The organism is Yoonia ponticola (assembly GCF_014199395.1).
Lineage (GTDB): Bacteria > Pseudomonadota > Alphaproteobacteria > Rhodobacterales > Rhodobacteraceae > Yoonia > Yoonia ponticola.
In genome coordinates, this window is record NZ_JACIJM010000005.1 from 226562 (window position 1) to 282031 (window position 55470).

The following is a 55470-nucleotide window of genomic DNA, read 5'->3' on the forward strand; positions in this document are numbered from 1 at the left end:
GCTAACGGTAGACGGGCAAATGCACGAACTACTGGCGATCAACGAGGTGTCGCTTTTGCGGGCTGGTCCACAAGCCGCGCGATTGCGGATTTCTGTGGACGGTAAAGTGCGCATGAAAGAATTGGTGTGCGACGGGGCGTTAGTGGCGACGCCCGCTGGATCAACGGCGTATAATTACTCGGCCCATGGTCCGATTTTGCCGATTGGCTCTGATGTTCTGACCTTGACGGCGATGGCCGCATTTCGGCCACGGCGGTGGCGTGGCGCATTGCTACCGAAGCGTGCCGTAGTCAGGTTTGATGTGATCGACAGCGCAAAACGACCTGTCATGGCGGACGCGGACGGTAAGTCTGTAAAAAATGTCGCCAGCGTTGAAATTCGATCTGATCCGGATGTGCAGCATCGGATTTTGTTCGATCCGGGCCATGGATTGGAAGAAAGATTGATCCAAGAGCAGTTCGCTTAATAATTTTGTAGGTAATTCCTGCGATGGTCGTTTGATCAGCAGTTGGGAGGCCCGATGAATTTATATCAATGCTCTGTCGATCTAAAAGACGACGCCAAGGCCGTCGCGTTCGCCGTGGCGATTGAGGCATGGATGGCATATTTGCAATCTAAAGGGGTAATCGCCGATTGGCGATTATACCGTCGAAAGCTGGGGTTTGGTGCACCAGTGGCCCGAGATTTCCAGCTTGAAATCGAGGTTGAAGACATGGCGCAGCTTGATCGTGCGTTTCGATTTACCGGTTCGGACGATGTTCACGTCGAACGGCTGTATACGACGGTTCATCAAATGATCGGCGCGGTTGATGTGGCCTTATATCGGCCATTTCCTGATCCAGAGAGGGCCGAGCGGATGGCGCTGATTTGATTGATAGGGGCGACTAGAACAGCCGCCCCAATATATTAACCGTAATGCGCAACTGGTGTTCCTGCGAGCGCAGACATGTTCAGCAGGCCACGGGTTGTGATCGACGGCGTGACGATATGTGCCTTGTTTCCGAGGCCCATCAGGATCGGCCCAACTTCTAATCCGCCGCCTTTCATCTTCAGGATATTACGGACGCCGGACGCGGCATCGGTATTTCCAAAGACAAGGCAATTTGCGGGGCCGGGCAAATGAGCATTGGGGAAAACACGGTTTCGCAATTCGACGTCCAGCGCGGAATCAACGTGCATTTCGCCTTCGTAATCAAAGTCGCGCGGGGCGCTGTCCAGAATCGCCATCGCTTCGCGCATCCGCTGCCCTGACGAATTGTCGAGGTTGCCGAATTGGCTGTGCGAACAGAGCGCGATTTTTGGGTCGATGCCAAAACGGCGGATGTGTCGCGCGCAACTGATCACTGTTTCGGCGATCTGATCTGGCGACGGCTCAGCGTGAACTTGGGTGTCGGCGATGAATAGCGGTCCGTCTTCCAAGATCATCAGCGATAGCGCCGCGACAGGGTGAAGCGTTGCAGAGCCAAGGATTTCGGTCACGTATTTCATGTGCCAGAGGAACTGCCCAAAGGTGCCGCAAATCAGCGAATCCGCCTCGTTGCGATGCACCATGACCGCACCAATCGCGGTGGTGTTGGTCCGCATGATTGCACGGGCAAGATCGGGCGTGACGCCGCGCCGCGCCATGATGTCGTGGTAGGTGCTCCAATAATCGCGGTAGCGCGGATCGTTTTCAGGGTTCACGATTTCGATATCGATGCCGGGCTTGATTTTCAGGCCAGCACGTTCCGCGCGGGCTTGAATGACCTCTGGTCGGCCAATCAGGATTGGCTGTTCTGTGGTTTCTTCCATCACCGCTTGTGCGGCGCGGAGTACACGTTCGTCTTCGCCTTCGGCAAAGACGATCCGACGGCTGGCGCTACGGGCTGCTTCGAAAACCGGACGCATCAAGAAAGCGGATTTGAAAACAGATCCATCAAGGTTCGCTTTGTACGCCTCAAGATTTTCGATTGGACGTTGGGCAACACCGCTTTCCATCGCGGCCTTGGCGACAGCCGTGGCGACGACGCCCATTAGGCGCGGATCAAATGGTTTTGGGATTAAGTAGTCAGCGCCAAATGTCAGCTGTTCGCCAGAATAGGCGGCGGCGGCTTCGGCAGATGTCGTTTCGCGGGCGAGGGCTGCGATTCCGTCAACGCAGGCGATTTTCATGGCATCGTTGATGTCTGTCGCACCGACGTCGAGTGCGCCCCGAAAGATGAACGGGAAGCAAAGAACGTTGTTTACTTGGTTCGGAAAGTCGCTGCGTCCGGTGGCGATGATCGCGCGGGGTGCAACGCTGCGGGCGTCTTCGGGCGAGATTTCCGGATTGGGGTTAGCGAGTGCAAAGATGATCGGGTTCTCGGCCATTTTCGCGACCATGTCCGGTTTCAGAACACCGGGGCCAGAGAGGCCGAGGAACAGATCGGCATCGTCGATCACATCCATCAAGGTGGCTGCGGTTTTGCCTTGGGCAAAGTCGGCTTTTTGCGGCGTCATGTCTTTTTCGCGGCCCTCGTACACGAGGCCTTCGATATCACACAACCATACGTTTTCGCGTTTCACGCCAAGTTTAAGCAACATATTGAGACATGCGATGCCAGCCGCGCCACCGCCGGTTGAGACGATTTTGATGTCTTCGAATTTCTTACCAGCAACGCGCAGCGCGTTGGTCGCGGCGGCCCCGACGACAATCGCAGTGCCGTGTTGGTCGTCGTGGAAAACGGGAATGTTCATCCGTTCGCGGCAGATTTTCTCGACGATAAAGCAGTCCGGTGCTTTGATGTCTTCAAGGTTAATCGCGCCGAATGTGGGACCGAGCGCACAGACAATTTCAGCGAGCTTCACGGGGTCAGGTTCGTCGAGTTCGATATCAAAACAGTCGATGTTCGCGAATTTTTTGAACAGAACTGCCTTGCCTTCCATGACGGGTTTCGACGCCAGCGCACCAATATTGCCAAGGCCCAAAACAGCAGTACCGTTGGTGACAACGCCGACCAAGTTGCCGCGTGTGGTGTAGTCGCGGGCGGTGTCAGCGTTTGCTTTGATTTCAAGGCAGGCTTCGGCGACGCCGGGCGAATAGGCGCGGGATAGGTCGCGGCCGTTTGCAAGTGGCTTTGTCGCGCGGATTTCCAGTTTTCCGGGCTTGGGAAACTGGTGATATTTCAGCGCCGCTTCCCGAAGAGCGTCTTTTGCGTCGTCCGTCATTTTCTCACCCTGAAGTTATTTGTTTAATGGTAAACTACTTTTCTTGCCCTAAGGAAAGCACCCAGCAAAGAACATGGATCAACTTTGCTTGCAAATCGTCAAGAGGCGGGACAATTTGCGCGTATGACACAGAAAACAGTTACGCAGGCCGAAGTTCGGCTTTCCACCACCAACCTCACCGCAGACATTGGTTTTTTCACCAAAGTTTTGGGGATGCGGATGGATCGGATTTATCCTGCGGATGATCCAAAGGTCGCGTCTTTTAGCGGACATGGGCTGCATGTGCGGCTTGATGGTGATTTGGGCGGTGCTGCTGGTCAGCTGGTTTTTGTCACTGACGATCGCGAATTTGCGGATGGCGCAACGGATTTGACGTCGCCTGGTGGCACGATTGTGACCGTCGAGCCGCGCAATGTGCCGCTGATCATGCCGGAAACGAACCACAGTTTTGTCGTGCGTCGATTGGCTGATCAGGCCCCTTGGGTGATTGGTCGCGCAGGCATGCATTATCGTGATTTGATCCCTGATCGTTTGGGCGGGTCGATCATCGCGAGCCATATTCGTATTCCCGATGGCGGCCCTGTGCCGGACATGGTGCATTATCATAAGGTCGGATTTCAGCTGATTTTCTGCTATAAAGGCTGGGTCGATGTAGTTTACGAAGACCAAGGTGGGCCGATTAGGTTAACGGCTGGTGATTGCTTTATTCAGCCGCCTGAAATCCGGCACCGCGTGCTTGAAGCCTCTGACGGGATTGAAGTAATCGAGATCGGCGTGCCTGCAGAGCACGTCACTGAGATTGACCATGATATGCTGCTACCGACCTCCGTCATTAACCATGATCGCGAATGGGACGGGCAACGGTTTGTGCATAATGTGGCTGACGGCGCAGAGTGGTCTGATTTCCGTCTGCCGGGGTTCGTGGCGCGGGACACGACGATTGCTGCGAACACGCATGCTGTTGCGGGTGTGCAGGTTATTCGCAAAGGCGCGGGCGATCCGGTTTGGGCGAGCCACGACGCGGACATTCATTTTACCTTTGTGATGGAGGGTTCGTTTACCCTCGAAGGGGACGGGCAGCCGCCGCATATTCTATCGGCTGGTGATGCCTTTGTGATCCCGCCGCAGATGCGCACGCGCTATGCTGACGCGAGCGATGATCTTGAACTTCTCGAAGTCGCGCTGCCGGGTGTTTTCACCACGCAAGTCTAAACTTGCATCGACCAGCGCGGCCCGTCACATTGATCCGATCAAATGCAAGGAGCCCCGCATGATTTTGTTCGACGCCGCTCGCGCTGTGCGCGAAAACGCCCACGCCCCTTATTCGAATTTTAAGGTCGGCGCGGCTTTGAAAACAGCTTCGGGTAATGTCTATGTCGGCTGTAATGTCGAAAACGTGGCCTACCCGGAAGGGACCTGCGCCGAAGCGGGCGCGATTGCCGCAATGGTTGCAGCGGGCGAAACTGAAATTGCCGAAGTCGCCGTGATTGCGGACAGCCCGAAACCTGTGACGCCGTGCGGCGGATGTCGTCAAAAACTGTCGGAATTCGCGGGTGGTGACGTGGTTGTCACGATGTTAACGACCGATGGTTTGCAAGACGTCACAACCGTAGGCAAGTTGCTGCCAGGCCAATTTGATGCCGACTTTATGACGCGGACCTAGGCCATGGATACCCGCGCGATCATTGCTAAAGTCCGTCGTCAGCAGACACCGACATCAGAAGAACTATCGTGGTTCGCCAATGGCTTGGCTAATATGACGGTGAGTGACGCGCAAGCGGGCGCATTCGCGATGGCGGTGTGTTTGAACGGCTTGTCAGACGCGGGGCGCGTGGCGTTGACGACAGGGATGCGCGACAGCGGCGATGTGCTGACGTGGGACTTTGACGGGCCGGTTTTGGACAAACATTCGACAGGCGGCGTGGGCGACTGCGTTTCGCTGATTTTGGCCCCAGCATTGGCTGCTTGTGGCGTCTACGTGCCGATGATTTCGGGGCGCGGTTTGGGGCACACGGGCGGCACCTTGGACAAGCTCGAAGCGATACCGGGCCTGTCCACTTCGGTGACAGAAGCGAAGTTGCGCCGGATTGTGGGTCGCGTCGGCTGTGCGATCGTGAGCGCAACAGGCAGCATCGCGCCCGCTGATAAACGGCTTTATGCGATCCGCGATGTGACGGCGACGGTCGACAGCATGGACTTGATCACGGCGTCGATTCTCGCGAAAAAACTCGCGGCTGGATTGGGTGGTTTGGTGCTGGACGTCAAAGCGGGATCTGGCGCGTTTATGAAAACCGTTGACGAGGCGGAGGCGCTTGCGCGCGCTCTTGTCGGCACGGCAAACGGGGCAGGGTGCAACACGGCAGCACTGGTTACGGACATGAATACGCCACTGGCACCTGCGCTTGGCAATGCGGTCGAAGTCGCGGTTTGCATGGAGGTATTGAGCGGAAATATCGCCGCCGCGCCGCGTCTGTACGAGTTGAGCATCGCGCTGGGCGCACGGGTTTTGGCATTGCATGGCGAGGACGAAAAACGGGCGAAAGCACGGTTGGAAAAGGCGATCACGTCGGGCGACGCTATGGTTAAATTCGCCGACATGGTCGCGGCATTGGGCGGCCCGCCTGACATGGCCGACGATTGGCGGACGCACTTGCCAAAGGCCGCGGTGACAGGTGACGTGCAGGCCGCGGATGATGGATATATCTCTGCGATCAACGGCGAAGCATTGGGGCTGGCGGTTGTTGCGATGGGCGGCGGGCGGCAAGTCGAAACGGATCCGATTAACCCTGCTGTGGGGTTGTCAGATATGGTTAATGTCGGGGATAAAATCAGCCGCGGTGATGCGCTTTGCATGATCCACGCGGCTGATGATGATGCGGCAGAAGCGGCCGCGCAGGCAGTTCGGGCCGCGATCACTATTGGTGATGCACCGGACGCAATGCCTTTGATTATCAGTAGGGTAGACCCATGACGGATGTGACTGCGGCGCGTGCTTTTTTGGTTGTCATCGATAGCGTTGGTATCGGTGGCGCGCCTGACGCGGCAGAATATTTCAACGGTGATTTGCCCGATACGGGTGCAAATACATTGGGTCATATCGCTGACGCTTGCGCTGCTGGTGCCGCCGACGATGGCAGGTCCGGTCCGCTGACTATTCCGACTTTGGACGCGTTGGGCATGACTGCCGCGATGCGTTTGGCCAATGACGTGGCCGTCGACGACACGCCTGCGGGTGCATGGGGTGCGGCTACGGAAATTTCGCGCGGCAAGGACACGCCGTCGGGACATTGGGAGTTGGCCGGCGTGCCTGTTCCGTGGGATTGGCACACGTTTCCTGACGCCGATCCGGCCTTTCCCGACGACCTGACTGTGATGATTTGCGAGGCGGCCGGAACTGGCGAAATCCTTGGCAATCGGCACGATAGCGGCACGACGGTCATCGAGGCTGAAGGTGCGCGGCACATGAAAACCGGTTGGCCGATTTGCTATACGTCCGCCGATTCCGTGCTTCAGATTGCGGCGCATGAGGACACGTTTGGGCGTGAGCGACTGCTGAAGTTGTGTGCTGATATTGCGCCGACGTTGCATGCGATGAAGGTGGGGCGGGTGATTGCGCGGCCATTTGTTGGCGACCCTGAAACGGGTTTTAAACGCACCGAATATCGTCGTGATTTCGCGATTGCGCCTCCGTCGCCGACGTTATGCGACTATGTGTTTGATGCAGGACGCGTGGTGCATGGTGTCGGTAAAATCGGTGACATTTTTTCGATGCGCGGGATCACGACGACTAGCAAAGGGCGCGATCAAAGTTTGATGAACGACCTGAGCGATTTGGTGGTTAACGCCGAAGCAGGATCGTTTACCTTTGTTAATTTGGTTGAATTTGACAGTGAATATGGCCACCGCCGCGACGTGGCGGGCTATGCGCGGCATCTGGAATGGTTTGACGCCGCGTTGGCGGCATTAATCCCTAGTTTACGTCCCGATGACCTGTTGATCGTGACTGCGGACCATGGCAATGACCCCACTTGGTCCGGCACCGACCACACGCGCGAACGTGTGCCGGTTTTGGTCCATGGTATTGGGGCGAAGGCATTGGGGCATCTACAGTTTACGGATGTTGCCGCGTCGATTGCAGCCCACTTGGATGTGCCCTACGCGGGCCAAGGAAAGAGTTTTTTATGACGTTTGCGACTATGCCTAAGGTTGAGCTTCACTTGCACCACGAGGCCGCTGCGCCGCCGTCGTTTATTCGCCAACTCGCGCAGAAGAAAAAGATCGACGTCAGCGATTTCTTTGATGACGAGGGTAATTATAGCTTTCGCGACTTTGGGCATTTCATTCAGGTCTACGATGGTGCGACAGCGCCGCTAACGACCCCCGAAGATTTTCGGGCGCTGACCTATGTGGCGTTAGAAGAGACTGCGAAAACTGGTGTGATTTATGCCGAGACGTTTTTGTCGCCGGATTTCTGCGGTAACTGCGATTTGGTCGCGTGGAAAGAGTTTTTAGCCGCGATCAAAGAGGGTGCCGACGCTGCCGAAAAGGACTTTGGCATCGTGCATCGTGCGATTGTGACATGTCTGCGCCACGAAGGTCCTGAGAATGCGATCAAGGCTGCAAAATGTGCGGCTGAAACGGCTGATGACTACGTCGTCGGGTTCGGCATGGCCGGCGCTGAAATGATGGGTCGCCCGGGTGATTTCGCCTATAGCTTTGATATGGCGCGTGAATCTGGGCTGCGATTGACGTGCCATGCGGGCGAATGGGGCGGGCCTGAAATGGTTGCTGACACGTTGCGCGACCTGAAGGTTGAACGTATCGGTCACGGGATTAACGCGATCAATGACGACGCTCTAGTCGATAAATTGGTCGAAGACGGCATCGTGCTAGAAGTCTGTCCGGGGTCCAACGTGGTGCTGAAGGCCGTGTCTGGGTGGGATGACCACCCTATCGCAAAGCTGCGTGATCGCGGTGTGAAAATCACCGTATCCACGGATGATCCGCCGTTTTTCCACACAACTATGACAAAAGAATTCGAGAATCTGAACCGCGTTTTTGGCTGGGATCGCCCAGACTTTGATGCGCTGAATACCACTGCAATTGAGGCCGCGTTTTGTGATGACAAGACCCGCGCTGCTATCGTGAAACGCCTGGAGGCTGCCAAAAATGACTGACCCACACCTGAACCATGTGACCCATCCTCTGGTGCAGCATAAACTGACATTGATGCGCGACAAGAACACGTCGACGGCTTTGTTTCGGCAACTCTTGCGGGAAATTTCGCAGTTGCTTGCGTATGAAGTGACACGCGGTTTGCCGATGACGACCAAGCAGATCGACACGCCGATGCAACCGATGGAAGCACCGGTTTTGGACGGCAAGAAGTTGGCGCTTGTGTCGATTTTGCGGGCTGGGAACGGGTTGCTGGACGGTGTCTTGGAATTGATTCCATCCGCGCGTGTTGGTTTTGTCGGATTGTACCGCGACGAAGAAACGCTGCAGCCGGTGCAGTACTACTTTAAGGTGCCGACCGAGATGGCGGATCGTCTTGTGATTGCTGTGGACCCGATGTTGGCCACTGGCAATTCGTCTGTCGCAGCGATTGATTTGCTGAAAAAAGCAGGCGCTAAGAACATCCGTTTCTTGTGTTTGCTCGCCTCACCTGAGGGAATCGCGCGGATGCAAGAAGCGCACCCTGATGTGCCGATCGTGACCGCTGCGGTTGATAGCCACTTGAATGAAGAGGGTTATATCGTGCCGGGCCTTGGCGATGCGGGTGACCGGATGTTCGGTACGAAGTAATATTAACAAGGTCTTAAAGGGATTCTTTACAAAATAGGCCACCTCAGGCATTCTCATACAAAATATGGTGGAGAATACGACCAACATGGTACGGGTTGCTTTAGGTTTTGTAAGTATTTTGGCCATCTCGGCCGGTGCGACGTTAACAGTGCAGGCCCAAGTGCTTGCCACACCGGCTGAATTTCCGCCGACGTCTTATAACGGCACGCAATATGTCGACAGCAAAGGCTGTGCATTTGTGCGTGCCGGACGTGGCGCGTTAACCAATTGGGTGCCGCGCGTTGATCGCACACGTGCGCAATTGTGTGGGTTTCAGCCGACACAAATAAGTGCATCGGCGACGACAAGTGCTGCGTCTGGCCCGATCATCACCTTCGCGGATATTCCTGAAGCGCGTGTTGTTTCCGCACCTGCGGCTGCTCGCGTGGTTCCTGCATCGACCCCTGCGCGGGTTGCAGCGCCCGCAGCGCCTGCGCCGCGCCGCATAACATTGGCTGAGGTTTGCGAAGGCAAATTTGGTATCCAAGCGGGTTTTGCCACGGCGAACGGCGATCCGATTAACTGTGGTCCGGCCCCAGTGGCAGCGCCTGTTGCGGCGCCGATTGCTGCACCTTTCCCGCTGCCTGCACCGCTACTTGCGACGGCTCCGGCCCCTGTTGTGGCTGCGCCAGCGCCGACGCCGCGCATCACTTTGGCCCAAGCTTGTAACGGACGTTTTGGTATTCAGGCCGGTTTCATTAGCGGGTCAACCGGGCAACCGATTGATTGCGGCCCAGCACAGGCGCCAGCGACGCCGACGGTGATTGCAGCCGTCGCACCTGTTGTCGATGCAGGTCCGCGCCGTGTGACGCTTGCGCAAATTTGCACAGAGATTGCAGCGACAGGTCGTCGCTTTATCAATGCAGCAACAGGTTCACCTGTCGTGTGTCCATCGGCCCCTGCGCCAGTCGCAGTGGCATCGGTCGCGTCAAATGTCGCGCCACGTGCAACGTCGACGACGACTTCAGTGGCGCCAGTGGCACGAGAGACGTCACTGTTTGGTGCCGTTGTGCCAGCCTCGAACCCAGCACCAGAAACCGTGCGCGAGCAGGTTATTCAACCGCCTGCTGGCTATACGCGGGTTTGGGATGACAACCGGATTAACCAAAACCGTGGCCTGCGCCGTATTACGCGCGAGCAAGCAATTTCTGAAGGTTTGGTTCCTGCAACTGCAACCGCTGCGCGAGCATCGTCCCGCAGCGTCGCACCCGCAACAGTGCGCGCACCAGCGGCCGCCGCATCGACGCACCGTTACGTGCAGGTTGGCAGCTTTGGCGACGCGGCAAATGCCAATCGTCTTGCTGGACAATTTCAAGCACGCGGCTGGCCTGTCACATTTTCGAATGGGACATTGGGCGGCAAAGCGGTCAAGATCGTTATTTTAGGACCATTTACCCAACCAGCGCAGCTGCAAACGGGCTTGCAAGCCGCGCGCACGGCAGGCTTTGGGGATGCGTTCACCCGGAACTAATCGGTTCTCCCGGGAAAGGGCCTCGCAGGGTATCGCGGGGTCTTTTCTTGTTCAGAGGGTAAATTAGTAGCTGGCGCAGATGCCTTGTAGGCGCACCCATTCGCTATCGGTCAGAACACTTGTGGTTGTGTCGGAGGCTACGTCGCCAAACATTGCCCCATCAGGATCACGGATCGCGGCGTAGGGCGCGAGCGGGATTTTGGCGTTGTCAAAAGCGGTGACAAGCTCGGATGGTTTGGCGGGCGTTAACGATATTTCTTGAATGGATCTGGCATAGTCGCCAAGCACGTCGTTCGGAATGTCGCCTGTCGTGAAAAGTTGGACGGTTGTGTTCAACCCTGCGTCTGACAGAACATCGGCGAGCGGATCATGGCTGTCGCGACCTGCAATCGCGGCGATGATGAAGCCCGCAGCGATCGCCGGATCGTCAAGCTGTTCGATCAAGGCGCGGTCAATCAAAACGATACCGCCGGGCAGCACGGTCGCACCTTGGGGTAGGGATTGCACAACGACGATTTGGCCTTTGGTATCGCGGCCCATCAGGCGGGTTTTCAGCTTGGCCAGCGGCACTGTGCCAATCGGGTTACGGCAGGTGGGGCCAGTCAGGCGTTGGTAGTGGCCCAGAATGGTTGCCCCAATTTCGGTGCGTTTGGAGTCGGGCACAACGGACAGGGTTTGTCGCCGAAACGCGCCCGGTCCCCAGAGTGCTGCCGCAGCAACGAACACGCCGATCAGGGATAATGTCACCACGCTGCGCAAACGGCTTTGGCGTGGGGCGGATTTGGTTAATGCCTTGCGCACAGTTTCGATGGCGTCGACCATCAGGTCGTCTTCGATTTCCAGCGTCTCGTCGGTCTCGGGGGCGGGCGTGAACAGCGCGGGACGGTGTCCGGGGTTTAGGCGTGTCACGGCGGGCAGCGACCAATGGGTCAGCGGTTGTTCGTTACGATCGTTAAGCACCAAGGTCGCTTTGCCAAAAGAAACGGTCACCTCAATGGGGTCGGATGTGGACGTTTCACGCCAAATCCCATCGCTTTCGAGCCGTTCAAATTGGGTTAGTGCCGTCATGTGCCTGCTTTACTTTTTTCAATAGTTTAGCGGGGGTTTTCCATAATGGGTAGTGGAGTGGGTGGCTGATGTTGAAATGAGTTGTTTTGGCGAAATGAAATTAGACCGACTTTGCCACATTGCGAAGTTCGAATTTTTGGATTTTGCCAGTGGAGGTTTTGGGAAGGTCTTGGAAGACGACGTGTTTCGGGGTTTTGAAGCCAGCGAGGTGGTCGCGGGCAAAGGCGATAATTGCGGCCTCGTCTGCGGTGGCGCCGTCTTTGAGTTCGACGAAGGCGCAGGGGACTTCGCCCCATGTCTCGTCCGGTTTTGCGACCACGGCGCAGAGGTTCACGGCAGGATGGTTCATGAGGACTGCTTCGACCTCGACCGAGGATACGTTTTCGCCGCCTGAAATGATGATGTCTTTGGCCCGATCAGAGATTTGCATGTAGCCGTTGGGGTGTTGAACCGCGATGTCTTCTGAGTGGAAGTAGCTGCCAGCAAAGGCTTTTTGGGTGGCTTCGGGGTTTTTGTAATAGCCTTTCATGACCGCATTGCCACGGATCATGATTTCGCCTTGGGCGGTGCCGTCTTTGCTGATTTGGGCCATGTATTCGTCCATCACGGTGATGTCGTCCATCATCGGCATAGCGACGCCTTGCTGGGCTTTGATCGCGGATTGATCGTCGCCGGGCAGGGTGTTCCAGTCGGCGTTCCAGATGCATTCGGTGACATGGCCGTAGGTTTCGGTGAGGCCGTAGACTTGGGTGACGTTAAAGCCAAGTTTACCAATTTTCGCGAGCGTGGCGGGGGCGGGAGGTGCGCCGGCGGTGAAAACCTCGACGGTGTGATCAAAGTCGCGCCGCGTTGTCGCGTTCACGAGTAGGTTCAGCACGATAGGCGCGCCGCCGAAATGCGTGACGCCGTGGTCTGCGATCGCGTCGTAGATCGCCGCTGACGTGATGTCGCGACAGCAGACGACTGTGCCGCCAAGCGTGGGCATCATCCACGTGTGGTTCCAGCCGTTGCAGTGAAACAGAGGCACAATTTGCAGGTAGATCGGGAACAGCGGTAATTGCCACGAAATCGGGGTGCCCATCGTCATCAGATACGCGCCGCGATGATGGTAAACGACGCCTTTGGGCCGTCCGGTGGTGCCGGAGGTGTAGTTTAACGCGAGGCTTTCCCACTCGTCCGTTGGCATGATCCAGTTGAAATCGGAATCGCCCGTGGCGAGGAAATCTTCGTAGTCTTGTTGCTCGCCGATGCCTTTGATGCCCGCGACTGTGTCGGGGACTTCGATAACCAGCGGCGCGGGGCCATCCATCACGTCAATCGCGTCCATACATTGCGGGAGGAATTGACTATCGCAGATCACGACAGAGGCTTCGCCGTGGTCTAGGATGTAGGCGATTGTGTCCACGTCGAGTCGGATATTGATCGTGTTCAGCACAGCACCGCAGGCGGGCACGCCAAAGGCGGCTTCGGATTGCGCAGGAATGTTGGGCAGAAGGGTGGCGACAACATCGCCGGGCTTGACGCCAGCCTTGACCAAGGCAGAGGCCAGTCGCGTCACGCGCGTATGATAGTCGCTGTAGGATAGGCGGATGTCGCCGTAGATCAGCGCGGTTTTGTCACTGAACACGGTCGCTGCGCGTTTGAGGTGGGACAAGGGCGTCAGTGGCACGTGATTAGCCGCGCATTTATCTAGCCCGATCTCGTTTTTCATCCATCCCATGATACGCACCCCCCTGTTTGTCTGTTCACTTTAGACTAGGCAGGGTTGAGGGAAAACGACAAGGTATTTGAAGCAATTAGGGAAACCCGCATGATTATTTCGCCGGGCCGCAAGTTCATTTTTGTACATATCCCCAAGACGGGGGGCACGTCGCTGGCGCTGGCTTTGGAAGGTCGGGCGATGAAGGATGATGTCCTGATCGGCGACACGCCCAAAGCGCAGCAGCGGCGCGGGCGGCTGAAGACGCTGACACCTGCGGGGCGGTTGTGGAAGCATAGTACGTTGGCGGATATTCACGGCGTTGTTGATCCGGCGGCGTATTTTGTGGTGACGATTGTGCGAAACCCGTGGGATCGGGCCGTGAGTTATTATCATTGGCTACAAACGCAATCGTTTGCGCATCCGGCGGTGGGTCTAGCGGAGAGTTTGAGCTTTTCCGATTTCATCAACCATGAGGCGACTATGACGGCGTTTGCGTCGCAGCCATATCGATCACATGTGACTGACGCGACGGGGGTGGTGCGCTGTGATTTGTTTGCGCGGCTCGAAGCGTTGGAGGATGATTTAACGGCATTCTGGGCGCATGTGGGCTTTACCTGCGCTGTTGGTCGCGCGAACGCGTCGTCACGGGACCGCGATTGGCGACCCTACTACAGCGACGCGGATGCTGAAGTCATTTCAAAGGTTTGCAGTGCGGATATCGCCGCATTTGGCTATGCGTTTGATCCGTCTGTTTAAAAATTCCCCGCGCGATTTGTTCTAGTTGTTTCGCATTCGTTTAAAATCTTAATTCAGAAGGTTAATTCCCCATTAACCACGCAACAAGGTCGCAAACTTGCCCCTTTTCCAACGCATCTTGTCCACAGAATCATCGCCTACTGATTGTGCTCGTGGCGAGAACTGAAACGTAATCGGTCGGTGCTGCACCAAAGGGGATTTTGCTGATGTTTGAATTCAAAAGGGACGTCTGGGGACGTAGCGCAGTGGCCGAGGCTGGTTTGCTCGCGGATGCGACATTGGCAGAATTGGCGGCCGGTCTCGTGGCTGGCACGCAGGTCGCGACCCAAATGGGATGGCGCGACGTGGCGGCGGTGGCTGTTGGCGATCAGATTTTGACGTTCGACGGTGGCATGCAAACCGTGGCCTCTGTGAACCGTCAAATTTTGATGACAGGCGGCGAATTAGCACCCGGCGAGGCGTGGCCGCTGTTTGTCCCTGCCCATGCGCTTGGCAATCGTGACGACATGGTTTTGTTGCCACAGCAGTCAGTTATGATCGAAGCGGACGCCGCCGAAGAGGTGTTTGGCGATCCGTTTGCGATGATCCCTGCGCTTGTGCTTGAAGGGTTTCGTGGCATTGTGCGCGTGCCACCCGCAGAGCAGATCGAATTGATTACGCTCGGGTTTTCGCAAGACGAAGTTATCTTTGCAAACACTGGTGCGTTGATCCATTGCCCGAAATCCACCGACATACTGGACGCGGGCCTGTCCGATTATACCACGTTGCCGTTAGAGGCGGCGCGGGCGTTGATCACTGTGATGGAGATCGATGGCATGGGCAAAATCGCGATGCAGACGCCGTATCAGACGGCTGCGTAATGCGACGAATAGGTCGGGTTTCGCCCTCGTCCTGATCGCCGTTTTCCTAAATGTTTGTTACTGATCGCGCCGCTAAAAAGTGGTAGGAAACATCGTTAAGGTGATGCAGTAAACTTGCTGTGCCGAAACAATCTTGGTATTGGCGGCTGATCTGGTATACCAGTTTGGCGAAAAGTTGGGGAAAATTATGACGGCACAGAAAAAACGCATCGTATCCATCGGCGAATGCATGGTTGAATTGGCCCCGACTGGCGCGCCTGACGGCTTTGTCGCGTCGTTTGCTGGCGATACCTATAACACTGCGTGGTATCTGGCCCAACTGCAGCCAACTTGGGACATTGATTATGTGACCTGCATCGGGACCGATCCGATGTCCGACAAAATGGCCGCTTTTACACAGGCCGCTGGCATTGGAACCGACCATATTGGGCGGTTAGAAACACACACGATGGGCCTGTATATGATCCATCTGGATGATGGCGAACGTAGTTTTGCGTATTGGCGCGGGCAGGCGGCGGCGCGTGAATTGATGCGGCAAAAGGGACTTGTTGATAAGGCGATTGCCGGTGCTGACATTGTTTATCTGTCAGGTATTTCGATCGCGATCCTTGACGATGCTGGCCGTGCTGGGCTGCGGGAGCAATTAAAAGCGGCGCGTGCAAATGGCGTGACGATTGCGTTTGATCCGAATTTGCGGCTGCGTTTGTGGCCGGATGCAACGGCGATGTGTGCGGCGATCATGGATTTTGCCAGTGTCAGCGACATCGTGTTTCCATCGCATGACGAAGAGGCATTGTTCTTTGGTGATGCGGATATTGCGGCGACGCAGGCCCGTTATCAAGCGGCTGGTTGCACGACGATCATCGTGAAAAACGGCGGCGGCGAGATCAGGTATTTGTCCAACGGTGAGACCGCTAGCTTCATGCCGCAGAAGGCGGAAAAAGTACGTGATACAACCGCTGCTGGGGACAGTTTCAACGCTGGTTTTCTGGGGGCTGTGGGCGACACCGAGGCCCAGATCGCTGCTGGCTGCGCGTTGGCAGAGCAGGTGATCCAAGGCGCGGGCGCCTTGGTCGTTGGTGCTGTCGCGGCGCGTTAACCGAGGTTAATGGTTGTCACGCGGCAGGTGTTTGCGAGCGATGTCCTGATAGTTCGGGGCGTCGCGCAGGGTCATACCTTCGGATAGCGGTTGCACCATCTCGCGGAAGTATTGCTGCCAAGGCGACTGCGACACGGGAATTGGGAAACCACCTGCGGCGACCAAACCTTCGAGACGCGCCTGCAAAATATCGTCCGATACCAAGATATTTGCAGTGCAGGCGTTCAAATCGATGCGGATCATGTCGCCAGTTTGTAGCAACGCGAGGCCGCCGTTATCCGCAGCCTCAGGTGACGCATTCAAGATAGACGGTGAACCTGATGTGCCGGACTGGCGTCCATCACCGATGCAAGGCAGCGCCTCAACCCCTTGTTTCAAAAGGTAAGATGGTGCGCGCATGTTCACGACTTCTGCGCCACCTGGATAGCCTTTGGGGCCGGCGCCACGCATCACGAGGATGCAGTTCTGATCAATGCCTTCGGCTTCGTCGTCGATGCGGTGGTGATAATCCTCAGGTCCGTCGAACACGATGGCGCGGCCTTCGAATGCTTCTGGATCATCGGGGTTTGACAGGTAGGTTTTGCGGAATGCAGCGCTAATCACGCTGGTTTTCATGATCGCGCTATCGAACAGGTTACCCTTGAGGTTGATAAAGCCGGCGGACTGCAAAAGCGGGGCGGAGACCGGCAAAATGACATCGTCATTGCCAGTCCGCAGCAGGCTACAATTGTCGAGCATCGTGCGGCCATTTGCAGTGATCGCATTCGGATGCGGCAGCAAATCGGTTTGCAACAATTCGCCTATAACGGCGGGGACGCCACCTGCGCGGTGGAAATCTTCGCCCAGATATTTACCGGCAGGTTGCAGGTTAACCAATAGCGGAACTGAGTGGCCAACAGCCTGCCAGTCGTCGTTGTTCAGCTGCACGCCGAGGTGCTTTGCAATGCCGTTCAAGTGGATCGGCGCGTTGGTCGAACCACCCAAGGCAGAGTTCACAACGATGGCGTTTTCAAACGCTTCGCGAGTCATGATGTCGGTCGGGCGCAGGTCCTCCCAGACCATATCAACGATGCGTTTACCAGTTTCATAGCTGATCTGACCGCGTTCGCGGTAGGGGGCGGGGATCGCGGCGGCGCCGGGCAACTGCATGCCGAGCGCTTCGGCCAGCGAGTTCATCGTCGTGGCCGTGCCCATCGTGTTGCAGTATCCGACAGACGGGGCGGATGCGGCCGCGATATTCATGAATTCGTCGTCGTCGATTTCACCCGACGCCAGCTTTTCACGGGCCTTCCAAATGACGGTGCCAGAGCCCGCGCGTTCACCTTCGTACCAGCCGTTTAGCATCGGGCCGACGGACAGCGCAATTGCGGGAATGTTAACCGTTGCGGCGGCCATCAGCAGGGCGGGCGTTGTCTTGTCACAGCCAATGGTTAACACCACGCCGTCCAGCGGATAGCCGAACAGTGTCTCGACCAAACCGAGGTACGCGAGGTTGCGGTCAAGGCTCGCGGTGGGGCGTTTGCCTGTCTCTTGAATAGGGTGAACGGGGACTTCTAGCGGTACGCCACCTGCGGCGATAATGCCGTCGCGGACCCGCTTGGCGAGTTCGATATGGTGGCGATTACAAGGGCTTAGGTCGCTACCCGTCTGCGCAATCGCGATGATCGGCTTGCCGGATTGCAGCTCTTCGCGGGTCAGCCCGTAGTTCAAGTAGCGCTCTAGATAAAGAGCGGTCATTTCAGGGTTTTCGGGGTTGTTGAACCATTTTTGCGAACGCAGTTCAGTAGGCTTAATTTTCTTCACGTCAGCATCCTTGTTGTGGCTGGCCGACCAATTGGTCCGCTCGCAATGTTAAGCAAAGAGTACACATTTTCACGACGGATTTGCAACGGTTTGACTGCGTATCGACGCCACTGGATCGGGTATTCACGACATTGGGTTTTGCAGACGGGCCGAAACCGACTATGGATGTTCTCGGCAAAATATATTTTGTGGGCAATGCATCTGAAGGATACGACTTATGACCAAACCAACTATCGGATTTATTGGATTGGGGCTGATGGGATCCGCGATGGTCAGCAGGCTACATGATCTCGATTATGCTGTGACGATCACGGCGAACCGGTCGCGGCCACGGATCGACGCGGCGGTTGAACGCGGCGCGGTCGAAGTCGGCACGGCACGCGAAGTCGCAATGGCGTCGGATATCGTGATGCTTTGCATGGACACATCGCAAAGCGTCGAAGCGCGGATGAACGGCGAAGATGGCGTTATCGCAGGCCTAAAACCCGGCGCGGTTGTGATTGATTTCGGGACATCTTTGCCTGCGAGCACACGCGCCTTGGCGGAAAAAGTCGCGGCGGCGGGCGCTACGATGTTGGACGGACCATTGGGCCGCACGCCCGCGCAAGCCTATGACGGATTGCTGAACATCATGGCATCAGGCGACAAACCTGCGTTTGATAAGGTGAAACCTGTGCTGGATGACTTGGCCGAGAACGTCTTTTATTTGGGTGCTGTTGGTTCCGGTCACACGGTAAAGTTGATGAACAACTTCTTTGGCATGACGGTGGCAAACGCTATGGCCGAAGTTTTCGCGATGTCAGACGTGGCGGGCGTGGATCGCCAGCAGGTCTACGACGTAGTGTCCGCAGGGCCGTTGAAATCGGTGATGATGGATTTGGTGAAAGCCTACGGCGTTGATGGCAATCCAGAAATGCTGGCCTTTAGCATCGGGAATGCGGCGAAAGATCTGGGGTATTATGATCAGATGGCCAAAGATGCGGGTGTTGAATCGCAACTTGCTGCCGGTCCATTGACTGCGCTGCAAACGGCCGCGGCCGAAGGGCAGGGCGATCAAATGGTGTCGCAGATGGTTGACTATTATGCGAAGAAATTCAGCAAATAGACGCAGATGTTTACGCGTCGCATTGTCGACGGTTTTGTATAAAAAAAGGCCCGCAAATTGCGGGCCTTTTCGTTGTATTGGTTGCTTAGGCCGCTTTGGCTTTTACGCCGAACCGACCATAGAATGATTGGTTCTTGTCTGCCATTTCACGCAGCAATTCTGGTGTTTTGAAGCGTTCGCCGAACATTTCGGTCAACTGATCACACCGTTCCGCCGCATATGGCGATCCGATGATATCAAGCCAGCTGAACGGACCGCCGGACCAAGGTGCGAAGCCCCAGCCGAGGATCGCGCCGACATCGCCTTCACGGATGTCTTCCAGCACGTTTTCTTCCAAAGCGCGCACGGCTTCCAATGTCTGTGCGAACAAAAGGCGATGCTGCACGTCGATCAGATCAGGCTGTTCGTCGGCGGTTGGGTATTTCGCGGACAATCCTTCCCAAAGCCCCTGACGTTTGCCTTTTTCATCGTAGGCATAGAAGCCGCTGTTTGATTTGCGACCCAAACGACCTTCGTCGAACATCCAGAACAACACTTCGTCTTGCGCGTCGTCGTAGGCATCGCCCATTGCGGCTTTCGTCGCTTTGGCAATTTTGACGCCCAGATCAATGGAGGTTTCATCGGTCAATTGCAGCGGACCTAGCGGCATGCCGACCAGCTTCGCAGCGTTTTCGATCAAGGCAGGTTCGACACCTTCCTTCACCATCCGAATACCTTCGTTGATGTAGGGAATGATGCAGCGGTTCGCGTAGAAGAACCGTTCGTCATTCACCACAATCGGCGTCTTGCGGATTTGGCGCACGAAATCGAGCGCCTTGGCCACAGCGACGTCACCAGTTTTCACGCCTTTGATGATCTCGACCAGCATCATTTTATCGACAGGGCTAAAGAAGTGGATGCCTATAAACTTTTCAGCATCTTTCGCGGCTTTTGCCAGCTCTGTGATTGGCAAGGTCGATGTGTTGGTCGCAAACACGCAATCAGGACCAGTGACGGCCTGAACCTTGGCTGTCACGTCAGCCTTTACGCCAACATCCTCGAACACGGCCTCAACGATCAGGTCGCAATCTTTCAGCGCGGCGTAATCTGTCGTCGCGTTGATCAGACCCAGCACCGCTTCTTTTTTCTCAGCAGTCACTTTTTTGCGTGTAATTCCTTTGTCCATGTAGGTTGCTGTGTAGTCTTTACCCTTATCCGCAGCCTCTTGTTTCGCATCAATCAGCACGACCTTGATACCCGCCAAGGCGGAGACCAGCGCGATGCCAGCACCCATCATGCCAGCACCGATGATGCCGACTTGCGATACCTTCTGATCAGCCACGTCAGGACGGTTCGCACCCTTTTCTAACGCCTCTTTGTTAATAAAGAGAGAACGGATCATTGCGGACGATGATGGGTTCATCAGAACTTGGGTAAAGTAGCGCGCCTCGATCTTAAGCGCTGTATCGAATGGTACCAATGCGCCTTCATAAACCGCTGATAACAAGGCTTTAGCTGCAGGATAGACGCCTTGAGTTTTGCCGTTAACCATGGCTGATGCGCCAACGAAGGTCATAAAGCCAGCCGGATGATAGGGCGCACCGCCCGGCATTTTATAGCCTTTTTCATCCCATGGTTTCACGATTTTCGGCTCTGACAAAACCCACGCTTTGGCTGCGTCGAGCAGTTCGTCAGCGGGCACGACTTCGTCGATTACGCCTGCTTTCAACGCGCCTTGCGGGTTGTTTAGCTTGCCCTCAAGCAGCAGCGGCGACGCGGCCATAGCGCCCATTTTCCGGACCAGACGAGTTGTACCGCCAGCACCCGGGAAAATCCCGACCATGATTTCTGGCAGACCGATTTTGGCCTTTGGATTGTCAGCCGCGAAAATACGGTGACAGGCCAGCGGCACTTCAAGCCCGATGCCAAGCGCTGTGCCGGGTAGGGCGGCGGCCACTGGTTTGCCGCCTTTGTTGGTCTTCGGGTCCATGCCTGCGCGTTCGATTTTACGCAGGGCGTGATGGCCATTCATGGTAAATTCGAACAAGCCCTTCGCAGGATCGTCTTTGTATTCTTCACGGATCGCCGCGAGCACATTCAGGTCCATGCCGCCCGCAAAGCTATCCTTGCCGGACGTGATCACGATGCCCTTCACGGCATCATCGTTCAAGGCTTGATCGAACAGATCATTCAGCAACGCCATAGAGTCGCGAGACATGACATTCATGCTCTTTCCGACTGTGTCCCAAGTAATTACGCCAACGCCGTCGCTGTCGATTTTCAGTGTAAAATCAGTCATTTCGCAGCTCCCTTAAATGCGTTCGATAATAGTTGCAGCGCCCATACCGGACGCGATGCACAACGTCGCGAGACCTGTGCCTTTGCCCGTGCGTTCAAGCTCGTCGAGTAGCGTGCCGATGATAATTGCACCTGTCGCCCCCAACGGATGGCCCATCGCGATAGAGCCGCCGTTGACGTTCACAACAGACGGATCGACGTTAAAGCGCTGCATGAAACGCAACACAACAGAGGCGAAAGCTTCGTTAACTTCGAACAGATCGATGTCGGAAATATTCATGCCGGAATCAGCAAGAATTTTCTCGGTCACAGGCACCGGACCCGTCAGCATGATCGTTGGATCCGTGCCGATTTTGGCGGTGTGTTTGATGACAGCGCGGGGTTTAATGCCCATCGCCTCGCCGTATTCTTTGGACCCGATCAGAAGACCGGCCGCACCATCGACGATACCGGAAGAGTTCCCAGCGTGGTGAATGTGATTAATTTTTTCGAGATGCGGGTACTTCATCAGCGCGACTTTATCGAAGCCGGGCATCTGTTCACCCATCATCTGAAATGCGGGGTTCAGCGCACCAAGCGCCTGCATGTCTGTGCCGGGACGGATGTATTCGTCGCGGTCAAGGATGGTCAGGCCGTTCTGGTCTTTTACGGCAACAATGGATTTATCGAACCGATTGTCCTTCCACGCGGCCACGGCACGCTTTTGCGATTCAACGGCCAATTGGTCGGCTTGATCACGGGTAAAGCCATATTCCGTCGCGATAATATCGGCGGAGATACCTTGCGGGACAAAATAAGTGTCCATCGCAATCGACGGGTCAACAGCAATCGCCGCACCATCAGAGCCCATCGCAACCCGGCCCATCATCTCAACGCCACCAGCGATATACGCCTGACCTGCGCCGCCACGAATTTGGTTCGCGGCAAGGTTCACGGCCTCCATGCCAGACGCACAAAAGCGGTTAATCGACAGGCCCGGAATGGATTGATCCAGATCGGACGCCAGCACGGCGGTCCGCGCCAAACAGCCACCTTGTTCACCAACTTGGGTCACGTTGCCCCAAATCACATCCTCAACGGCGTGGCCCTCTAATCCATTCCGCTCTTTTAACGCATTCATCACGCCAGCCGAGAGGCGGGCAGATGTAACTTCGTGTAGGCTGCCGTCCTTGCGGCCCTTGCCGCGTGGGGTACGCACAGCGTCGTAAATATAGGCTTCGGTCATAGTATCCTCCGGGGTATTAAGCACGATCGGCTGGTGAGCCGGGCAAAAGGTCGTAAGGGGCTTTCCAACCGGGTTGGGCGGCGATTGCGTCCATCCAGCGGTCGATATTCGGGTAGTCTTTGCGGTCGAAAGTGAAAGGTTCTGGGTAAAACAAGTATCCAGCGACCGCGATGTCAGCGATTGTGATGTCGCTCGCAGCGAGCCATTTTGTATTGTCGAGTTGGGCTTCGACGATTTTAAGCGCGGCTTTCAGGCGGCCCGCTTGGAACGCGATCACATCGGCGTTGCGTTTATCTTCTGGTAAGAAATTCATCATGTAGCGAATCCCGCCAGCGACGCCGGATACCTTGTGGTTATCGAAAAAGATCCAACGCAAGATTTCGCGGCGTTCAGCGGCGGATTTACCGCCCAGCTTGCCCGTTTTGGATGAAATGTAGTCTTGGATAACGCCAGACTGCGTTAACACGATGTCGCCGTCAATCAGCACGGGCACCTCACCCATGATGTTCATCTCTATGAATTCGGGGGTGCGGGCACCGCCGTTGAAAAAATCAACATAGGCTGGTGTCCAGTCCGCGCCCGATAGCGCGAGGGTAAGAGCCGCCTTGTAAGCATTTCCGCTTTCGCCAAAGCAGTGCAAAATCATTGTCATCGTGTGGTCCCTTTCGAGGGTTCGCCCGTTTAGGCAGTCGGAGCATTGAGTTGTTTTGGCGAAATGAAATTTGTCGTCTCAGCTATTCATCACCCATTAAGGTTAATCGCCTAACATGGTTTTGCGCGGAACGCAGGAGTGTGTCGTCGCGTGCGAAGTGAAGCCCCATCGTTGCATATCGGATAGCCAAGCCGTGAGGCGCGATGGGGTGGGCACTGCCGCCCCAACTTCATTTCGCCAAAACAACTCAAAGTCCATGATCACAATTTACCACCGTCCATCGTTAACTTGAATTTACGGAGCCGCGACGGCACTTCGTCGGCGTCTAATAGTTTATCTAAGTTTTCGAACATGAAACTCAACGCCTCGGCCCTGTTCAACCCCGCATCATCCGCAAATCGCGTTAACTTGCGGTAACCGTCTTCGGTCATTGCCGCAGGAAACCGGCGGGTCATGCGAAACCGTTTGGGCATTAACATCCTCCGTTGCGAGGCGGGCTGTGAGGCCCGCCTGCGTTTTGCTTAGAACTGTGCTGCGTCCAGTGCCATCACCGTATCAGCGCCGGTGTTGATCCGGGCTAAGTGCATTGCCGTGGCGGGCAGTTGCCGCGCCATGTAGTAGCGACCAGTCGCGATTTTTGTCTCTAGGAAATCGCGGTCGGTGTCGCCTGCATCCAGTGCCTCTTGTGCTGCTTTTGCCATGCGAGCCCACATCAGCCCGAGGCAGACGTGACCCATCAGGTGCATGAAGTCGTAGGACCCTGACAGTGCATTGTTCGGGTTTTTCATGCCGTTTTGCATGAAGTACATGCCGGCAGACTGCATGTCTTTTGACGCCGCTTTGAGTGGCTCGAGGAAGTCCGCCTTCAGCGCTTCGTTGCCGTCGTTTTCTTTGATGAAAGTTTTCACCATCTCAAAGAATGCCATCACGTGTTTGCCGCCATCTTGCGCCAGCTTGCGGCCAACAAGGTCGAGCGCTTGCACGCCGTTCGCGCCTTCGTAGATCATCGCGATACGCGCGTCGCGGGCGAATTGGGACATGCCCCATTCTTCGATGTAGCCGTGGCCGCCGTAGACTTGCTGGGCTGCTGTTGCGTATTCGAAACCTTTGTCGGTCAGGAAGCCTTTCAACACAGGCGTCATCAACGAGATGAGACCGTCGGCCTCTGCGTCGTTGTTCTTGTGGGCACGATCGATCAGGTTTGCGCCCCACATCGTGAACGCGCGCGCCCCTTCGACAAAGCTTTTCTGGTCCATCAGGTTACGACGGATATCTGGGTGTACGATCAGCGGATCGGCTGCTTTTTCGGGGAATTGCGCACCTGTTACGGCGCGTCCTTGCAGGCGGTCGTTCGCGTAGAAAACAGCGTTTTGGTAGGCGACTTCGGCTTGCGCGTAGCCTTGAAGGCCAACACCGACACGCGCTTCGTTCATCATTGTGAACATCGCACGCATGCCTTTGTGTTCGTCGCCGAGCAGGTAACCAGTTGCCTCGTCGTAGTCCATCACACAGGTCGCATTGCCGTGGATGCCCATTTTTTCTTCGATTTTGCCAACGGTTACGCCGTTCGGATCGCCAAGCGTTCCTTCGTCATCGACCATGATTTTCGGCACGATAAACAGCGACACACCTTTGATCCCGTCAGGGCCGCCGGGGATTTTAGCGAGGACGAGGTGGACGATATTTTCCGCCAGATCGTGATCGCCAGCCGAGATAAAGATTTTCTGACCGGTAATTTTGAACGATCCGTCGTCTTGTGGCACGGCCTTTGTGCGCATCAGGCCCAGATCAGTCCCGCAATGCGATTCTGTCAGGTTCATGGTGCCTGTCCATTCGCAGGTGACCATTTTTGGCAGCCACTTTTGCTTTTGTGCGTCAGTGCCGTGGGCGTGGATCGCGGAGTAGGCGCCGTGCGTCAGCCCTTGGTACATGTTGAAGGCCATGTTTGCTGACACAAACGCCTCTTGCACCGCAGAGTTCATCACGTAGGGCAAGCCCTGACCACCGTATTCTGGGTCGCAATCCAGTGCCGTCCAGCCGCCGTCTTTCATCACCTTAAAGGCTTTATCAAAGCCTGTGGGGGTGCGCACGACGCCGTTTTCCAGCTTGCAGCCTTCGACGTCGCCAACAGGGTTCAGCGGGGCCAGCACATCTGTTGCGACCTTGCCTGCTTCTTCGAGCACAGCATTGGTAAAGTCCGCGTCCAATTCATCGTAGCCTGAAATGTCTTGCGTACTGACGTTCAGCAGATTGTGCAGAACAAATTGAAGATCTTTGGTTGGGCTATTGTAAATCGGCATGTGCGGGACTCCTCCGGTTTTGTCGTTTTAGGCGGCGGCTGTTTTACCGCTGGCCAGTTCGTTCAGGCGCTTTTCGCCCCATTCCATCTGTGTCTTCATCTCTTCGATGGCGACATTTAACTCGTCACGCTGGGCGATCATGTCGGCGAGATGTTTCTTGGCTAATTCAAACGTTTTAGCCAGTTGTGTCTGTTGGCTGTCGCCCATGTGATACAGATCAAGCAACTGCCGAATTTCCTCTAGGCTGAACCCGAAACGCTTGCCGCGCAGGATCAGTTTAAGGCGCGCACGGTCACGTTTTGTGAACATCCGGCGTTGGCCGTTACGAATGGGAAACAGAAGCTCCTTTTGCTCATAAAAGCGCAAAGTGCGCGGTGTTACGCCGAATTCCACGCACATGTCGCGGATGGTCATTGTTTCGTTTGTCATAGTGCAATCCTTGGGCTGCATGTTTGTCGCTGTGCAGTCGAGGTGCGCTGTCGACTCAAACCATACAAGCTTTGTTGACGTTAACGTAAACGGAACGTGGCGTCATTTGCGAGCTTACGAAAGGTCAGCAAATTTAACCCTAGGTCACGCGTAATTTAATAAGAGGGAGGGCGGCGCTGTTTTTCCCCCTAAACGTGTGTTCTGTCCGGCAGCTTGGAAGGTGGGGTAGGGTATTCCATACCAGATTAGTCTGTAAATAAGGGGTTTGCAGCACGGTCATTTGGCGAAGCGTCAAATGCAGCAGGAATTTGTGGCGCGTGGATGTGCGGCAGGCATCGGATTGGTTCCGTGTCGGCGACAATGGTGGCCCGCAGTGATGGGGCCGCCCCTAACCTGGGGTCACTTAAGGTTTTGCGCCGTGAGATCGCGCAGTCGCTGCAATTCAGCGACCGTGTCATCCAGTTGTTTGCGTTGTTCTGTAAGCTCAATCAGCTGCTTGTCCGCAAGTTCTATCCACGTTTCCATCTGCGTGGTGTTGCCTTCGTTCTCGTAAATCTGAAGCCACTGGCGGATGTCTTCCAACGCAAAGCCAAACCTGCGGCCGCGCAAGATCAGCGTCATACGCGCAAGTTCCTTGCTGCCGTAGAAGCGAGACCGACCTTCTTTTTCGGGGGTGAGCAATTCAATATACTCGTAGTACCGCAATGTCCGCGGCGTGACATCGAACTTGGCACACATTTCTTTAAAGCTTAGGCGGGGTTCAGACATCACGGTTCTCCTTACTCAATAGTATAGCGCGGTCAGGACCCAAGGCAACGTGCCAATGCCATTCAAGAAACACCTTTTCGCGGCGGCTTGGGAATGTCAGATATAGGCGATACGAGGCGTGACAAAGGACAGGCAATGACACCAGAAAATCAAGCAAAGATGGTAGCCGACTTTATCCAGAACATGCCGCACGCCAAGGCGTTGTCGATGCTGGTGGAACGGTCGGGCGCGGGCGAGGCTGTGATTTCAATGCCTTATGACACGCGGTTGATTGGTGATCCTGAGACGGGTGTGATCCATGGCGGGGCGGTGTCTGCGCTGATGGATACCTGTTGCGGTACTGCCGTGATGTGCCATCCGAACGCGGGTGTGCCGACGGCGACCTTAGACCTGCGGATCGATTATATGCGCTCTGCGACGCCCGGGGATCGGATCACGGCCACTGCGAGTTGTTACCATGTGACCCGCAACGTGGCCTTTGTTCGCGCAGTTGCGACAGACGCCGACACGGATCGGCCAGTTGCGACCGCAACGGGCGCATTCACCGTGCCACAGCAAAAGGCGGTGACGTCATGAATAAACCTGAACCGGTCCAAGTGATCAAACAACGGCGCGACGCGGCCTTGCAGCAGTTATTGTCCGACGTACCTTATATTCAGTTCCTTGGTGTGCAGTTTGACCGTCGCGGTGATGAGTTGACGGCTGTGTTGCCGTTTAAGGAAGACCATATCGGCAACCCGATGCTGCCCGCGATTCATGGTGGTGTGACGGCGGCATTTTTAGAGATCACCGCAATTATCCAGCTAAGCTGGGCGATGATCTGGGATGATATGGAAGGCAAAACCGTTGATCTGCCAGATCGCATCCAGCTGCCTAAGACCATCGATTTCACGGTCGACTACCTGCGCTCTGGTTTGCCGCGTGACGCTTATGCGCGGGCACGCGTAAACAGGTCTGGGCGTCGCTATGCATCGGTGCATGTCGAGGCTTGGCAGGACAATCGCACGAAGCTGTTCGCCCAAGGCACGGGGCATTTCTTGATGCCGGATCGTACAAAGGCGCCATGAAGACCGGCGCGCTGACCAATCGCAGGATCCTGTATATCGCATTGCCGATTGTGCTGTCCAACGCGACGGTTCCGATCCTTGGCGCCGTGGATACGGGCGTGGTCGGACAGTTGGGCGACGCGGTCCCGATTGGCGCAGTCGGGATCGGCGCGATCATTCTCACGGCGCTGTACTGGGTGTTCGGGTTCCTGCGCATGGGCACGGCGGGCCTTGCTGCACAGGCACATGGTGCGGGCGATGATGCCGAAGTCGCGGCCTTGTTGTCACGCGCATTGCTGATCGGCGCGACTGCGGGTCTCGCGATCATCGTTCTGCAAATCCCATTATTTTACGGCGCGTTTAGCCTGTCACCTGCGAGCGCAGAAGTCGAAAGCCTTGCGCGCGATTACATGGCGATCCGCGTGTGGTCCGCGCCTGCGACCATTGCACTGTACGGCATCACGGGCTGGCTTGTGGCGGTAGAGCGCACCAAAGCGATCCTGGCGATCCAAGTTTTGATGAACGGCGCGAACATTATCCTCGACCTGATCTTTGTGCTTGGATTCGACTGGGGTGTGTCGGGCGTCGCGTGGGCCACATTTATCGCGGAATGGTCGGGGCTCGCGTTGGGTCTATGGCTGTGTCGCGACGCATTTATGGGCACGGCATGGCGCGATGCTGCACGGATATTTGACCGCATCCGGCTAAAGCGCATGGCGATAGTGAACACCGACATCATGATCCGATCGGTTCTGCTGCAAGCGGTCTTTGTCAGTTTTCTGTTCTGGGGGGCGGATTTTGGGGACGTCAATCTGGCGGCGAACCAAATCCTACTGCAGTTTCTTTATATCACCGCCTACGCGCAGGACGGCTTTGCTTTTGCCGCGGAATCGCTTGTGGGGCAGGCGCTGGGCGCACGCAGGCGGGCAGCTTTGCGACGTGCGGCGATCCTGACCTGTGGATGGGGGACGGCGACGGGGTTATTCCTGACGGTCTGCTTTGCCCTATTCGGCACAACGATCATCGACACCATGACGACAGCGCCAGACGTGCAAGCAGCGGCGCGGGTGTTTTTGCCCTACATGATCGCGGCACCATTGATCGGGGTCGCGGCATGGATGCTGGACGGGATTTTCATCGGGGCCACGCGGACCACGGACATGCGCAACATGATGGTTGTGTCGGCGGTTGTCTACTTTGTTTGCGCCTTCCCGCTGATGGCCCTGTTTGGCAATCACGGGCTGTGGGTTGGGTTACTGCTAAACTTTGTCGTGCGGGGCGTCACGTTGGCGTTGAAATACCCCGCACTTGAAGCGTCAGCTGACGCTTAGTTCGCGCAATCGCGCAGAGTTTCGGCCAATTGGCGCATCATTGCGGCATAGCCAACTTCGGCGCGGTCGGTGACGTCGAGCAGCGCTGATTTCGCATCGGTGCCTTCGATCAAAACATCCGCCCATTCGGCATCAGTCGGAGATTCATGCAATACGCAGGTCACAGCGCCTGATGTGACCTGTTCGCGCAAGCCGCGCAGGTGTTGTGGGCCCGGATCAGCATCTTCGGCGTTCGAGATGAAACCTGCCGGGACAAGACCCGTGCTGACTTCGAAATACTGAAAGCTGTCGTGAGGGAGGATGATGCGGCTGCCCTCAACGTCGTCAGTGATCGTTGCAAGATCCGCGGTGAGTTGGGTCATGTCAGCTTGAAATTTGGATAGGTTGTCGGCGTATGTTTGCGCGTTTTCGCTGTCCAAGGTGGTCAAAGTCGCTGCAATCTCTCCAGCCCAGACAGAAGCAATCGCAGGGTCGAGCCACGCGTGAGGGTCGCTGTCGCCGTGATCATGGCCGTGATGCGCGTCGTGATTATCTTCATCGTGCTCGTGATTATCATGCTTGTCTTCATCATGATCATCGTCATGCCCGTGGTCGTCGTGGTCGTCGTGGTCGTCGTGGTCGTCGTGGTCGTCGTGCGCGTCTTCATGATCATCGTGATCGTGATCGTCATCTTCTGTGCCGCGTGTCGGCAGGATTTCCCAGCCTTCGGTCTCTAGCAATGGTAGACCAACCGCGTCGCCCGATAGATTAGCCACTGGATCAACCAACCAGGGTGTGAGGGCAGGGCCGACCCAGATCACGACGTCTGCATTCGAAAGCGTCCGTGCTTGCGACGGGCGCAAGGTGAAGTCATGCGGGTCGTCACCAGGGGTCAGCAATACCTCGGGCAATGCCACGCCGGACATCAAGTCAGTAACGATGCTTTGCGTCGGGCCAAAGTCGGTCATGACGCGCGGTGCATCTGCTAGCGCTGCAGTCGGAATGGCGAGGATTGGTAAAAGTAGACGAGTGCGAATTGACATGGCTTGCCTCTGTTGGTGAATTATATTAAGATTGATATGTTATAACGTAACACGGATTGCAAGATGGAAACGACGACCCCCAAAGGTTTTGCACAGCACGACCACACGACCTGTGTCGCGTCGGCCCTTGCGGCTGCTGATGCTGCTTGTCTTGCGCGTAAGGTGCAATTCACGCCGGTGCGACGCCGGACGCTTGAAATCCTGCTCGAAGCGCATGCTGCACTTGGTGCGTATGATGTGCTAGCGCGGCTTGATACGGACGGGTTCGGCGCGAAGCCGCCAGTGGCCTATCGCGCGCTGTCTTTCCTTGTGGATCAAGGGTTTGTGCACCGCATTGAACGATTGAACGCCTTTGTGGCTTGTTCTCATCCGGACACAGTTCACAATCCTGCCTTCATGATCTGCCGCGGTTGCGGAACGGTCGCCGAGGCGCAGGCGACTGATACATCCTTGGGGGCTACGGCTGCATCAACAGGGTTCCAAATCGAACAAACTGTGATCGAAGCAGAGGGCCTTTGCCCAGAGTGTCAGACCGTACCATGACCCTACTCGCTGCTGAAAAAGTCGCCTTTCGCTATGGTGGGCATAATGTGTTGGATCGTGTCACGCTGGCATTGGTCCCGGGTGAAATCGTGACGATTGTCGGGCCAAACGGGTCTGGTAAATCGACGCTTTTGCGGGTTCTGATTGGGGCGCTGAAGCCAAGTAGTGGTGCGGTGACGCGGGCGAAGGGGCTGAAAATCGGCTATGTGCCGCAAAAACTGCATATCGATCAATCGATGCCGCTGACCGTGCGCCGGTTTCTGGATTTGCCGAAACGTGTAAGCGACCATGATGCTTGTCAGGCGCTGGAAACCGCAGGGCTAACTGATCTGGGGCAACGGCAGATGGCGGGGCTGTCCGGCGGGCAATTCCAACGTGTTTTGCTGGCGCGTGCGATCATCGGGCGACCTGATGTCTTGATGCTTGATGAGGCGACGCAAGGGCTGGACCAACCCGGATCTGCGAGTTTCTATCGACAAATCGAAGCAGTCCGTACCGAGCTTGATTGTGCTGTCTTGATGGTCAGCCACGAATTGCACGTGGTGATGAGCGCCTCTGATCGCGTGATTTGTCTGAACGGGCACGTTTGCTGTGAAGGCACGCCTGAAGTTGTCAGTGCCGCGCCCGCTTATCGCGAATTATTCGGGACCGGAACGGGCGGTGCGCTGGCGCTTTACCGTCATGACCACGACCACCATCATCATGACCACTCACACGAGGCCGCTGAATAATGCTTGACGATTTTGTGGTGCGCGGGGTCCTTGCGGCCCTCGGTGCGGTATTGGCGACCGGGGTGTTGGGCTGTTTCGTGGTCTGGCGACGCATGGCCTATTTCGGGGATGCGATGGCACATGCGGCGGTTCTTGGGGTGGCGCTATCGCTGGCTTTTTCGCTATCAATCTACGTTGGCGTCATCATCACGGCGCTTTGTATCGCGTTGATATTCATACAACTCACTGACGCGGGGCAAACCGCAGATGCGGCGCTGGGCGTGCTGGCGCACACGGCATTGGCACTGGGGCTCGTGATTGTTTCGCTATTGTCGGGCGCAAAACTAAGCCTGTCGGCTTACCTATTTGGAAGCGTCTTGAGCGTCGGAATTACGGACCTTGCCGTGATTTGGGGCGGTGCGCTGGTTGTTTTGGGGGTGCTGTGGTGGCAATGGTCGGACCTGTTAACCGCGACGCTCAGCCCGGATTTGGCCTATGCGGCGGGCATCGACCCGCGCCGTAAAGAGTTGCTGTTAACCGTGTTGCTCGCGCTTGTCGTAGCTGTCGCGATCAAGGTTGTCGGGGCGTTGTTGATCACCGCATTATTGATCATTCCGGCCTCTGCTGCGCGTCAATTTGCGCGGACACCCGAAGGCATGGCCGTCGCCGCGATGATCGCTGGCGCTTTGGCGGCATTATTGGGCACGCAAGGATCCCTGATGTTCGACACGCCGACCGGGCCGTCGATTGTTGTGGCGGCGGCGGGCATATTCACGGTGTCGATTATTGCTGGACGGTTGCGCAGTTGAGTTGTTTTGGCGAAATGAATGCGGGCGTGGTTTTACACGTCCATCCATAGCGTCACAGGACCGTCGTTTGTCAGCGTGACTTTCATGTCAGCGCCGAATTTACCAGTCTCGGTGTGGATGCCTAGGGCGCTGATATCGTTAATGAACGTTTCGTATAATGCGCGGCCCTCGTCAGGGTGGGCAGCGCTGGAAAAACCGGGACGATTGCCGCGTGATGTATCCCCTGCGAGCGTGAATTGACTGACGATGAGGGCGGAACCGCCTGTGTCTTTGAGCGACAAATTCATCTTGCCGGCGTCATCAGCGAAGATGCGTAGCTTGCTGATCTTCGCTGCAAGTTGGACCGATTTGGCCGCATCGTCGCCCTGCATTGCACAGATGAGGATCAACAAGCCGGGGCCGATTTCACCGATGGTGTGGCCATCTACGGCGACTTTGGCGTCGGTGACACGTTGAATTAATGCTCTCACAGCTCCGATGCCCAAGGCGGGTTTGCACCAGCGCGTGAGACTGTGATTGCAGCAGTTTTTGCACCGAGCGAAAGGGCATCGCGGATCGCGCTTTCAGACAGGTCGGCGACGGCAGACTTGGTTAACAGGCCCGCGTTGTGAAGGCTGGCAAGCAGGCCCGCGTTGAATGTGTCGCCAGCACCAACGGTATCAACAACGGTGGCTTTGTTGGCCGCGACAAAGACTTCTTGGGTCGCCGTATATCCGGTCACGCCTTTGGAGCCTTCGGTAATACACAGTAATTTCAGATCGTTATCAGCGACCATGCGCCGTGCTTTTTCGGCGGTGTCGCCGTTTGGATCGAGCCAATCGAGGTCTTCATCCGAAAGCTTTATGATATCAGCGAGCTTGATCATTTCGGCGATCCGCGCCCGATACGTTACTTCATCGTTAATGAATGACGGGCGAATGTTCGGGTCGATCATCGTGACCTTGGAAGGTGCCTCGCGTTTGAGAAGCGCCAGGTAGGTCGCGGCACAGGGTTCAACCGCCAGTGAAATACCGCCTAAGAAAATCGCGTCCGCTGATGTCGCGGGCAAACTGTCAATTGGCAGCATGCGACCCGCGGTGTTTTCGTCGTAGAACGCATAAGTTGCGTGCCCATCGACCAATTTCACAAAGGCCAATGTCGTTGGCGCGTCGGAGCGGTGCGCGAGGCTGGCATCGACATGCGAGGCGACCAATGCATCAATCAGAACGGTGCCAAACAGGTCCGTCGAGAGGCCTGAATAGAACTGTGTCGGCACGCCCAAACGCCCCAAAGCGATGCTTGTGTTGAACACCGCGCCACCAGCGTGCGGCGCAAATGCGGCTTCGCCCGAGGTGGATTCACGGGGTAGCATGTCGATCAGGGCTTCGCCCGCGCAAAGGATCATCGCTTAACTCCTACTGACTGTTAGCGATAACAAATCCCACACCTGCCGCGATAATCAAGCCGATAATGACCGCAAAGGTGATTTTCCAAGCGGAATAGGGCCGTTCGCCCTGCACACGCCCTGTCCTGCCGTTAACGACAAATCGATAAGTTTTACCGTTATATTTGTAGGCTGCCAGCCAAACGGGCAGTAAAATATGCTTGAATGTCACGTCGCTGATCTGGGTTCTGACGTCGCTAACCCGTTGTTCATCACCGCCAATATCGTATTTGACGTCGCGCAGGATCATGCGGTCCATATAGGCGCGGGCTTGAGTGAAGCCGTCGGTCAGTTGAACTTGATAGCCTTCAGCGCGGAACCCGGCGAGGTATTCAGGCTTGTAGGGCTCTAATTCCGACAAATCCCACGGTTCTAATCCATCAGTGTATTTTTTCGGTAAACTGTTCGATGCGAGCACCAGAACATCGTCAAAGAATCGTGCGACACGACCAGAGGCAGCCCGCCAACGGGTTTTGCGCACCTTCACTTGACGGCGTTTTCCGTCGCGCACAACTGTTTTGGTTTCGTAATAGTGTGTGCCGCGTTGGCCCGAATAGCTGGATTTAGTGTCGGCGTCGAACGTCCAATAGGGGACGTAGATGCCGTTCATTTTGCGTCCCTTGCGTGCATAGTCGGTTAAGCCATTTGGCGCGAACCAAAGCGAGCCAAGCCAATTCGTCAGCTCTTTGCGTGACGCAGGTTCATCCAATTCGAACGGCAGTAAACCACGGGGTTTGATGTGTCTGTGTGTGCCTGTGTCGGTGACAACTGGGGTCGCACAAAAGGGGCATTCTGCCGCGTGTGTGTCGCCGTCAAATTCCGTTTGCGCACCACAGTTGGGACAGGTGATGACCTTGGTTTCTTCGATTTCCTCGGAATCCAGCGCATTAGCGACAGCATCTTGGAAATCGAGTTCTTTGATCCCGTTCGCCATACCCGTCGCGGTTTCAAGCGCTTCAGTATTGCCACAATGATCGCAAATCAGCCTATGCTGGCCGGGGTCAAAGCGCAGGTCAGAACCGCAATTATCGCAAGGAAATCGATGTTCTTGCAGTGGGCTGGCGGGGCTGTCGAAATCAATGTCTGGCATGATCTAAATAGCGCTTATCACAGGTTGCAGCGTGCAGGGAAAGTTCAGCGCACCACCGTCGCCAAACGTGCCTTCGCAGTAATTTCCACCCGATGGCGTTTGGAAAAGCGAAATGCAAATCCCGCTCCAATCGCCCGCTTCGGCGACGCACATCGTATTGCCATCAAAGCCGGAAATCGTGCTTTCGATCCGTGTGCCAAAGGTCGGGTTCACATAGGTCGCGGTCCCATCAAGCGCGAAAATCACGCCTTCGCCACTGGGCGCGAGGGCGCTAAATGCGTCGACTGTCGGGTGGCGCGCTTTGAGATCGGATTGCGCCGTAATTACATCGACGGGCAACGCGCCATCAGGGCGCGAGATCGCGTCGTCGGAGGCCACGCAGCCTAACAAAAGGCCGACGAAACCGAGGCTGATTAGGGTGCGTGACGTCATGGTTAAACTCCCGGAGGGGGCGGTGGGGCAACGGTAAAGATGCTGTTCAAATCGGCGACATCTTCTGCTTTGATCCAACCGTCTTGGCCTTGTGTCCAGACCAATGTGTCGCGGTTCAAGCTGCCATCGGTGACTTTGCGGCCCATCGCTGCTTTGGAAAACGGTCCAGTGACATCGCCGGAAACCGCGATATGCCAAACATGTTCGGCAGGCGGGGGCGGTGGCGGAGGAGGGGCCATCGCGGCGGGTTGCTGCGGGGCTTGCCCCCACGGTCCGGCATTCTGATTCGGGTTGAACATATTGCCCATCTGCATGCCCAATCCGGCACCCATTCCCATACCCATCGCCTGACCCGCAGCAGAGCCTTCGGCGCCCATGGCTTCGGCGGCTTTGTACTTCATGTGATCGTCGAGGTTGCCCGCGATTCCACGTGAAGTTCTTGTATCCAACGCCTTTTCTACCGCAGGCGGCAGGCTGATGTTTTCGATATAAAGCTCGGGCAGCGTGATGCCGTATTGCGCAATCGTGGGGTTGATGGCCTCTGCGATCAGTTTACCAACTTCGCCTGTGTTCGCGGCCATATCCAAAACCGGAATGCCGGATTTCGCGATGGCGCGGCTAAAGTCTTGGACGATGATATTGCGGATTTGGTAGCTGATTTCATCGGCGGTGAATTCGCCATCAGTGCCGACGATTTCGGTCATAAACCGCGCCGGATCGCTGACCTTCATCGTATAAGTCCCGAATGCACGGATGCGCGTCGGGCCAAATTCGGGATCGCGCAGCATGATCGGGTTTTTTGTGCCCCATTTCAGGTTGGCAAACCGCGTCGTATCAACAAAATAGATCTCGGATTTGAACGGCGATTTAAAGCCGTGATCCCAATGCTGCAACGTCGTCATGATCGGCATGTTGTTGGTTTCTAGCATGTAGAGACCGGGTGTAAACACGTCCGCGATTTGACCTTCATGAACAAAAACAGCAGCTTGGCCTTCGCGAACCGTCAGCTTTGCACCGTATTTGATTTCATGACCCGCGCGTTCAAAACGCCAAACCATTGTGTCTTGGGTGTCATCAGTCCAGTGGATGACGTCAATAAATTGACCTGAAAGAAAGTCGAGAATGCCCATAAATTAGGTCTCCTTAATAATCGTCGTGTCTACCGTTTGCACTGCCGACGGACTGTCACCGCGTCCCGTATCGAAAATCACCATGCCAAACGCGCTTTTGCATTTGTGCAACGTGTGTTTTGGGCCTCGCATGGATGGTCCTCTTGAGTGCAAATATCGACTTGTTAACATTAAGCTAAGCAGCGTTGTGCCGCATAGCAAGGTTACTTAACTTGGTCCGCTATTCAGCAGTTCGCGGGCGATAACCCGCGCGATTGGGGCTGCTTCGGCAGCATCCATACCTGTGCGGAAACGCGGATCGTAAAGCATTTTGAGCAATAGCTCGTCGTGCGTTGTCAGCAGTCCAAATTCCTCGTCATCGTTGAAAATCGACGGGCGAGCCTGCGGGCTATCATTGGCAAGGCCGAGGCCCTGCGCCAGTTCTTCGTGAAAGCATGACGTGCGCAAAAGGTCAGGGTGTTCAGCCCGAATGATGGCGACGGCCTTGGAATAGCTCGCGGTGCCACCTTGGGAAAAGGCGACCACGATGCACAGTTGATCGCGCGGAAGTTGTGTAATGGCACGCAGAGAACTCTCTGCAATTCCTGGAACAATTTCGCGCAAACGGTCACGGAACCCAAGTCTGTCATCTTCGCTCAATACAAGAACGTGGTAGTTCGGGTCGACATCGGTCTGCGTAATCGACAATCCGCTGGCCCGCGACAGCCGCCGCGCATAGGCGCTGATCGTGTTGCGGTCCTTTGTTTGTTGAGTTTGCGAGACGGACGGCCCAAATTCAGTGGTCATCCGAACAGGCGTATCCCAGCGACGCAGTCGAGACAGCGTCGCTTGCGGGCGCAAAACGCCGCCCTCAGTCACATATTCATCGAACAGCGCGATACGGACAAAATTTCGCGCGAGAATAGTATCGGTGAACGGTGTATCAGGGCCGCCACCATCACCGCGTAACAACCCTTGCGTGAGCAGGTCATTCTGCAAACGTCGGTAATAAATTGCTAAGGCTTTGCTGGCCTCGCTGGGTTCGGTCACAATCGGTTCGGGTTCCGGCGTCGGTTCTGGTCGTTGCACTGGCGGTGTATTTGGGATCGGCTCAACCGGCGGTGGCGTTTCGCAGGCGGCAAGCGTCATCAGGCCCAAAAGGCCCGTCATACGCATAATGCCGCCCGCAATTTTCATTTAAGCACCTGTCGCAGTTCCGATGGTATCACCGGTTTTGTCGCCACGTGCTTTGGCAGAGGCAAGCGTATCTTTCAACTCTTGCTCCATTTTTACCATTTCGGCCTCGGCTTCAGAGCGTTTGCGTTTGCCTTCGTCCGCGATTTCCAAGCTTTCGTTGATCGTGGCGATCAAGTCGGCGTTGGCTTGCTTCACTGCGTTGATATCGAAAACGCCGCGTTCCATTTCGGTGCGGATGACCTTGTTCGCGTCACGCAAGTTCTTCGCGTTCGAGGTTAGCAATTCGTTGGTCAAATCGTTGGCATCGCGGACCGCTTCTGCGGCTTCGGCAGACCGTTGGATCGTTACTGCTTGGGCGAGTTGGGTTTCCCAAAGCGGGACCGTGTTAACCAAAGTCGAGTTGATCTTGGTTACGAGCGACTTGTCATTTTCTTGCACGAGGCGAATTGATGGCAAAGATTGCATCGTGACCTGACGGGTCAACTTCAAGTCGTGAACACGACGTTCCAGATCGTCACGCGCGGCCCGCATGTCGCGCAATTCCTGCGCAACCATCACCGCGTCGCCTTCTGGCGTTGCTTCGACTTGCGCAACCTTAGCGGGGATCACTGTGCTGTCGAGTTCTTCGAGTTTGGCCGTGCCTGCCGCGATATAAAGCGCAAGTTCATCGTAGAATGCGAGAGTTTTGTCGTAAAGAATATCAAGGCTTTCGATGTCGCGCAAAAGCACGCCTTCGTGGCGCAAAAGGTCTTCGGTGATCCCGTCAATTTGACCTTGAACACCTTCAAATTTCGCAACAAATTTGGCCATAGGGGCGGCACGACCTAGCAGTTTTTCCCACCAGCTTTGCTTGCGACGGACATCAAGTTCGGACACTGAAAAGCCACGGATCGTGGACACGATACTGCGCAGGCTGTCGCCTGCTGGACCGACGTCTTTGTTGCGGACGCCTGCAAGCATAGATTGTGAAATCTCCTGCAATTCGGCCTGTGCGCCCGAGCCGAAAGAAATGATCGACTGCGTTTCCGTAATGTCGATTTCGTTCATTCGTTTGGTGATCGCGGCGCTCGTCGGCGCGTCGGCATCGGCCAATGGAACCAGTTCGCCCATCGGTTCTGGCAGCACCACGGCTGTCACTTTTTCAACATCGGCCAAAGTGGCCGCAGCTTTTTCGCGGATCGTATCAGACATATGTGTCCTCCTGAAGATGTGGCTGTTTCACGAGCCGTCGCGCTGCAATCTATCGCGCAGCACTTTGATTTCGATATCCATATCCGTCCGATCATCGACCATCATTTTGTCGGTTCGGGCGGCAAAGTTTTCTTGTAGATCGTCTAGCAGTGCGACGTAATCTGACCGCACAGTTGGGTCTGATTTGCGGCCATAAAGGTCGACGAATTTGATCGTCGCGTCGCGAGCGCCTTCTAGGTAAACACCGAGATATTTGCGGGCGCGGGTCAGGTCGCGCGGGTCTTCTTCGACTGTGCGGGCCATTTTGCGAGCGGTCGCTGAAAATGCCGCGACTCGGGCGGTCAAATCACGATCTTCAAGGCGTTCGATGTGATCTTTCATCGCGGATAGGCTTGCGTCAGCTTGGTCAACGACGCGTGCGACGCGGTCCTGTTGAAAGGTGTCGACGCCTTCCATGCGTTTGTCTTTCAACGGGTCGATGCCAAAGGCAACGCCGTGCAAGCCGAGCGCGACGACGCCATATAATACAGACCCGATCAGGCCGCTGTCGCCGGTATACGCGGCCAGTGTGACGCCCAAACCAGTCGCAATCGATGCGATCATTTTGCGCGGGATGCTGGGTCTGCGGGCGACGCGGCGTGCGTTATATTCCGCCTCTGCTTTCAATCCTTCGCGTGTGAACCACGCGGCAAATGTCAGCAACGCGGCCCCGACGAGAGCCAGCAAAAGCGTCATTGGCCCATCGTTAATCGACGTGAAAATCAGGACAACGGCGGGAACAAACAGCAATCCAGTGCCCTTTGTCCCGTCATCTGTGATCGCATGTTCAAGCGGCGTCTCGCGCATATCCTCGGCAGAGGATGATCCGTTTGGGCTATATTTTCCGCCAAATTTCTTCGCCATTACGCTGCCCCCAAAAAGCCGCTGGTCACACCAAACAGCAAAATTACCAGGACGACAAAAGCGATTCTGCGTATCGTATCAGGCAAGGTGCCCCCAATGCTTTGCTTGGGCGGTGCCCCGTTGAACCATCGCAAAAGTGCCCAGATGAGCAACATGCCGATCAGCACAGGGAACAGCAAAAGGAAAAATATCAGCAGTTTGATCATGACTCATGTGTTTCATTACTTCAGTTCCTTAACAGATAGGCAACATTTCCCAGTTTACGAACGTTTTTGTGCCGCTGCGCGTTCCGCATTGAGTTTGCGTGCGTAGCCGGATTGCAGAACTTCTACCGCAAAAAGCACGACAACCGCAAAGTAGAAGGTGGATTTCGACATTGGCACAATGGCTTGCCCGAATACTTTGATATTTAAGCTTTCGTCATGCATGGCGTGACCTGCCGCGACGCCGGATTCGCCGAGCAAAACAACACCGACAATCAACAAAATAAACAACCCGAGCACCTCGTACATCCGGTTCTTTTCCAAGAATTTAGTCACACCGTCCGCGAGCAATAGCATCGCAGCGCCCGATAACAGGATCGCGAATGCAAGGATCGGGAACACGTCGGTGATCGCCAAGGCTGATAGCACCGAATCAAACGAAAAGATAAGGTTCATCATGACGATCAACACGACGACTTTGACCGCTGATTTTCCGCTTTTGTTATCAAGGCTATGCCCAAGGTGTTCCATCGACAGCATGTGCCGGATTTCCTTGATCGCGGTGTACATCAAAAATGCGCCACCAAAGATAAAGATAACTGTGGCGAAATTCACCGCGCCTTCGATCACGCCAGTCCATGTGAAAGTGTAGAATGGCTCTGCTAGCGCATCGATCAGGCGGATCATAACGAACAGCAGAACAACGCGCAGCAGCACGGCGATTAGAATGCCCCACATGCGCACTGCTTTTTGCTGGGCGACGGGCGCACGTTGGCTCTCGATTGATATGTAGAGAAGGTTATCAAACCCTAAAACGGCCTGCAAAAAGCACAGCATGATCAGGTTTGTTGCGTTCTCGAAAGTCAGTAGTTCGGACACGATGAATGGTCCCCCAGTCGGCATGATGCGTCAATTTGGCGCAAGCATGCACGCGGGGCACAGCGGCCACAAGGGTTCAACGACGTTGGTTTTTCCCCGCAGGACGGCCTTTTATCGGACGATTGATTGGTTTGCGGATGCGTGTTGGCTGCGGTTTGTCGGACAAGCCTAGCTGATCACGGACAACGCGCTGCTTCAGTTCTTCAACTTCACCTTGCGCAAGCGAGCCTAGCTGGAACGGTCCATAGCTGACCCTGATCAAGCGGTTCACCGTTGCGCCGATGGCTTCCATCACACGGCGAATCTCGCGATTTTTACCTTCGCGGATGCTGATCGTCAGCCACGCATTTGCACCTTGCTGACGGTCAAACGTCACGGTCATTGGCTGGTAGTTTACACCTTCAACGCTGATGCCTTCGCGCAGGCGATCAAGGCTTGCCTCTGATGCGGACCCTTTGATCCGAACGCGGTAGCGACGAAGCCAGCCCGTGCTTGGCAATTCCAGTTTGCGCTTTAGTTCACCATCGTTGGTCAACAAAAGCAGACCTTCAGAGTTAATATCAAGCCGTCCAACAGACATCACGCGCGGCATGTCTTCGGGTAGGCTTGCGAACACCGTCTTGCGATCACGTTCGTCGCGTTCAGTCGTCACAAGGCCTGCAGGCTTGTGATACAGCCAGATGCGGGGCGGATCGGGTTCGCCCACGTCTTTGCCGTCCACAGTGATACGCGCACCGCCGATGATATTCAGGGCAGGGCTATCGATCACCTTGCCGTTCACAGTGACACGGCCCTCAGCGATCATGCGCTCGGCCTCACGGCGCGATGCAATTCCAGCACGGGACAAAACTTTGGCGATACGGTCGCCCTTGGGGATATCATCTGACATAATATCACCCCTAAGCACCGCGTAGGTTTTAGGCAATGGTTCGCGTTTGTTTTGCTCCTAAATAACGGCATCGGGCACTTGCAACCGCTGGGCCAATTGCGGGACAAGTAGATATGAAATTTCACAGCCACATGAATATCGCGTTAACGCAGGCCAAATTAGCGGCAGATCGCGGCGAAATTCCTGTGGGGGCGGTTATTGCGGGACCTGCCGGCGTTATCGCAGAGGCTGGTAACCGGACCCGCGAATTGAACGATCCAACGGCCCACGCCGAGATGCTCGTTATTCGTGCCGCCTGTGCGGCGTTGGGGCAGGAACGGCTGACTGGCTACGATCTTTACGTGACGTTAGAACCTTGTCCGATGTGCGCCGCTGCGATCAGTAATGCCCGCATTGCCCGACTTTATTACGGTGCGAGTGACGCGAAATCCGGGGGCGTTGCCCAAGGCCCGCGCATTTTTGCCCATTCCCAGTGTCATCATGTCCCTGAAATTTACGACGGAATTGCTGCTGCTGCGTCGCAAGACATGCTCAGACGCTTCTTTGCGGACCGTCGTCGCTGATACCGGACCGCATTATATAGACATAACAGCGCCCATGTCCTTGCGGCCAAACCAACGGGACGGTAAACGCGAAATCGATATCAGACGGAGACACGGCCCATGTCCATTGACACCGAAACCGCCCGCCGCGTGGCGAAACTTGCCCGCATTAAGGTTGAAGACGACGCGCTGCCCGCGCTCGCGTCAGAATTTAGCGCGATTCTGGGGTTCATTGAGCAACTCAATGAGGTTGATGTTGAGGGCGTAGAGCCGATGACATCCGTCACGCCGCAGCGTTTGAAGCGCCGCGAAGACGTTGTAACCGATGGCGACCAGCAGGACAAAGTGCTGGCCAACGCCCCTGATGCCCGTGAAGGGTTCTTTGCTGTGCCGAAGGTGGTTGAATAATGACTGATCTGTCCAAACTCACAATTGCTGGTGCTCGTGATGCGATGCGCAAGGGCGATGTATCGTCTGTTGAGCTGACACAAAGCTATTTGAAATCCATTGAAGGTGCCGGTGCGTTAAACGCGTTTGTGCACCACACGCCAGAGATCGCTATGGATCAGGCGAAGGCAGCTGATGCCCGTATCAAAGCAGGCGATGCCCCTGATATGTGCGGTATCCCGTTGGGTATTAAAGATTTGTTCTGCACCAAAGGTGTCGCGTCGCAGGCTGCGTCCGGCATTCTGGAAGGGTTCAAACCCGAATACGAATCGACTGTGACCACACAGTTGTTCGACGCAGGGTCCGTGATGTTGGGCAAGCTCAACATGGACGAATTCGCCATGGGCTCGTCGAACGAAACATCTGTTTATGGCAACGCCGTGAACCCTTGGAAAGTTGACGCGGAACTGACGCCCGGTGGCTCTTCTGGTGGGTCCGCTGCCGCTGTTGCCGCTGATCTGTGTCTTGGTGCGACGGGCACCGACACTGGTGGATCAATCCGCCAACCTGCTGCTTTCACGGGCACAACTGGCATCAAGCCGACCTATGGCCGTGTGTCCCGTTGGGGTGTTGTGGCATTTGCGTCCTCGCTCGATCAGGCAGGTCCAATGACCAAAGACGTCCGCGATAGCGCGATCATGCTAGAGGCGATGTGTGGCCACGATCCAAAGGATTCCACGTCCGCCGATCTTGCCGTGCCAAACTTTGAAGCAGCACTTACTGACGACATCAGAGGCAAAGTCATTGGTATTCCAAGAGAATACCACATGGACGGGATGCCCGAAGAGATTGAAAAGCTTTGGAAAGACGGCACAGCGATGCTGAAAGACGCAGGCGCTGAGATCCGCGACATTTCCTTGCCGCACACCAAATACGCGCTGCCTGCGTATTACGTGATTGCGCCTGCTGAGGCATCGTCGAACCTTGCCCGCTATGATGGCGTGCGTTTCGGGCATCGTGCCAAGCTGGATGCGGGTGACGGCATCACAGAGATGTATGAAAAGACACGCGCCGAGGGCTTCGGTCCAGAGGTGCAGCGCCGCGTGATGGTCGGGACTTATGTGCTGTCCGCCGGCTTCTACGACGCTTATTACAACCGCGCCCGTAAGGTTCGTGCGTTGATCAAGCAGGATTTCGACAAAGTTTATGCAAGCGGTGTGGATGCGATCCTGACACCTGCGACGCCGTCATCTGCCTTTGCTCTGGGCGCGATGAAAAACGCCGATCCGATCCAAATGTACTTGAACGACGTGTTTACTGTCACAGTGAACCTTGCGGGTCTGCCGGGCATCGCTGTGCCTGCGGGCCTTGATAAAAACGGACTTCCGTTGGGCCTGCAGTTGATTGGGCGTCCATGGGAAGAGGGCGATCTGCTGAACGTCGCCTACGCGCTTGAACAAGCCGCAGGATTTGTAGCCAAACCGGCGAAGTGGTGGTAAACCCACCGCTGATTTAGAATGATAGGGGCGTGACCTCGTGAAAATTGGTACTTTTGGTCTTGTAGCTGCGTTTGCGCTGTCTGCCTGTGCGATGACACCGCCTGCGGTGCCTGATAGCGGGCGCGGTGTTGGTTTTGGCGACTACGCCGAGTTTGAACTCGACCGTGCGCGTCGCGAGGCGCAACTGACGAGCCAGCAAGGTGGTGCGCCACTGTCCGCAACGCGTCAGCCTGTTGCAGCAGCGTCAGTACCCGCGACCGCGAACCAAGCGATCCCGTCTTCTGATCTTGCCGCCGCCGGTATCGGTGCGAATGCTGCCAGCACGGCAGGTGTTTCGACCGCACCATTGAACGCATTGGCATCCGATCCTGTCGGTGAAACGGATGAAGAACGCGAGCGCCGTTTGGCCAACAACCCTCAGATTTCTGACGAGAATAATTTTGCGGCAGTCAGTAGCCGTGAAACCATCGAAAGCGATGCAGAACGTCGTGCTGAACAAGCACAAGCGTTGATCGTGGTTGAACCGGTTCCGTTGCCAGAGGCACGTGCAGATTCGGGTCCAAATATCGTGTCCTACGCGATTAATGCGCCGAACCAGAAGGGCCAAGAATGGTACGCTCGTTCGATCCTGTCCGGCGAATCGCGGTTCTCGTCCAATTGTGCGACATACGGCAGCCCTGACGCCGCACAGCGCGATTTCTTGACGCGCGGTGGTCCAGAGCGTGATCCACGGGGCATCGACCCTGACGGCGACGGTTTCGCCTGTGGATGGGATCCGGCACCGTTCCGTGCTGCGGCTGGAAACTGATCCTTACGCACCCATCCCCTAATTTCGGCCCGCGTCGTGACGGCGCGGTGCCCGACATGGTTGTGGTCCACTATACCGCAATGATGTCGGCTGATGGGGCCTGTCGGACTTTGTGCAATCCTGACAACGAAGTCTCTGCGCACTATCTTATCGACGAGGACGGCACGCTCAGGTCGATGGTGTCCGAGGGCATGCGGGCTTGGCATGCTGGGGCAGGGGCTTGGGGGGCTGTGACAGATGTGAACAGCCGCTCGATTGGGATTGAGCTGGCGAATTCTGGTGCTTGTCCTTTTGGCTTGGCGCAAATGGATGCGCTGGTCGATCTGCTGCACGGCATCACACAGCGTTGGGCGATCCGGCCAGAGCGTATTATCGGCCATTCCGACATGGCGCCGGGCCGCAAGATCGACCCCGGTCGTAAATTCGACTGGCGGCGTTTGTGGCTAGAGGGGCTTGGCGTTTGGTGTGACGGCACGTCTAGCCACGACCTGCCCGTTGATCCTGAGATATTTCGCGATGCGGCCAAGGCGTTTGGCTATCCCGATGTTGATGATGCGCTGTTGCTGGATGTGGTGCGCATGCGGTTTCGTCCGTGGCACAGTGGCCCGCTTGATGCGGTTGATATGCACATCGCCACCGATCTCGCGGAACGTTTCCCCGTTGACGCACCACGTCTCTCTGCGTAAGCCGCAGAGGCGCGGATGGCTGGATGGCTGCGGCATGTAAATGTCGAGGAAAGTCCGGACTCCACAAAGCACGGTGCCGGGTAATGCCCGGCGGGGGTAACCCTAGGGACAGCGCCACAGAGATGTAAACTACCTGTGTCCGCACAGGAAAAGGTGAAACGGTGGGGTAAGAGCCCACCGCGGACGTGGCAACACGGACGGCACGGCAAGCCCCACCGGGAGCAATGCCAAATAGGGACCGCGTGTCGCCCGCAAGGGGGACGGGGATGCTTGACCCCCAGCAGGTCCGGGTTGGCAGCTAGAGCGGCGTTGGTAACAGCGTCGTCAGATGAATGGTCATCCATCTGGGGCAACCCAGAGGACAAAATCCGGCTTATAGGCCGTCCGCGCATACCGATTTTGTCTCTGTTCTTGATTCGCTAGATGTGGCGGTGACACGGTATTTCGCCTGTTTCGCGCCCCGTAGAGCAGGGTCGCGATGTGCTTGTGGTGTCGCGTCTGGTGACAAAGCGCCCACCTCTATTGAAAACATGGCGTTTACGGTTGACTCGGGGCTAGACCCAAGTAAAAGGCAGCTTCTATAGATATTCACCCGCAGGCCGTTTGGGCCGCATATCGGAGAGATGAGCCATGGCGAAGCCTACCACCATCAAAATCCGCCTGAACTCCTCCGCAGGGACCGGGCATTTTTACGTGACTAAGAAAAACGCACGTACAATGACTGAAAAGATGGTCATCAAGAAATACGACCCAGTTGTGCGCAAGCACGTTGAGTACAAAGAAGGTAAGATCAAGTAATTTGATCCCTTTTTTGACCTGAGACAAAGCCGCGCAGTTTGCGCGGCTTTTTCGTTTGGGCCATGTAAATAGCGCGAAAGCCGGTGCGCTATGGCGTTATCCAGCGTCGCCGTATTGCCGCATGGGCTAACATCTGCTGGAACGGTGTGACATAGTGTATACATTCAGCCAACACGTATAGGTAGTGTCATGGACCTACAGACCCCATTGATCAAAGATCGCAATTGCAGCAGCTGCCCCATCCGTCATCGCGCCGTGTGCGCCACATGTGATGACGACGAAATCGTCACGTTGGACGCGATGAAGTACTATCGGTCCTTTGATGCGGGCCAGCCGATTATGTGGGCTGGCGACCGTATGGCCTTTGTAGGCTCTGTGGTCAGCGGAACAGCCACAATAGAGCGGTTGATGGAAGACGGACGCAAGCAAACCATGGGTCTGCTGTTGCCGTCCGATTTTATCGGGCGCCCGGGCCGCGATACGGCGACCTATGATGTGACCGCCATTACGGATGTGACGCTATGCTGTTTCCGCCGTGACAGCTTTGAAAAGATGGTCGCGCAGACCCCACATATTTCCCAGCGCATGTTAGAGATGGCGCTGGATGAACTGGATGCTGCACGCGACTGGATGCTGCTTTTGGGGCGCAAAACAGCCCGCGAAAAGATTGCAACATTTCTGATGATGATCGTGCGCCGCTCGACCGAAGGCGAGGCGGTTCTGACGACTGGCTCGAAACAGATCACGCTGCCACTGACCCGCGAAGCGATGGCCGATTATATGGGGCTGACGTTGGAAACTGTCAGCCGCCAATTTTCGAAATTGCGCAAGGAAGGGATGATCGTGATGGACGGCAAGCGCGACATCACGATCCCAGACGTAGAGGCATTACAGGCCGAAACCGGATCAGACCTGTCTTAATGTGCCATCAACAACGGTAGGTTCGTCAGCCCGAGAATATCGCGGGTGACACCGCCGAGAATCGCTTCACGCATGCGGGAATGACCATAAGCCCCCATGACGATGAGATCGACATTGGTTTCATTGGCACGCATCAGCAGTTGCGACGCAACCGAAGGCTGGGTGCGTGCATGAATAGCGACCTCGACCTTGGCACCCTGACGCGCCAGATAATTCGCCAGCTTGCCGCCCGGATCTGATCTGTCTGGGGCGTGCAACGGCGGATCGACGATTGAGATTGTCGTCGTCGTGGCCGTCTTCAACAACGGTATGGCGGCGCGCGCGGCGGCCATTGCCTCGGTTCCGTCATCCCAAGCGATTTTGATATTATCGAACGTGACCGACAGCTTAGGCACTGATGGGATCACAAGCACGGGAACGTCTGCGCCGAATAAGCAAGCTTCGAATGTCATGACGTCGGTGCGATCGTTGGCACCCTGATGCGGTGCGGGCAGCACGACCAGATCGAAGAACCGCATGTTATCCGACAAGAACGGATCAAGCCCGCCGGGCATCACCGTCACCGCCTGCACATCCCATTTGATATCTTCGGCAATCAACCTGCGCCGTGCGAGGGTTTCAAGCCGATCCGCCTGTTCTTGGGTCGCATCAAAATTCTGCTGCACGGCAATGGCATGGGCTCCGGCGTAGTAAAATCCGGGCTCTGTTGCATCGATTCCCGCGCATAGGACGTGCAGGTGTGCATTATGGTGCCGTGCAAAATCTATCGCGAAATTAAGCGCGGTCTGATCCGCATCGCTGTTATGAAGAATTGTCGCAATCGCTGTGTAGGCCATGATCTATCCCTCCGGTTTGTCACGTTACAGCATAGCGCAGTGTCCGGCGGTGGTCTTTGATCTAGCGCAAATCCTTTTCCTTCTACTTCTTGACCCAGATCAATGTGGATCACGCCGCCGTGAGCGAGAACAGCCGCGTGAATAGGGCCGGACTGGATTGAGTCGTGGTCGCAAGAAAGAGGTATTTACGATGTTGAACTACCTAAAGCTTATTGCGTTAGGCATCGTTATTTTGTTTTCAGCCGTCGCGTCGAGTTACGCGCGGGATTTGGCGTATCAAGTCCATGCTGTGTTAATCATGATCGTCGCGTCGGGTTTGTTTTTCTGGACGCTGCGCCAGACGGACGAGCCTGTCGTTTACGTTGACACCAATGGCTACATGGACGGCGTGATCCGCGCTGGCGTGATTGCTACGGGGTTCTGGGGCTGTGTCGGGTTCTTGGTGGGTGTTGTCATCGCGTTTCAACTCGCCTTTCCAGTGCTGAACATTGAATGGGCGCAACCCTACGCCAACTTTGGTCGCCTACGCCCACTGCACACCAGTGCGGTGATTTTTGCGTTTGGTGGCAATGCTTTGATCATGTCGTCGTTTTATGTGGTTCAACGCACGTCGGGGTCGCGCCTGTGGGGCGGCAACCTCGCGTGGTTCGTCTTTTGGGGCTACAACCTCTTCATTATTTTGGCGGCAACTGGCTATGTGCTGGGGTCCACCCAGTCCAAAGAATACGCAGAGCCGGAATGGTACGTAGATATTTGGTTAACCATCGTTTGGGTCGCCTATCTGGTCGTCTACTTAGGTACGATCTTCACCCGCAAGGAAAAGCACATCTACGTGGCGAACTGGTTCTTCCTGAGCTTTATTGTCACTGTCGCCATGCTGCATATCGTCAACAACCTCTCGATCCCTGTGTCGATCTGGGGCAGCAAATCGGTCCAAGTCTTCGCCGGTGTCCAAGATGCCATGACGCAGTGGTGGTACGGCCATAACGCGGTTGGTTTCTTCCTGACGGCGGGTTTCCTCGGGATGATGTATTACTTCGTGCCGAAACAGGCAGGGCGTCCGGTTTATTCGTACAAACTGTCGATCATCCACTTTTGGGCGCTGATTTTCCTCTACATCTGGGCGGGCCCACACCACTTGCACTACACCGCTTTGCCAGACTGGGCGGCGACGCTGGGCATGGTGTTCTCGATCATCCTTTGGATGCCATCGTGGGGCGGTATGATTAACGGTCTGATGACGCTGCAAGGCGCGTGGGACAAGCTGCGCACCGATCCGATTATCCGCATGATGGTTGTGTCACTGGCGTTCTACGGCATGTCCACTTTCGAAGGACCGATGATGTCGATCCGCGCTGTGAACAGCCTGTCACATTATACTGACTGGACCATTGGTCACGTGCATTCTGGCGCGCTTGGCTGGAACGGGATGATCACTTTCGGGGCGATCTACTTTATGACGCCGCGACTGTGGGGTAAGGCGAGCATGTATTCGATGTCCGCAATCAACTGGCACTTCTGGTTGGCCACAATCGGCATCGTTTTATACGCCTCATCCATGTGGGTCAGCGGCATTATGGAAGGCCTGATGTGGCGCGAAGTTGATGCGCAAGGTTTCCTTGTGAACTCTTTCGCTGACACCGTGACTGCAAAGTTCCCGATGTATGTGGTGCGTGGCTTGGGCGGGGTTCTGTATCTCGCTGGCGGCCTGATCATGGCGTGGAACATGTTTATGACCATCCGGGGTGGCAAACACGTCACCGCCCCGGTCGGCGTCCCAGCAGAATAAAGGAGCCGCAGATATGGCTAATAATACAAAAATACCGGACGCTGCTGATGATCCCAAGGTCAAGACATTATCTGACCTGCCCGATCACGTTCCGAACGAGTTGCCGCATCAAACCGGTTTTCTCAATAGGCACCAAATTCTGGAACGCAGCCCGACATTGCTACTGATCGGCTCATTCCTTGTGGTGACGATCGGTGGGATCGTGGAAATTGTGCCGCTGTTCTACTTGGAAAACACCATCGAAGAAGTCGAAGGGGTGCGCCCATATTCACCTCTCGAATTGACGGGTCGGGACATCTACGTGCGTGAAGGATGCTACAACTGTCACAGCCAGATGATCCGTCCGATGCGCGACGAGGTGGAACGCTACGGGCATTATTCATTGGCTGCAGAGTCGATGTATGACCACCCGTTCCAATGGGGGTCAAAGCGGACCGGACCTGATGTGGCCCGTGTCGGTGGGCGGTATTCTGACGCTTGGCACGTGGATCACTTGATTGATCCGCAGTCCGTTGTGCCGGAATCGATCATGCCGAAATATGCGTTCCTCATGGAGACAACACTCGACGGCGAATATGTCCAAGACCTGATGGAAACCCACCGTATGGTCGGGGTTCCCTACACCGACGACATGATCGCCAACGCACGCGCCGACTTTGTCGCCCAAGCGGATTACGACAGCGATTGGGATGATCTGATTGCGCGTTATCCAAAGGCGGTTGTCAGCAACTTTGACGGGCAACCGGAACTGACCGAGATGGATGCGCTTGTGGCATATCTTCAGATGTTGGGCACGTTGGTCGATTTCTCGACATTCACACCAGACGCAAGCCGCTAAGGAGACGGATCATGGATACATATTCTTTCTTGCGCCAACTGGCCGATAGCTGGGCTTTGCTTGCGTTAACGTTGTTCTTTTTGGGCACAATCGTTTGGGCGTTTCGCCCCGGTAGCCGCGATGTTCACAATGACGTCGCTGACATCCCGTTTCGCAATGAAACTGTGCCGGTCGATGACGCAGACACGCCAGACACGGGGGCAAAATCATGAGCGATCCGAAAAAACACCAAGATATCGACAAAGAAACTGGCGTCGAGACAACGGGTCACGAATGGGACGGCATCAAAGAACTGAACAACCCGTTGCCGCGCTGGTGGCTGTGGACCTTCTATCTGTGCATCGTTTGGGGCGTCGGCTACATGATTGCCTACCCCGCGTGGCCACTGATCAACGGGGCTACCGCTGGCGTGTTGGGCTATTCCACACGGGGCGAAGTTGCAGCCGAAATTGACCGCTACAAAGAGCAAAACGCGGATTTGACCTCGGCCTTGGCTGCGGTGGAACTCGCGTCTCTGGGCGATGACGAAGCTCTGAACCGCTTTGCTGTTGCGGCAGGCGGGGCCGTATTCCGGACCAATTGTTCGCAGTGCCACGGTTCTGGTGCGGCGGGGGCAAAAGGCTACCCGAACCTTCTGGACGATGATTGGCTCTGGGGCGGGACTATTGACGATATCGCCTACACCGTGAACCACGGCATCCGAAACGAGACCGATCTGGACGCGCATTGGTCACAGATGCCAGCTTTCGGTGATGTTCTTGAGAAAGAAGAGATTTCTCAGGTCGTCCACTATGTGATGTCGCTGTCCTCGACGGAACATGACGCGACATTGGCCACCGCAGGTGCCGTGATCTTCGACGAACAATGCAGTTCTTGCCACGGTGTAAATGCCGAAGGTGATACCAGCATGGGTGCGCCGAACCTTGGCGATGCGATCTGGCTTTACGGCGGCGACGAGGCGACTTTGACCGAAACCGTCACCTATTCGCGGTTTGGCGTCATGCCTGCATGGGGCCCGCGTTTGACACCCTCTGATGTGAACGCTGTTGCGGCCTACGTGCATCAACTTGGTGGTGGCGAATAGCCGCGATCTAACACAGATAGCCCCGCGTGGTGTAGTTCCCGCGTGAAGGCTGTGTCGCCTCCGGTCCTGTTCGCACAGCCGGGGGCGATTTCATTTTGTGCAACAGGTCATCATAGGTGCAAGCTTACGCCTTTTTCGCGCTGCATTTGCAAGGTACGAGGGCCAAAGTTCTCTCGAAAGGCCCGTATTATGCGTATTCTTCCAGTTTCAGTACTGCTCTTATCAGCTGCCGCGATGTCAGCATGCGAAACAACACAAGATCAGGCAACGATGTCGGGCTTTACCTCGCCATCCTCAACAGGTCGGATTTCCGGTGACTTATCTGGCAACCCGGTTGTGCCGATCATTGATGAAGACGGCGACGGCTTCTCGTTCACGGCTGGTAGCGTCAGTGGCGAAGGCCTCAAAGCGGTTGCTGGGTTGGTTGCTGGAACCGACGTGTCGTTCCGGCCAAGTGTTGGGTCAGCAAGCTACGACGGGGTATATGCGTTGACATATGTCGATGATATTTCGTTGGACAACGGCTATATCAGAGGGGAACGCGATGCGACCTCTGGTGCAATAACGCTGACGGCTGACTTTGCGCGGGGAACGCTGGTCAGTTCGAATAGTCCTGTCACCGTGAACGGCAAATTGGATGGACGAGATCTGTCCGGCACAGTCAGTTATCGCGGTGTGAATGGCCAGCTCGACGGTCTGGTCGGTGGCGATAAAACCGTTGGCGCATTCCACGGTAACAACGCGAACCTGATTTACGCGGGTGGTTTCATTGCCTATCGCGAATAGTTTGATTCAGGTCAAAGCCGCCTAACGTCTGATCCTGTCTAGTAACCTTGCGAACAGGTTAGGACGAACAGATGACGACTCCCCAACCCCCGAAATTATTTGCGCCGCAGGAACCCATATTCCCGCGGCGTGTTTCCGGTTTTTTCCGCACGCTCAAGTGGTGGATTATGGCCGTGACCTTGGGCATCTACTACCTAACCCCATGGATACGCTGGGATCGTGGTCCGGCACTGCCTGACCAAGCGGTCTTGATCGATATGGCGCATCGCCGTTTCTATTTCTTCTGGATCGAAATCTGGCCCCACGAATTCTACTTTGTCGCGGGCCTGTTGATTATGGCGGGCCTTGGCCTGTTCTTGTTCACATCGGCGCTGGGCCGTGTGTGGTGCGGATACGCATGTCCGCAAACGGTGTGGACCGATCTATTTATCCTTGTCGAACGCTGGATCGAAGGCGACCGGAACGCCCGTGTTCGTCTGTGGAAGGCGGATTGGAATTTTAAAAAGTGGCGGATGCGGATCACCAAATGGGCGGTCTGGCTGTTGATTGCGATCGCGACAGGTGGGGCGTGGGTGTTCTACTTTACGGACGCGCCAACGCTGGCGCGCGACCTTGTTGCGGGCACGGCCCATCCGGTCGCGTATTCCACCATCGCCGTGTTAACCGCGACGACATTCGTTTTTGGCGGTTTCATGCGCGAGCAGATTTGCATCTACATGTGCCCTTGGCCGCGGATCCAAGGCGCTATGATGGATGACGATACGCTGACCGTTGCCTACCGCGACTGGCGGGGCGAACCGCGTGCGAAAAAACGCCTCGAAGGGACCGGCGATTGCATCGATTGCATGGCTTGCGTCAATGTCTGTCCGATGGGCATCGACATTCGCGAAGGCCAGCAGATGGAGTGTATCACTTGTGCGCTGTGTATTGATGCTTGCGACGATGTGATGGCCAAGATCGGCAAGGCGCGCGGCTTGATCGACTACCTCGCACTGGCTGACGAGCCTGAAGAACGCGCTGGCAAACCGCCGAAACCGGTGTGGAAACACGTACTACGCACCCGTACCGTTCTCTACACGACGCTCTGGTCGCTGATCGGTTTTGGATTGGTCTTTGCACTGTTCATTCGCGCCGACATTGACCTGACCGTAGAACCTGTTCGCAATCCGCAATACATCGTGATGTCAGACGGTTCGGTGCGCAATACCTACACGCTACGCTTGCGCAACAAACATGGCGAGCCACGTGATTTTGAAATCTCGCTGACGTCCGACGCCGCTTTACAGTTGTCGCTTGAGGGGTTCGACACGAACGTCATGACCGTCGCCCCTGACAGCACGACCCAAGCACGGGTCTACGTGATTTCAGCGCCGCAAGACGCGGCAGCAACGGCGGGAACCACAGCGCTTCGGCTTTGGGTTGAGGACGTGGAAAGCGGCGAGCGCGCACACCGCGACACCGTATTTAATGGAAAGGATCAATGATGACCGCGACCACAGGAAAACCGCTGACCGGACGCAAGGTTCTGTTGATTATGTGTTCGGCGTTCGCGGTCATTATCGGCGTGAACCTGACATTGGCGTACAAAGCCGTGTCCACTTTCCCAGGCTTGGAGACCAAGAATTCCTACGTGTCCAGCCAGACGTTTGACGCCAATCGCGCCGCCCAAGAGGCGCTGAACTGGGACGTCGCAGCTTTTGTCGAGGCAGGTCAATTGCGCCTCAGCATCATGCAAGACGGTGTGCCGGTTGTGGTCGATATCCAGTCTGCCGTTTTGGGGCGTGCCACAAATGTCGCCCAAGACCAGACCCCTGTTTTGGCATTCGACGGGCAGCATTACGTCGCACCTGTTTCGCTCGCCAAGGGGAACTGGAACTTGCGGCTGGTGGCGCTTGCTGAAGACGGGACAACGTTCCAGCAACGGATCATCGTCAGGACCCAAGAATGAGCATTTCGGCCTGCCCAGCCTGCAGCGCTGCCCCTTTGGCGCAATCGGTTGCTGCCACATCAGCGGGGCAGGGCGATCTAATCTTGTCGCTGCCGGAAATTCATTGTGCAGCGTGCATCGGCGGGGTCGAACGCGCCTTGCAGACCGTGCCGGGGGTCAATTCCTCGCGCGTAAACCTAAGCCGCAAGCGCGTTGTGATCGACGCGCCAGATGTGTCGCCAGAGACCGCGATCAATGCGCTGGCAGATGCTGGATACACGGCGCTAGAGCTGGACAGCACGCTGCTGGAAAGCGCTGATCGTGACGTGCAAGGCCGCGCGATGATGTTGCGTTTGGCCGTCGCGGGCTTTGCGATGATGAACGTGATGTTGTTCTCGGTCGCCGTCTGGTCTGGGGCCGCCGAGGCCACCCAAGTCATGTTCCACTGGATTTCAGCCGCTATCGCCGTGCCTGCCTTGGCGTTTTCCGCGCAGGTGTTTTTCAAACATGCGTGGTCGGCGCTGCGTGTGGGCCGCTTGAACATGGATGTGCCGATCTCGCTGGCGATCATTTTGGCGGCGGGCATGTCGGTCTACGAGACCACGCAAGGCGGCGACCATGTCTATTTCGACGCGGCGCTGTCGCTGACGTTTTTCTTGCTGATCGGGCGGTATCTTGACCACCGGACACGCATGGCGGCACGGTCGGCGGCGCAAGAACTCAGCGCATTAGAAGTCCCGCGTGCGACAAAACTGATCGAGGGAAAACCGACGACAGTGAATGTCGCGGATTTAGCCGTTGGCGACGCGATTGTAGTGCATTCTGGGATGCGCGTGCCTGTGGACGGCGTCGTGACCAATGGGCGATCAGAAGCAGATCGTTCGTTTCTCACTGGCGAAAGCATGCCGCTGGACGTCGGGCCGGGCGATGTGGTCGCTGCGGGCGACGTTAACCTGTCCGGCCCGTTAACCATCAACGTCACAGCGGTTGGCGAAGACACAACATTGCGCCAGATGGCGGTCTTGGTTGAATTGGCCGAAGGGGCGCGCAACCGCTACACGGCGCTTGCGGACCGTGCTGCGCGGATTTACGCGCCCGCCGTGCATTTACTGGCGTTCGTGACCTTTGCTGGTTGGATTATCGCGTCCGGCGACATGGTTCTGTCGCTGAATATCGCGATTTCGGTGCTCATCATTACCTGCCCATGCGCGCTGGGCCTCGCGGTGCCTGCGGTGATGACTGCGGCG

At 56.1% G+C, this 55470-nt stretch carries 58 protein-coding genes and 1 other RNA gene (2 of these 59 only partly in view); 35 read left to right on the top strand and 24 right to left on the bottom strand.

Features of this window, described 5'->3' with window-relative positions:
• Together FHS72_RS10515 and FHS72_RS10520 are read left to right on the top strand one after the other, a co-directional pair.
• A protein-coding gene (locus tag FHS72_RS10515) for an NAD kinase (protein WP_183528826.1) crosses the window boundary here: on the top strand, positions 1 to 466 show its 3' portion. 299 nt of this gene lie to the left of the window's left edge; 466 of the gene's 765 nt are visible here — the last part of the coding sequence; its start codon lies beyond the left edge, outside the window; it ends in the stop codon at positions 464 to 466.
• A gap of 54 nt (positions 467 to 520) precedes the next feature.
• Positions 521 to 871, top strand: coding sequence for a DUF6614 family protein (locus FHS72_RS10520; RefSeq protein ID WP_183528828.1), 351 nt, complete (start codon positions 521 to 523; stop codon positions 869 to 871).
• 35 nt (positions 872 to 906) lie between these two features.
• On the opposite strand, the gene FHS72_RS10525 is transcribed toward FHS72_RS10520, so the two are convergent.
• The gene (locus FHS72_RS10525; protein WP_183528830.1) at positions 907 to 3186 is read right to left on the bottom strand and encodes an NADP-dependent malic enzyme; all 2280 of its coding nucleotides are present in this window, start codon (positions 3184 to 3186) and stop codon (positions 907 to 909) included.
• Between the two features lie 123 nt (positions 3187 to 3309).
• Here FHS72_RS10525 and FHS72_RS10530 point away from each other — a divergent pair, with 123 nt between their 5' ends.
• From FHS72_RS10530 to FHS72_RS10560, 7 genes are all read left to right on the top strand, one after another.
• On the top strand, positions 3310 to 4398 hold the full coding sequence (locus FHS72_RS10530) for a cupin domain-containing protein (RefSeq protein WP_183528832.1): 1089 nt from the start codon (positions 3310 to 3312) through the stop codon (positions 4396 to 4398).
• The gene (locus tag FHS72_RS10535) at positions 4343 to 4849 is read left to right on the top strand and encodes a cytidine deaminase (protein ID WP_183528834.1); all 507 of its coding nucleotides are present in this window, start codon (positions 4343 to 4345) and stop codon (positions 4847 to 4849) included. The genes FHS72_RS10530 and FHS72_RS10535 overlap by 56 nt, the downstream gene beginning before the upstream one ends.
• Before the next feature lie 3 nt (positions 4850 to 4852).
• Entirely contained in the window at positions 4853 to 6157 is a 1305-nt protein-coding gene (locus tag FHS72_RS10540; RefSeq protein ID WP_183528836.1) for a thymidine phosphorylase, read from the top strand.
• Complete coding sequence (locus tag FHS72_RS10545) at positions 6154 to 7371, top strand: phosphopentomutase (protein ID WP_183528838.1); 1218 nt, start codon at positions 6154 to 6156, stop codon at positions 7369 to 7371. Before FHS72_RS10540 ends, FHS72_RS10545 begins: the two co-directional genes overlap by 4 nt.
• The gene (locus FHS72_RS10550; RefSeq protein WP_183528840.1) at positions 7368 to 8363 is read left to right on the top strand and encodes an adenosine deaminase; all 996 of its coding nucleotides are present in this window, start codon (positions 7368 to 7370) and stop codon (positions 8361 to 8363) included. Before FHS72_RS10545 ends, FHS72_RS10550 begins: the two co-directional genes overlap by 4 nt.
• Positions 8356 to 8991: a uracil phosphoribosyltransferase gene (upp, locus tag FHS72_RS10555; protein WP_183528842.1), complete on the top strand. Its 636-nt coding sequence runs from the start codon at positions 8356 to 8358 to the stop codon at positions 8989 to 8991. The genes FHS72_RS10550 and upp overlap by 8 nt, the downstream gene beginning before the upstream one ends.
• Positions 8992 to 9076: 85 nt before the next feature.
• On the top strand, positions 9077 to 10501 hold the full coding sequence (locus tag FHS72_RS10560; RefSeq protein WP_183528843.1) for an SPOR domain-containing protein: 1425 nt from the start codon (positions 9077 to 9079) through the stop codon (positions 10499 to 10501).
• A gap of 63 nt (positions 10502 to 10564) precedes the next feature.
• On the opposite strand, the gene FHS72_RS10565 is transcribed toward FHS72_RS10560, so the two are convergent.
• Positions 10565 to 11569 (bottom strand): hypothetical protein, encoded by a 1005-nt coding sequence (locus FHS72_RS10565; RefSeq protein ID WP_183528845.1) that lies wholly within the window; start codon positions 11567 to 11569, stop codon positions 10565 to 10567.
• A 100-nt stretch (positions 11570 to 11669) separates the two neighbouring features.
• Positions 11670 to 13289, bottom strand: a complete 1620-nt coding sequence (locus tag FHS72_RS10570) for an AMP-binding protein (RefSeq protein WP_183528847.1) — start codon at positions 13287 to 13289, stop codon at positions 11670 to 11672.
• Positions 13290 to 13379: 90 nt separating this feature from the next.
• On the opposite strand from FHS72_RS10570, the gene FHS72_RS10575 reads away from it, so the two are divergent.
• The 3 genes from FHS72_RS10575 to FHS72_RS10585 all read left to right on the top strand — a co-directional run bounded on the left by FHS72_RS10575 (position 13380) and on the right by FHS72_RS10585 (position 15986).
• Positions 13380 to 14027 (top strand): sulfotransferase family 2 domain-containing protein, encoded by a 648-nt coding sequence (locus FHS72_RS10575; protein ID WP_183528849.1) that lies wholly within the window; start codon positions 13380 to 13382, stop codon positions 14025 to 14027.
• 206 nt (positions 14028 to 14233) lie between these two features.
• A complete protein-coding gene (locus FHS72_RS10580; protein WP_183528851.1) occupies positions 14234 to 14887 on the top strand; it encodes a Hint domain-containing protein in 654 nt (217 codons plus the stop codon).
• Positions 14888 to 15074: 187 nt separating this feature from the next.
• Positions 15075 to 15986 carry a sugar kinase gene (locus FHS72_RS10585; RefSeq protein ID WP_183528853.1) on the top strand — a complete coding sequence of 304 codons (912 nt, stop codon included), beginning with the start codon at positions 15075 to 15077 and terminating at the stop codon, positions 15984 to 15986.
• 6 nt (positions 15987 to 15992) lie between these two features.
• Here FHS72_RS10585 and FHS72_RS10590 read toward each other — a convergent pair whose 3' ends face one another.
• The gene (locus FHS72_RS10590; protein WP_183528855.1) at positions 15993 to 17789 is read right to left on the bottom strand and encodes a dihydroxy-acid dehydratase; all 1797 of its coding nucleotides are present in this window, start codon (positions 17787 to 17789) and stop codon (positions 15993 to 15995) included.
• Positions 17790 to 18006: 217 nt separating this feature from the next.
• Here FHS72_RS10590 and FHS72_RS10595 point away from each other — a divergent pair, with 217 nt between their 5' ends.
• Entirely contained in the window at positions 18007 to 18894 is an 888-nt protein-coding gene (locus tag FHS72_RS10595; protein ID WP_183528857.1) for an NAD(P)-dependent oxidoreductase, read from the top strand.
• 85 nt (positions 18895 to 18979) lie between these two features.
• Here FHS72_RS10595 and FHS72_RS10600 read toward each other — a convergent pair whose 3' ends face one another.
• From FHS72_RS10600 to FHS72_RS10630, 7 genes are all read right to left on the bottom strand, one after another.
• Positions 18980 to 21172, bottom strand: coding sequence for a 3-hydroxyacyl-CoA dehydrogenase NAD-binding domain-containing protein (locus FHS72_RS10600; protein WP_183528859.1), 2193 nt, complete (start codon positions 21170 to 21172; stop codon positions 18980 to 18982).
• A 12-nt stretch (positions 21173 to 21184) separates the two neighbouring features.
• A complete protein-coding gene (locus tag FHS72_RS10605; protein WP_183528861.1) occupies positions 21185 to 22396 on the bottom strand; it encodes an acetyl-CoA C-acetyltransferase in 1212 nt (403 codons plus the stop codon).
• 16 nt (positions 22397 to 22412) lie between these two features.
• Entirely contained in the window at positions 22413 to 23048 is a 636-nt protein-coding gene (locus FHS72_RS10610) for a glutathione S-transferase family protein (RefSeq protein WP_183528863.1), read from the bottom strand.
• 260 nt (positions 23049 to 23308) lie between these two features.
• The gene (locus FHS72_RS10615) at positions 23309 to 23521 is read right to left on the bottom strand and encodes a hypothetical protein (RefSeq protein ID WP_183528865.1); all 213 of its coding nucleotides are present in this window, start codon (positions 23519 to 23521) and stop codon (positions 23309 to 23311) included.
• A gap of 48 nt (positions 23522 to 23569) precedes the next feature.
• Positions 23570 to 25348 carry an acyl-CoA dehydrogenase C-terminal domain-containing protein gene (locus FHS72_RS10620; RefSeq protein ID WP_183528866.1) on the bottom strand — a complete coding sequence of 593 codons (1779 nt, stop codon included), beginning with the start codon at positions 25346 to 25348 and terminating at the stop codon, positions 23570 to 23572.
• Between the two features lie 27 nt (positions 25349 to 25375).
• Positions 25376 to 25777: a MerR family transcriptional regulator gene (locus tag FHS72_RS10625; RefSeq protein ID WP_183528868.1), complete on the bottom strand. Its 402-nt coding sequence runs from the start codon at positions 25775 to 25777 to the stop codon at positions 25376 to 25378.
• Between the two features lie 399 nt (positions 25778 to 26176).
• Complete coding sequence (locus FHS72_RS10630; protein ID WP_183528870.1) at positions 26177 to 26545, bottom strand: MerR family transcriptional regulator; 369 nt, start codon at positions 26543 to 26545, stop codon at positions 26177 to 26179.
• Positions 26546 to 26680: 135 nt separating this feature from the next.
• On the opposite strand from FHS72_RS10630, the gene FHS72_RS10635 reads away from it, so the two are divergent.
• From FHS72_RS10635 to FHS72_RS10645, 3 genes are read left to right on the top strand one after another with little or no spacing between them, the layout of a single operon-like run.
• The gene (locus FHS72_RS10635) at positions 26681 to 27121 is read left to right on the top strand and encodes a PaaI family thioesterase (protein ID WP_183528872.1); all 441 of its coding nucleotides are present in this window, start codon (positions 26681 to 26683) and stop codon (positions 27119 to 27121) included.
• Positions 27118 to 27612 carry a PaaI family thioesterase gene (locus tag FHS72_RS10640; protein ID WP_183528874.1) on the top strand — a complete coding sequence of 165 codons (495 nt, stop codon included), beginning with the start codon at positions 27118 to 27120 and terminating at the stop codon, positions 27610 to 27612. Before FHS72_RS10635 ends, FHS72_RS10640 begins: the two co-directional genes overlap by 4 nt.
• Positions 27609 to 28922: an MATE family efflux transporter gene (locus FHS72_RS10645; protein WP_183528876.1), complete on the top strand. Its 1314-nt coding sequence runs from the start codon at positions 27609 to 27611 to the stop codon at positions 28920 to 28922. The genes FHS72_RS10640 and FHS72_RS10645 overlap by 4 nt, the downstream gene beginning before the upstream one ends.
• On the opposite strand, the gene FHS72_RS10650 is transcribed toward FHS72_RS10645, so the two are convergent.
• Positions 28919 to 29944, bottom strand: a complete 1026-nt coding sequence (locus tag FHS72_RS10650; protein WP_183528878.1) for a zinc ABC transporter substrate-binding protein — start codon at positions 29942 to 29944, stop codon at positions 28919 to 28921. The two genes, FHS72_RS10645 and FHS72_RS10650, sit on opposite strands and share 4 nt — an antisense overlap.
• A gap of 63 nt (positions 29945 to 30007) precedes the next feature.
• Here FHS72_RS10650 and FHS72_RS10655 point away from each other — a divergent pair, with 63 nt between their 5' ends.
• From FHS72_RS10655 to FHS72_RS10665, 3 genes are read left to right on the top strand one after another with little or no spacing between them, the layout of a single operon-like run.
• Positions 30008 to 30487 (top strand): helix-turn-helix domain-containing protein, encoded by a 480-nt coding sequence (locus tag FHS72_RS10655; protein ID WP_183528880.1) that lies wholly within the window; start codon positions 30008 to 30010, stop codon positions 30485 to 30487.
• Positions 30484 to 31218 (top strand): ATP-binding cassette domain-containing protein, encoded by a 735-nt coding sequence (locus FHS72_RS10660; RefSeq protein ID WP_183528882.1) that lies wholly within the window; start codon positions 30484 to 30486, stop codon positions 31216 to 31218. The genes FHS72_RS10655 and FHS72_RS10660 overlap by 4 nt, the downstream gene beginning before the upstream one ends.
• Positions 31218 to 32006 (top strand): metal ABC transporter permease, encoded by a 789-nt coding sequence (locus tag FHS72_RS10665; protein WP_183528884.1) that lies wholly within the window; start codon positions 31218 to 31220, stop codon positions 32004 to 32006. Before FHS72_RS10660 ends, FHS72_RS10665 begins: the two co-directional genes overlap by 1 nt.
• Before the next feature lie 32 nt (positions 32007 to 32038).
• On the opposite strand, the gene dtd is transcribed toward FHS72_RS10665, so the two are convergent.
• From dtd to FHS72_RS10720, 11 genes are all read right to left on the bottom strand, one after another.
• The gene (gene dtd / locus FHS72_RS10670; protein WP_183528886.1) at positions 32039 to 32476 is read right to left on the bottom strand and encodes a D-aminoacyl-tRNA deacylase; all 438 of its coding nucleotides are present in this window, start codon (positions 32474 to 32476) and stop codon (positions 32039 to 32041) included.
• Positions 32473 to 33390, bottom strand: a complete 918-nt coding sequence (locus tag FHS72_RS10675) for a carbohydrate kinase family protein (RefSeq protein ID WP_183528889.1) — start codon at positions 33388 to 33390, stop codon at positions 32473 to 32475. The genes dtd and FHS72_RS10675 overlap by 4 nt, the downstream gene beginning before the upstream one ends.
• A 10-nt stretch (positions 33391 to 33400) precedes the next feature.
• Positions 33401 to 34519 carry a TFIIB-type zinc ribbon-containing protein gene (locus FHS72_RS10680; RefSeq protein ID WP_183528891.1) on the bottom strand — a complete coding sequence of 373 codons (1119 nt, stop codon included), beginning with the start codon at positions 34517 to 34519 and terminating at the stop codon, positions 33401 to 33403.
• 3 nt (positions 34520 to 34522) lie between these two features.
• Entirely contained in the window at positions 34523 to 34951 is a 429-nt protein-coding gene (locus tag FHS72_RS10685) for a hypothetical protein (RefSeq protein WP_183528893.1), read from the bottom strand.
• Between the two features lie 2 nt (positions 34952 to 34953).
• On the bottom strand, positions 34954 to 36081 hold the full coding sequence (locus FHS72_RS10690; protein ID WP_183528895.1) for an SPFH domain-containing protein: 1128 nt from the start codon (positions 36079 to 36081) through the stop codon (positions 34954 to 34956).
• Positions 36082 to 36288: 207 nt separating this feature from the next.
• Positions 36289 to 37257: a DUF2927 domain-containing protein gene (locus tag FHS72_RS10695; protein WP_246414631.1), complete on the bottom strand. Its 969-nt coding sequence runs from the start codon at positions 37255 to 37257 to the stop codon at positions 36289 to 36291.
• Entirely contained in the window at positions 37258 to 38448 is a 1191-nt protein-coding gene (locus tag FHS72_RS10700) for a toxic anion resistance protein (protein ID WP_183528897.1), read from the bottom strand.
• Positions 38449 to 38475: 27 nt separating this feature from the next.
• Positions 38476 to 39351 (bottom strand): 5-bromo-4-chloroindolyl phosphate hydrolysis family protein, encoded by an 876-nt coding sequence (locus tag FHS72_RS10705; RefSeq protein WP_183528899.1) that lies wholly within the window; start codon positions 39349 to 39351, stop codon positions 38476 to 38478.
• Entirely contained in the window at positions 39351 to 39557 is a 207-nt protein-coding gene (locus FHS72_RS10710) for a hypothetical protein (RefSeq protein ID WP_183528901.1), read from the bottom strand. Before FHS72_RS10710 ends, FHS72_RS10705 begins: the two co-directional genes overlap by 1 nt.
• A 54-nt stretch (positions 39558 to 39611) precedes the next feature.
• Positions 39612 to 40433 (bottom strand): TerC family protein, encoded by an 822-nt coding sequence (locus FHS72_RS10715; RefSeq protein ID WP_183529131.1) that lies wholly within the window; start codon positions 40431 to 40433, stop codon positions 39612 to 39614.
• A 76-nt stretch (positions 40434 to 40509) separates the two neighbouring features.
• Positions 40510 to 41322, bottom strand: coding sequence for a pseudouridine synthase (locus FHS72_RS10720; RefSeq protein ID WP_183528903.1), 813 nt, complete (start codon positions 41320 to 41322; stop codon positions 40510 to 40512).
• Positions 41323 to 41435: 113 nt separating this feature from the next.
• Between FHS72_RS10720 and FHS72_RS10725 the strand changes: the two genes are divergently transcribed.
• From FHS72_RS10725 to fnrL, 8 genes are all read left to right on the top strand, one after another.
• The gene (locus FHS72_RS10725) at positions 41436 to 41885 is read left to right on the top strand and encodes a nucleoside deaminase (RefSeq protein ID WP_183528905.1); all 450 of its coding nucleotides are present in this window, start codon (positions 41436 to 41438) and stop codon (positions 41883 to 41885) included.
• A 99-nt stretch (positions 41886 to 41984) separates the two neighbouring features.
• Complete coding sequence (gatC, locus tag FHS72_RS10730; protein ID WP_183528907.1) at positions 41985 to 42272, top strand: Asp-tRNA(Asn)/Glu-tRNA(Gln) amidotransferase subunit GatC; 288 nt, start codon at positions 41985 to 41987, stop codon at positions 42270 to 42272.
• Positions 42272 to 43750, top strand: a complete 1479-nt coding sequence (gene gatA, locus FHS72_RS10735) for an Asp-tRNA(Asn)/Glu-tRNA(Gln) amidotransferase subunit GatA (protein WP_183528909.1) — start codon at positions 42272 to 42274, stop codon at positions 43748 to 43750. The genes gatC and gatA overlap by 1 nt, the downstream gene beginning before the upstream one ends.
• A gap of 37 nt (positions 43751 to 43787) precedes the next feature.
• Positions 43788 to 44558 (top strand): hypothetical protein, encoded by a 771-nt coding sequence (locus FHS72_RS10740; protein WP_183528912.1) that lies wholly within the window; start codon positions 43788 to 43790, stop codon positions 44556 to 44558.
• Positions 44519 to 45244, top strand: a complete 726-nt coding sequence (locus FHS72_RS10745; protein WP_183528914.1) for an N-acetylmuramoyl-L-alanine amidase — start codon at positions 44519 to 44521, stop codon at positions 45242 to 45244. The genes FHS72_RS10740 and FHS72_RS10745 overlap by 40 nt, the downstream gene beginning before the upstream one ends.
• Before the next feature lie 11 nt (positions 45245 to 45255).
• Positions 45256 to 45636, top strand: an RNA gene (gene rnpB, locus FHS72_RS10750) — RNase P RNA component class A.
• 238 nt (positions 45637 to 45874) lie between these two features.
• Positions 45875 to 46042, top strand: coding sequence for a 50S ribosomal protein L33 (gene rpmG / locus FHS72_RS10755; protein WP_072857731.1), 168 nt, complete (start codon positions 45875 to 45877; stop codon positions 46040 to 46042).
• Positions 46043 to 46231: 189 nt separating this feature from the next.
• Positions 46232 to 46963: a transcriptional regulator FnrL gene (gene fnrL / locus FHS72_RS10760; RefSeq protein WP_183528916.1), complete on the top strand. Its 732-nt coding sequence runs from the start codon at positions 46232 to 46234 to the stop codon at positions 46961 to 46963.
• Here the strand turns inward: fnrL and FHS72_RS10765 are convergent.
• Entirely contained in the window at positions 46960 to 47799 is an 840-nt protein-coding gene (locus tag FHS72_RS10765) for a universal stress protein (protein ID WP_183528918.1), read from the bottom strand. The genes fnrL and FHS72_RS10765 overlap by 4 nt on opposite strands.
• Positions 47800 to 47989: 190 nt before the next feature.
• Here FHS72_RS10765 and ccoN point away from each other — a divergent pair, with 190 nt between their 5' ends.
• The 8 genes from ccoN to FHS72_RS10805 form a co-directional block, all read left to right on the top strand.
• Complete coding sequence (gene ccoN, locus FHS72_RS10770; protein WP_183528920.1) at positions 47990 to 49588, top strand: cytochrome-c oxidase, cbb3-type subunit I; 1599 nt, start codon at positions 47990 to 47992, stop codon at positions 49586 to 49588.
• Positions 49589 to 49601: 13 nt separating this feature from the next.
• Positions 49602 to 50426, top strand: coding sequence for a cytochrome-c oxidase, cbb3-type subunit II (gene ccoO / locus FHS72_RS10775; protein WP_183528922.1), 825 nt, complete (start codon positions 49602 to 49604; stop codon positions 50424 to 50426).
• A gap of 11 nt (positions 50427 to 50437) precedes the next feature.
• Positions 50438 to 50638, top strand: coding sequence for a cbb3-type cytochrome c oxidase subunit 3 (locus FHS72_RS10780; RefSeq protein ID WP_183528924.1), 201 nt, complete (start codon positions 50438 to 50440; stop codon positions 50636 to 50638).
• A complete protein-coding gene (gene ccoP / locus FHS72_RS10785) occupies positions 50635 to 51510 on the top strand; it encodes a cytochrome-c oxidase, cbb3-type subunit III (RefSeq protein ID WP_183528926.1) in 876 nt (291 codons plus the stop codon). Before FHS72_RS10780 ends, ccoP begins: the two co-directional genes overlap by 4 nt.
• 189 nt (positions 51511 to 51699) lie before the next feature.
• Positions 51700 to 52296 (top strand): HupA family protein, encoded by a 597-nt coding sequence (locus FHS72_RS10790; RefSeq protein WP_183528928.1) that lies wholly within the window; start codon positions 51700 to 51702, stop codon positions 52294 to 52296.
• A gap of 71 nt (positions 52297 to 52367) precedes the next feature.
• The gene (gene ccoG, locus FHS72_RS10795) at positions 52368 to 53780 is read left to right on the top strand and encodes a cytochrome c oxidase accessory protein CcoG (RefSeq protein ID WP_183528929.1); all 1413 of its coding nucleotides are present in this window, start codon (positions 52368 to 52370) and stop codon (positions 53778 to 53780) included.
• On the top strand, positions 53780 to 54244 hold the full coding sequence (locus FHS72_RS10800) for a FixH family protein (RefSeq protein WP_425511119.1): 465 nt from the start codon (positions 53780 to 53782) through the stop codon (positions 54242 to 54244). The genes ccoG and FHS72_RS10800 overlap by 1 nt, the downstream gene beginning before the upstream one ends.
• Positions 54241 to 55470, top strand: partial view of a heavy metal translocating P-type ATPase gene (locus FHS72_RS10805; protein WP_183528933.1) — the 5' portion only. It continues 915 nt past the right edge of the window; only the first 1230 of its 2145 coding nucleotides appear in the window; the start codon lies at positions 54241 to 54243; the stop codon falls past the right edge of the window. The genes FHS72_RS10800 and FHS72_RS10805 overlap by 4 nt, the downstream gene beginning before the upstream one ends.

What these genes read in the sequence shown, in the direction of transcription:
- ccoN (WP_183528920.1), top strand. Translation starts at nt 47,990, where the DNA reads ATGTTGAACTACCTAAAGCTTATTGCGTTAGGCATCGTTATTTTGTTT.
- FHS72_RS10600 (WP_183528859.1), bottom strand. Translation starts at nt 21,172, where the DNA reads ATGACTGATTTTACACTGAAAATCGACAGCGACGGCGTTGGCGTAATT.
- FHS72_RS10540 (WP_183528836.1), top strand. Translation starts at nt 4,853, where the DNA reads ATGGATACCCGCGCGATCATTGCTAAAGTCCGTCGTCAGCAGACACCG.
- FHS72_RS10625 (WP_183528868.1), bottom strand. Translation starts at nt 25,777, where the DNA reads ATGACAAACGAAACAATGACCATCCGCGACATGTGCGTGGAATTCGGC.
- FHS72_RS10640 (WP_183528874.1), top strand. Translation starts at nt 27,118, where the DNA reads ATGAATAAACCTGAACCGGTCCAAGTGATCAAACAACGGCGCGACGCG.
- FHS72_RS10550 (WP_183528840.1), top strand. Translation starts at nt 7,368, where the DNA reads ATGACGTTTGCGACTATGCCTAAGGTTGAGCTTCACTTGCACCACGAG.
- FHS72_RS10630 (WP_183528870.1), bottom strand. Translation starts at nt 26,545, where the DNA reads ATGTCTGAACCCCGCCTAAGCTTTAAAGAAATGTGTGCCAAGTTCGAT.
- FHS72_RS10580 (WP_183528851.1), top strand. Translation starts at nt 14,234, where the DNA reads ATGTTTGAATTCAAAAGGGACGTCTGGGGACGTAGCGCAGTGGCCGAG.
- FHS72_RS10620 (WP_183528866.1), bottom strand. Translation starts at nt 25,348, where the DNA reads ATGCCGATTTACAATAGCCCAACCAAAGATCTTCAATTTGTTCTGCAC.
- FHS72_RS10585 (WP_183528853.1), top strand. Translation starts at nt 15,075, where the DNA reads ATGACGGCACAGAAAAAACGCATCGTATCCATCGGCGAATGCATGGTT.
- FHS72_RS10525 (WP_183528830.1), bottom strand. Translation starts at nt 3,186, where the DNA reads ATGACGGACGACGCAAAAGACGCTCTTCGGGAAGCGGCGCTGAAATAT.
- FHS72_RS10660 (WP_183528882.1), top strand. Translation starts at nt 30,484, where the DNA reads ATGACCCTACTCGCTGCTGAAAAAGTCGCCTTTCGCTATGGTGGGCAT.
- FHS72_RS10655 (WP_183528880.1), top strand. Translation starts at nt 30,008, where the DNA reads ATGGAAACGACGACCCCCAAAGGTTTTGCACAGCACGACCACACGACC.
- FHS72_RS10610 (WP_183528863.1), bottom strand. Translation starts at nt 23,048, where the DNA reads ATGACAATGATTTTGCACTGCTTTGGCGAAAGCGGAAATGCTTACAAG.
- FHS72_RS10745 (WP_183528914.1), top strand. Translation starts at nt 44,519, where the DNA reads ATGGGATCCGGCACCGTTCCGTGCTGCGGCTGGAAACTGATCCTTACG.
- FHS72_RS10560 (WP_183528843.1), top strand. Translation starts at nt 9,077, where the DNA reads ATGGTACGGGTTGCTTTAGGTTTTGTAAGTATTTTGGCCATCTCGGCC.
- ccoG (WP_183528929.1), top strand. Translation starts at nt 52,368, where the DNA reads ATGACGACTCCCCAACCCCCGAAATTATTTGCGCCGCAGGAACCCATA.
- FHS72_RS10545 (WP_183528838.1), top strand. Translation starts at nt 6,154, where the DNA reads ATGACGGATGTGACTGCGGCGCGTGCTTTTTTGGTTGTCATCGATAGC.
- FHS72_RS10720 (WP_183528903.1), bottom strand. Translation starts at nt 41,322, where the DNA reads ATGTCAGATGATATCCCCAAGGGCGACCGTATCGCCAAAGTTTTGTCC.
- FHS72_RS10650 (WP_183528878.1), bottom strand. Translation starts at nt 29,944, where the DNA reads ATGTCAATTCGCACTCGTCTACTTTTACCAATCCTCGCCATTCCGACT.
- FHS72_RS10685 (WP_183528893.1), bottom strand. Translation starts at nt 34,951, where the DNA reads ATGACGTCACGCACCCTAATCAGCCTCGGTTTCGTCGGCCTTTTGTTA.
- FHS72_RS10665 (WP_183528884.1), top strand. Translation starts at nt 31,218, where the DNA reads ATGCTTGACGATTTTGTGGTGCGCGGGGTCCTTGCGGCCCTCGGTGCG.
- FHS72_RS10530 (WP_183528832.1), top strand. Translation starts at nt 3,310, where the DNA reads ATGACACAGAAAACAGTTACGCAGGCCGAAGTTCGGCTTTCCACCACC.
- FHS72_RS10615 (WP_183528865.1), bottom strand. Translation starts at nt 23,521, where the DNA reads ATGCCCAAACGGTTTCGCATGACCCGCCGGTTTCCTGCGGCAATGACC.
- FHS72_RS10645 (WP_183528876.1), top strand. Translation starts at nt 27,609, where the DNA reads ATGAAGACCGGCGCGCTGACCAATCGCAGGATCCTGTATATCGCATTG.
- FHS72_RS10570 (WP_183528847.1), bottom strand. Translation starts at nt 13,289, where the DNA reads ATGGGATGGATGAAAAACGAGATCGGGCTAGATAAATGCGCGGCTAAT.
- FHS72_RS10710 (WP_183528901.1), bottom strand. Translation starts at nt 39,557, where the DNA reads ATGATCAAACTGCTGATATTTTTCCTTTTGCTGTTCCCTGTGCTGATC.
- upp (WP_183528842.1), top strand. Translation starts at nt 8,356, where the DNA reads ATGACTGACCCACACCTGAACCATGTGACCCATCCTCTGGTGCAGCAT.
- FHS72_RS10695 (WP_246414631.1), bottom strand. Translation starts at nt 37,257, where the DNA reads ATGAAAATTGCGGGCGGCATTATGCGTATGACGGGCCTTTTGGGCCTG.
- FHS72_RS10565 (WP_183528845.1), bottom strand. Translation starts at nt 11,569, where the DNA reads ATGACGGCACTAACCCAATTTGAACGGCTCGAAAGCGATGGGATTTGG.
- FHS72_RS10575 (WP_183528849.1), top strand. Translation starts at nt 13,380, where the DNA reads ATGATTATTTCGCCGGGCCGCAAGTTCATTTTTGTACATATCCCCAAG.
- FHS72_RS10595 (WP_183528857.1), top strand. Translation starts at nt 18,007, where the DNA reads ATGACCAAACCAACTATCGGATTTATTGGATTGGGGCTGATGGGATCC.
- gatA (WP_183528909.1), top strand. Translation starts at nt 42,272, where the DNA reads ATGACTGATCTGTCCAAACTCACAATTGCTGGTGCTCGTGATGCGATG.
- FHS72_RS10700 (WP_183528897.1), bottom strand. Translation starts at nt 38,448, where the DNA reads ATGTCTGATACGATCCGCGAAAAAGCTGCGGCCACTTTGGCCGATGTT.
- ccoP (WP_183528926.1), top strand. Translation starts at nt 50,635, where the DNA reads ATGAGCGATCCGAAAAAACACCAAGATATCGACAAAGAAACTGGCGTC.
- FHS72_RS10635 (WP_183528872.1), top strand. Translation starts at nt 26,681, where the DNA reads ATGACACCAGAAAATCAAGCAAAGATGGTAGCCGACTTTATCCAGAAC.
- FHS72_RS10680 (WP_183528891.1), bottom strand. Translation starts at nt 34,519, where the DNA reads ATGCCAGACATTGATTTCGACAGCCCCGCCAGCCCACTGCAAGAACAT.
- FHS72_RS10705 (WP_183528899.1), bottom strand. Translation starts at nt 39,351, where the DNA reads ATGGCGAAGAAATTTGGCGGAAAATATAGCCCAAACGGATCATCCTCT.
- rpmG (WP_072857731.1), top strand. Translation starts at nt 45,875, where the DNA reads ATGGCGAAGCCTACCACCATCAAAATCCGCCTGAACTCCTCCGCAGGG.
- gatC (WP_183528907.1), top strand. Translation starts at nt 41,985, where the DNA reads ATGTCCATTGACACCGAAACCGCCCGCCGCGTGGCGAAACTTGCCCGC.
- FHS72_RS10675 (WP_183528889.1), bottom strand. Translation starts at nt 33,390, where the DNA reads ATGATCCTTTGCGCGGGCGAAGCCCTGATCGACATGCTACCCCGTGAA.
- ccoO (WP_183528922.1), top strand. Translation starts at nt 49,602, where the DNA reads ATGGCTAATAATACAAAAATACCGGACGCTGCTGATGATCCCAAGGTC.
- FHS72_RS10520 (WP_183528828.1), top strand. Translation starts at nt 521, where the DNA reads ATGAATTTATATCAATGCTCTGTCGATCTAAAAGACGACGCCAAGGCC.
- FHS72_RS10790 (WP_183528928.1), top strand. Translation starts at nt 51,700, where the DNA reads ATGCGTATTCTTCCAGTTTCAGTACTGCTCTTATCAGCTGCCGCGATG.
- fnrL (WP_183528916.1), top strand. Translation starts at nt 46,232, where the DNA reads ATGGACCTACAGACCCCATTGATCAAAGATCGCAATTGCAGCAGCTGC.
- FHS72_RS10780 (WP_183528924.1), top strand. Translation starts at nt 50,438, where the DNA reads ATGGATACATATTCTTTCTTGCGCCAACTGGCCGATAGCTGGGCTTTG.
- FHS72_RS10800 (WP_425511119.1), top strand. Translation starts at nt 53,780, where the DNA reads ATGACCGCGACCACAGGAAAACCGCTGACCGGACGCAAGGTTCTGTTG.
- FHS72_RS10725 (WP_183528905.1), top strand. Translation starts at nt 41,436, where the DNA reads ATGAAATTTCACAGCCACATGAATATCGCGTTAACGCAGGCCAAATTA.
- FHS72_RS10605 (WP_183528861.1), bottom strand. Translation starts at nt 22,396, where the DNA reads ATGACCGAAGCCTATATTTACGACGCTGTGCGTACCCCACGCGGCAAG.
- FHS72_RS10690 (WP_183528895.1), bottom strand. Translation starts at nt 36,081, where the DNA reads ATGGGCATTCTCGACTTTCTTTCAGGTCAATTTATTGACGTCATCCAC.
- FHS72_RS10535 (WP_183528834.1), top strand. Translation starts at nt 4,343, where the DNA reads ATGATCTTGAACTTCTCGAAGTCGCGCTGCCGGGTGTTTTCACCACGC.
- FHS72_RS10765 (WP_183528918.1), bottom strand. Translation starts at nt 47,799, where the DNA reads ATGGCCTACACAGCGATTGCGACAATTCTTCATAACAGCGATGCGGAT.